Origin of the sequence: Micromonospora thermarum (assembly GCF_012034245.1) — a bacterium.
Classification (GTDB): Bacteria; Actinomycetota; Actinomycetes; order Mycobacteriales; family Micromonosporaceae; genus Micromonospora; species Micromonospora thermarum.
The window spans coordinates 1-55,425 of record NZ_JAATEO010000030.1 but is presented as its reverse complement, the minus strand read 5'-3'; the positions used below and the strand labels follow the sequence as shown (position 1 = coordinate 55,425).

58 protein-coding genes, 1 pseudogene and 1 riboswitch are annotated in these 55,425 nt (G+C 74.2%); of the genes and pseudogenes, 9 read left to right on the top strand and 50 right to left on the bottom strand.

All coding sequences use genetic code 11. From position 1 onward, the window contains the following. Window positions 1-228 precede the first annotated feature (228 nt). The 10 genes from HCJ94_RS23680 to HCJ94_RS23640 all read right to left on the bottom strand — a co-directional run bounded on the left by HCJ94_RS23680 (window position 229) and on the right by HCJ94_RS23640 (window position 8,522). The gene (locus tag HCJ94_RS23680; RefSeq protein ID WP_168003242.1) at window positions 229-507 is read right to left on the bottom strand and encodes a MoaD/ThiS family protein; all 279 of its coding nucleotides are present in this window, start codon (window positions 505-507) and stop codon (window positions 229-231) included. A 1-nt stretch (window position 508) separates the two neighbouring features. Then, on the bottom strand, window positions 509-1,594 hold the full coding sequence (locus HCJ94_RS23675; protein ID WP_168003241.1) for a WD40/YVTN/BNR-like repeat-containing protein: 1,086 nt from the start codon (window positions 1,592-1,594) through the stop codon (window positions 509-511). A gap of 189 nt (window positions 1,595-1,783) precedes the next feature. Then, on the bottom strand, window positions 1,784-3,451 hold the full coding sequence (gene ptsP / locus HCJ94_RS23670) for a phosphoenolpyruvate--protein phosphotransferase (RefSeq protein ID WP_168003240.1): 1,668 nt from the start codon (window positions 3,449-3,451) through the stop codon (window positions 1,784-1,786). Then, complete coding sequence (locus tag HCJ94_RS23665; RefSeq protein ID WP_168003239.1) at window positions 3,444-3,725, bottom strand: HPr family phosphocarrier protein; 282 nt, start codon at window positions 3,723-3,725, stop codon at window positions 3,444-3,446. The genes ptsP and HCJ94_RS23665 overlap by 8 nt, the downstream gene beginning before the upstream one ends. Window positions 3,726-3,764: 39 nt before the next feature. Further along, window positions 3,765-4,805 (bottom strand): zinc-dependent dehydrogenase, encoded by a 1,041-nt coding sequence (locus tag HCJ94_RS23660; protein WP_168003238.1) that lies wholly within the window; start codon window positions 4,803-4,805, stop codon window positions 3,765-3,767. Beyond that, a complete protein-coding gene (locus tag HCJ94_RS23655; RefSeq protein ID WP_168003237.1) occupies window positions 4,802-5,272 on the bottom strand; it encodes a PTS mannitol transporter subunit IIA in 471 nt (156 codons plus the stop codon). The genes HCJ94_RS23660 and HCJ94_RS23655 overlap by 4 nt, the downstream gene beginning before the upstream one ends. Then, window positions 5,265-5,573, bottom strand: a complete 309-nt coding sequence (locus HCJ94_RS30480) for a PTS lactose transporter subunit IIB (protein WP_240944455.1) — start codon at window positions 5,571-5,573, stop codon at window positions 5,265-5,267. The genes HCJ94_RS23655 and HCJ94_RS30480 overlap by 8 nt, the downstream gene beginning before the upstream one ends. A 5-nt stretch (window positions 5,574-5,578) precedes the next feature. Continuing rightward, window positions 5,579-6,754: a mannitol-specific PTS transporter subunit IIC gene (mtlA, locus tag HCJ94_RS23650; protein WP_240944454.1), complete on the bottom strand. Its 1,176-nt coding sequence runs from the start codon at window positions 6,752-6,754 to the stop codon at window positions 5,579-5,581. Between the two features lie 65 nt (window positions 6,755-6,819). Beyond that, complete coding sequence (locus HCJ94_RS23645; protein ID WP_168003236.1) at window positions 6,820-7,764, bottom strand: 1-phosphofructokinase family hexose kinase; 945 nt, start codon at window positions 7,762-7,764, stop codon at window positions 6,820-6,822. After that, window positions 7,761-8,522: a DeoR/GlpR family DNA-binding transcription regulator gene (locus HCJ94_RS23640; RefSeq protein ID WP_168003235.1), complete on the bottom strand. Its 762-nt coding sequence runs from the start codon at window positions 8,520-8,522 to the stop codon at window positions 7,761-7,763. The genes HCJ94_RS23645 and HCJ94_RS23640 overlap by 4 nt, the downstream gene beginning before the upstream one ends. A gap of 196 nt (window positions 8,523-8,718) precedes the next feature. On the opposite strand from HCJ94_RS23640, the gene HCJ94_RS23635 reads away from it, so the two are divergent. Beyond that, a complete protein-coding gene (locus HCJ94_RS23635; protein WP_168003234.1) occupies window positions 8,719-8,991 on the top strand; it encodes a hypothetical protein in 273 nt (90 codons plus the stop codon). Window positions 8,992-8,999: 8 nt separating this feature from the next. Here the strand turns inward: HCJ94_RS23635 and HCJ94_RS23630 are convergent, their stop codons facing one another. The 3 genes from HCJ94_RS23630 to HCJ94_RS23620 form a co-directional block, all read right to left on the bottom strand. Further along, window positions 9,000-10,325 (bottom strand): phosphoinositide-specific phospholipase C-related protein, encoded by a 1,326-nt coding sequence (locus HCJ94_RS23630; RefSeq protein WP_168003233.1) that lies wholly within the window; start codon window positions 10,323-10,325, stop codon window positions 9,000-9,002. 107 nt (window positions 10,326-10,432) lie between these two features. Continuing rightward, a complete protein-coding gene (locus HCJ94_RS23625; RefSeq protein ID WP_168003232.1) occupies window positions 10,433-11,458 on the bottom strand; it encodes a 1-aminocyclopropane-1-carboxylate deaminase in 1,026 nt (341 codons plus the stop codon). Further along, window positions 11,455-12,153, bottom strand: a complete 699-nt coding sequence (locus HCJ94_RS23620; protein ID WP_205801789.1) for a GntR family transcriptional regulator — start codon at window positions 12,151-12,153, stop codon at window positions 11,455-11,457. The genes HCJ94_RS23625 and HCJ94_RS23620 overlap by 4 nt, the downstream gene beginning before the upstream one ends. Window positions 12,154-12,312: 159 nt before the next feature. On the opposite strand from HCJ94_RS23620, the gene HCJ94_RS23615 reads away from it, so the two are divergent. Together HCJ94_RS23615 and HCJ94_RS23610 are read left to right on the top strand one after the other, a co-directional pair. Beyond that, window positions 12,313-12,843 (top strand): SigE family RNA polymerase sigma factor, encoded by a 531-nt coding sequence (locus HCJ94_RS23615; protein ID WP_168003231.1) that lies wholly within the window; start codon window positions 12,313-12,315, stop codon window positions 12,841-12,843. Next, entirely contained in the window at window positions 12,836-13,666 is an 831-nt protein-coding gene (locus tag HCJ94_RS23610; protein ID WP_168003230.1) for a hypothetical protein, read from the top strand. Before HCJ94_RS23615 ends, HCJ94_RS23610 begins: the two co-directional genes overlap by 8 nt. A 54-nt stretch (window positions 13,667-13,720) precedes the next feature. Here the strand turns inward: HCJ94_RS23610 and HCJ94_RS23605 are convergent, their stop codons facing one another. The 3 genes from HCJ94_RS23605 to HCJ94_RS23595 all read right to left on the bottom strand — a co-directional run bounded on the left by HCJ94_RS23605 (window position 13,721) and on the right by HCJ94_RS23595 (window position 14,883). Continuing rightward, a complete protein-coding gene (locus tag HCJ94_RS23605) occupies window positions 13,721-14,110 on the bottom strand; it encodes a DUF2267 domain-containing protein (protein WP_168003229.1) in 390 nt (129 codons plus the stop codon). 285 nt (window positions 14,111-14,395) lie between these two features. After that, window positions 14,396-14,641 carry a hypothetical protein gene (locus tag HCJ94_RS23600; RefSeq protein WP_168003228.1) on the bottom strand — a complete coding sequence of 82 codons (246 nt, stop codon included), beginning with the start codon at window positions 14,639-14,641 and terminating at the stop codon, window positions 14,396-14,398. After that, the gene (locus tag HCJ94_RS23595) at window positions 14,638-14,883 is read right to left on the bottom strand and encodes a DivIVA domain-containing protein (RefSeq protein WP_168003227.1); all 246 of its coding nucleotides are present in this window, start codon (window positions 14,881-14,883) and stop codon (window positions 14,638-14,640) included. Before HCJ94_RS23595 ends, HCJ94_RS23600 begins: the two co-directional genes overlap by 4 nt. Window positions 14,884-15,139: 256 nt before the next feature. Here HCJ94_RS23595 and HCJ94_RS23590 point away from each other — a divergent pair, with 256 nt between their 5' ends. Continuing rightward, window positions 15,140-15,973 carry a DUF5919 domain-containing protein gene (locus HCJ94_RS23590; protein WP_168003226.1) on the top strand — a complete coding sequence of 278 codons (834 nt, stop codon included), beginning with the start codon at window positions 15,140-15,142 and terminating at the stop codon, window positions 15,971-15,973. Further along, window positions 15,970-16,773: an inositol monophosphatase family protein gene (locus HCJ94_RS23585; protein WP_168003225.1), complete on the top strand. Its 804-nt coding sequence runs from the start codon at window positions 15,970-15,972 to the stop codon at window positions 16,771-16,773. Before HCJ94_RS23590 ends, HCJ94_RS23585 begins: the two co-directional genes overlap by 4 nt. 41 nt (window positions 16,774-16,814) lie before the next feature. Here HCJ94_RS23585 and HCJ94_RS23580 read toward each other — a convergent pair whose 3' ends face one another. Beyond that, window positions 16,815-17,474 carry a DNA-3-methyladenine glycosylase gene (locus HCJ94_RS23580; RefSeq protein ID WP_168003258.1) on the bottom strand — a complete coding sequence of 220 codons (660 nt, stop codon included), beginning with the start codon at window positions 17,472-17,474 and terminating at the stop codon, window positions 16,815-16,817. Between the two features lie 82 nt (window positions 17,475-17,556). On the opposite strand from HCJ94_RS23580, the gene HCJ94_RS23575 reads away from it, so the two are divergent. Next, complete coding sequence (locus HCJ94_RS23575; RefSeq protein WP_373684434.1) at window positions 17,557-20,118, top strand: AMP-binding protein; 2,562 nt, start codon at window positions 17,557-17,559, stop codon at window positions 20,116-20,118. Here the strand turns inward: HCJ94_RS23575 and HCJ94_RS23570 are convergent. Next, window positions 20,091-20,261, bottom strand: a complete 171-nt coding sequence (locus tag HCJ94_RS23570) for a nucleoside triphosphate pyrophosphohydrolase family protein (protein ID WP_168003223.1) — start codon at window positions 20,259-20,261, stop codon at window positions 20,091-20,093. The two genes, HCJ94_RS23575 and HCJ94_RS23570, sit on opposite strands and share 28 nt — an antisense overlap. Window positions 20,262-20,315: 54 nt before the next feature. On the opposite strand from HCJ94_RS23570, the gene HCJ94_RS23565 reads away from it, so the two are divergent. After that, the gene (locus tag HCJ94_RS23565) at window positions 20,316-20,669 is read left to right on the top strand and encodes an MmcQ/YjbR family DNA-binding protein (protein WP_168003222.1); all 354 of its coding nucleotides are present in this window, start codon (window positions 20,316-20,318) and stop codon (window positions 20,667-20,669) included. 107 nt (window positions 20,670-20,776) lie between these two features. On the opposite strand, the gene argH is transcribed toward HCJ94_RS23565, so the two are convergent. From argH to rpe, 25 genes and pseudogenes are all read right to left on the bottom strand, one after another. After that, on the bottom strand, window positions 20,777-22,240 hold the full coding sequence (gene argH / locus HCJ94_RS23560) for an argininosuccinate lyase (protein WP_168003257.1): 1,464 nt from the start codon (window positions 22,238-22,240) through the stop codon (window positions 20,777-20,779). Between the two features lie 14 nt (window positions 22,241-22,254). After that, window positions 22,255-23,460 (bottom strand): argininosuccinate synthase, encoded by a 1,206-nt coding sequence (locus HCJ94_RS23555; RefSeq protein ID WP_168003221.1) that lies wholly within the window; start codon window positions 23,458-23,460, stop codon window positions 22,255-22,257. Further along, on the bottom strand, window positions 23,457-23,969 hold the full coding sequence (locus tag HCJ94_RS23550; RefSeq protein ID WP_168003220.1) for an arginine repressor: 513 nt from the start codon (window positions 23,967-23,969) through the stop codon (window positions 23,457-23,459). Before HCJ94_RS23550 ends, HCJ94_RS23555 begins: the two co-directional genes overlap by 4 nt. Then, entirely contained in the window at window positions 23,966-24,937 is a 972-nt protein-coding gene (gene argF / locus HCJ94_RS23545) for an ornithine carbamoyltransferase (protein ID WP_168003219.1), read from the bottom strand. Before argF ends, HCJ94_RS23550 begins: the two co-directional genes overlap by 4 nt. Before the next feature lie 19 nt (window positions 24,938-24,956). After that, window positions 24,957-26,241: pseudogene (locus HCJ94_RS23540) on the bottom strand (acetylornithine transaminase); the annotation flags it as partial. Next, a complete protein-coding gene (gene argB / locus HCJ94_RS23535; RefSeq protein ID WP_168003217.1) occupies window positions 26,238-27,125 on the bottom strand; it encodes an acetylglutamate kinase in 888 nt (295 codons plus the stop codon). The pseudogene HCJ94_RS23540 and the gene argB, both read right to left, overlap by 4 nt. Beyond that, window positions 27,122-28,294, bottom strand: coding sequence for a bifunctional glutamate N-acetyltransferase/amino-acid acetyltransferase ArgJ (gene argJ / locus HCJ94_RS23530; protein WP_168003216.1), 1,173 nt, complete (start codon window positions 28,292-28,294; stop codon window positions 27,122-27,124). Before argJ ends, argB begins: the two co-directional genes overlap by 4 nt. Beyond that, window positions 28,291-29,292, bottom strand: coding sequence for an N-acetyl-gamma-glutamyl-phosphate reductase (gene argC / locus HCJ94_RS23525; protein ID WP_168003215.1), 1,002 nt, complete (start codon window positions 29,290-29,292; stop codon window positions 28,291-28,293). The genes argJ and argC overlap by 4 nt, the downstream gene beginning before the upstream one ends. A gap of 187 nt (window positions 29,293-29,479) precedes the next feature. Continuing rightward, window positions 29,480-32,059: a phenylalanine--tRNA ligase subunit beta gene (pheT, locus tag HCJ94_RS23520; protein WP_168003214.1), complete on the bottom strand. Its 2,580-nt coding sequence runs from the start codon at window positions 32,057-32,059 to the stop codon at window positions 29,480-29,482. 35 nt (window positions 32,060-32,094) lie between these two features. Continuing rightward, on the bottom strand, window positions 32,095-33,162 hold the full coding sequence (gene pheS / locus HCJ94_RS23515; protein WP_168003213.1) for a phenylalanine--tRNA ligase subunit alpha: 1,068 nt from the start codon (window positions 33,160-33,162) through the stop codon (window positions 32,095-32,097). Between the two features lie 167 nt (window positions 33,163-33,329). Continuing rightward, the gene (locus HCJ94_RS23510; protein ID WP_168003212.1) at window positions 33,330-34,220 is read right to left on the bottom strand and encodes a TrmH family RNA methyltransferase; all 891 of its coding nucleotides are present in this window, start codon (window positions 34,218-34,220) and stop codon (window positions 33,330-33,332) included. 29 nt (window positions 34,221-34,249) lie between these two features. Beyond that, window positions 34,250-34,642, bottom strand: a complete 393-nt coding sequence (gene rplT, locus HCJ94_RS23505; protein ID WP_155332709.1) for a 50S ribosomal protein L20 — start codon at window positions 34,640-34,642, stop codon at window positions 34,250-34,252. Between the two features lie 32 nt (window positions 34,643-34,674). Further along, the gene (gene rpmI / locus HCJ94_RS23500) at window positions 34,675-34,869 is read right to left on the bottom strand and encodes a 50S ribosomal protein L35 (protein WP_091436665.1); all 195 of its coding nucleotides are present in this window, start codon (window positions 34,867-34,869) and stop codon (window positions 34,675-34,677) included. 20 nt (window positions 34,870-34,889) lie between these two features. Continuing rightward, window positions 34,890-35,504, bottom strand: a complete 615-nt coding sequence (infC, locus tag HCJ94_RS23495; protein ID WP_155332711.1) for a translation initiation factor IF-3 — start codon at window positions 35,502-35,504, stop codon at window positions 34,890-34,892. A gap of 361 nt (window positions 35,505-35,865) precedes the next feature. Further along, on the bottom strand, window positions 35,866-36,339 hold the full coding sequence (locus tag HCJ94_RS23490; RefSeq protein WP_168003211.1) for a PH domain-containing protein: 474 nt from the start codon (window positions 36,337-36,339) through the stop codon (window positions 35,866-35,868). A 284-nt stretch (window positions 36,340-36,623) separates the two neighbouring features. After that, a complete protein-coding gene (locus tag HCJ94_RS30965; protein ID WP_309227399.1) occupies window positions 36,624-37,727 on the bottom strand; it encodes a DMT family transporter in 1,104 nt (367 codons plus the stop codon). Beyond that, window positions 37,724-38,569 carry an ATP phosphoribosyltransferase gene (hisG, locus tag HCJ94_RS23480; protein ID WP_168003210.1) on the bottom strand — a complete coding sequence of 282 codons (846 nt, stop codon included), beginning with the start codon at window positions 38,567-38,569 and terminating at the stop codon, window positions 37,724-37,726. The genes HCJ94_RS30965 and hisG overlap by 4 nt, the downstream gene beginning before the upstream one ends. A 46-nt stretch (window positions 38,570-38,615) precedes the next feature. Then, window positions 38,616-38,879 carry a phosphoribosyl-ATP diphosphatase gene (locus tag HCJ94_RS23475; protein ID WP_168003209.1) on the bottom strand — a complete coding sequence of 88 codons (264 nt, stop codon included), beginning with the start codon at window positions 38,877-38,879 and terminating at the stop codon, window positions 38,616-38,618. A 65-nt stretch (window positions 38,880-38,944) separates the two neighbouring features. Continuing rightward, on the bottom strand, window positions 38,945-39,445 hold the full coding sequence (gene ribH, locus HCJ94_RS23470; protein WP_168003208.1) for a 6,7-dimethyl-8-ribityllumazine synthase: 501 nt from the start codon (window positions 39,443-39,445) through the stop codon (window positions 38,945-38,947). 2 nt (window positions 39,446-39,447) lie between these two features. Beyond that, window positions 39,448-40,713: a bifunctional 3,4-dihydroxy-2-butanone-4-phosphate synthase/GTP cyclohydrolase II gene (locus HCJ94_RS23465; RefSeq protein WP_168003207.1), complete on the bottom strand. Its 1,266-nt coding sequence runs from the start codon at window positions 40,711-40,713 to the stop codon at window positions 39,448-39,450. 67 nt (window positions 40,714-40,780) lie between these two features. Beyond that, on the bottom strand, window positions 40,781-41,470 hold the full coding sequence (gene pnuC, locus HCJ94_RS23460) for a nicotinamide riboside transporter PnuC (RefSeq protein WP_168003206.1): 690 nt from the start codon (window positions 41,468-41,470) through the stop codon (window positions 40,781-40,783). Further along, window positions 41,470-42,204, bottom strand: a complete 735-nt coding sequence (locus HCJ94_RS23455; RefSeq protein WP_168003205.1) for a riboflavin synthase — start codon at window positions 42,202-42,204, stop codon at window positions 41,470-41,472. The genes pnuC and HCJ94_RS23455 overlap by 1 nt, the downstream gene beginning before the upstream one ends. 1 nt (window position 42,205) lies before the next feature. Continuing rightward, a complete protein-coding gene (gene ribD / locus HCJ94_RS23450) occupies window positions 42,206-43,267 on the bottom strand; it encodes a bifunctional diaminohydroxyphosphoribosylaminopyrimidine deaminase/5-amino-6-(5-phosphoribosylamino)uracil reductase RibD (protein WP_168003204.1) in 1,062 nt (353 codons plus the stop codon). A gap of 158 nt (window positions 43,268-43,425) precedes the next feature. Beyond that, a riboswitch (FMN riboswitch) is annotated at window positions 43,426-43,599 on the bottom strand. 57 nt (window positions 43,600-43,656) lie between these two features. Then, window positions 43,657-44,637 carry a GGDEF domain-containing response regulator gene (locus tag HCJ94_RS23445; RefSeq protein ID WP_168003203.1) on the bottom strand — a complete coding sequence of 327 codons (981 nt, stop codon included), beginning with the start codon at window positions 44,635-44,637 and terminating at the stop codon, window positions 43,657-43,659. Between the two features lies 1 nt (window position 44,638). Continuing rightward, complete coding sequence (gene rpe, locus HCJ94_RS23440) at window positions 44,639-45,319, bottom strand: ribulose-phosphate 3-epimerase (RefSeq protein WP_168003202.1); 681 nt, start codon at window positions 45,317-45,319, stop codon at window positions 44,639-44,641. Between the two features lie 255 nt (window positions 45,320-45,574). On the opposite strand from rpe, the gene HCJ94_RS23435 reads away from it, so the two are divergent. Then, window positions 45,575-46,471, top strand: a complete 897-nt coding sequence (locus HCJ94_RS23435; RefSeq protein WP_168003255.1) for a septum formation family protein — start codon at window positions 45,575-45,577, stop codon at window positions 46,469-46,471. Between the two features lie 67 nt (window positions 46,472-46,538). Then, window positions 46,539-47,432 (top strand): septum formation family protein, encoded by an 894-nt coding sequence (locus tag HCJ94_RS23430; protein WP_309227398.1) that lies wholly within the window; start codon window positions 46,539-46,541, stop codon window positions 47,430-47,432. A 141-nt stretch (window positions 47,433-47,573) separates the two neighbouring features. Here HCJ94_RS23430 and HCJ94_RS23425 read toward each other — a convergent pair whose 3' ends face one another. The 7 genes from HCJ94_RS23425 to HCJ94_RS23395 form a co-directional block, all read right to left on the bottom strand. Further along, complete coding sequence (locus tag HCJ94_RS23425) at window positions 47,574-49,193, bottom strand: RsmB/NOP family class I SAM-dependent RNA methyltransferase (protein ID WP_373684427.1); 1,620 nt, start codon at window positions 49,191-49,193, stop codon at window positions 47,574-47,576. After that, complete coding sequence (gene fmt / locus HCJ94_RS23420; RefSeq protein WP_168003201.1) at window positions 49,190-50,116, bottom strand: methionyl-tRNA formyltransferase; 927 nt, start codon at window positions 50,114-50,116, stop codon at window positions 49,190-49,192. The genes HCJ94_RS23425 and fmt overlap by 4 nt, the downstream gene beginning before the upstream one ends. Before the next feature lie 7 nt (window positions 50,117-50,123). After that, window positions 50,124-50,684: a peptide deformylase gene (def, locus tag HCJ94_RS23415; RefSeq protein ID WP_168003200.1), complete on the bottom strand. Its 561-nt coding sequence runs from the start codon at window positions 50,682-50,684 to the stop codon at window positions 50,124-50,126. Between the two features lie 46 nt (window positions 50,685-50,730). Then, the gene (locus HCJ94_RS23410; RefSeq protein WP_168003199.1) at window positions 50,731-51,996 is read right to left on the bottom strand and encodes a cytochrome P450; all 1,266 of its coding nucleotides are present in this window, start codon (window positions 51,994-51,996) and stop codon (window positions 50,731-50,733) included. A 112-nt stretch (window positions 51,997-52,108) separates the two neighbouring features. Beyond that, a complete protein-coding gene (locus HCJ94_RS23405; RefSeq protein ID WP_168003198.1) occupies window positions 52,109-53,092 on the bottom strand; it encodes an AAA family ATPase in 984 nt (327 codons plus the stop codon). A gap of 236 nt (window positions 53,093-53,328) precedes the next feature. Further along, window positions 53,329-55,293: a primosomal protein N' gene (locus tag HCJ94_RS23400; protein ID WP_168003252.1), complete on the bottom strand. Its 1,965-nt coding sequence runs from the start codon at window positions 55,291-55,293 to the stop codon at window positions 53,329-53,331. Then, window positions 55,290-55,425 (bottom strand): methionine adenosyltransferase domain-containing protein (locus HCJ94_RS23395; protein ID WP_168003197.1); only part of this gene is annotated, 136 nt, incomplete at its 5' end. The genes HCJ94_RS23395 and HCJ94_RS23400, both read right to left, overlap by 4 nt.

The window sequence follows — 55,425 nt, the reverse complement described above, 5'->3', positions numbered from 1 at the left end:
GCTCCTCCGGCGGGAGCGAGCCACGGCGAACCAGATCACCCCGCCGACCACCGCCAACGGGACGAGCAGGCACGCGAGCGTCGCCATCAGCTGGCCGAAGGCGTAACCGGCCTCGTACGCGTCCACAGTGAACCCTTCCCCGTCCAGGCCGGAGCGGTGAATACTAGCCGTTCACCGGTCGGAACGAGACCCCGCAAGGCTCCGGCTCCGAGCTCCACCACGGGTCGGTCACTGGCCGCCGGCAACCGAGGGCAGCACCTGCACCTCGGCGGACTCGCCGACGGGCGTGTCGAGGCCGCCGAGGTGCCGGCAGTCCTCGCCGTCGACGTACACGTTGACGTAGCGGCGCAGCTCACCGCGCTCGTCACGGATGCGCCGGCCGAGCCGGGGCCAGCCGTCGGCCACCTCGTCCAGGACGGCCCGCAGCGTGCCCGAGGCCGCCACCGTCAGCCGGCTCGCTCCCCCGGCCTCGCCGCGCAGCGGCCCCGGCAGCAGCACCGTCACCACGTCAGACCTCCGCCGCGCGGACGCACAGCACGTCGGGCAGGTGCGCGGCGACCAGGGACCACGAGTCGCCGGCGTCACAGCTCGCGTAGACCTCGCCGGAGCGGGTGCCGAAGTAGACACCGCCGGGATCGCTGTCGTCGGCGCACATCGCGTCGCGCAGCACGGCCGGGTAGAACGGCCCCTCCGGCAGGCCGGCGCTCAACGGCTCCCAGGTGGCGCCCGCGTCGCCGGACCGCCAGACGCGGCACCGGCGGCCGGCCGGGAAGCGCTCGCTGTCGGCGGCGAGGGGGAAGGTGAAGACGCTGCCGGGCCGGCCCGGCAGCGTGACGATCGGGAAGCCGAAGTCGCTGGGCAGGCCCTCCGCGATCGACGACCAGGTGCGCCCGTCGTCGTCCGAGCGGTAGACGCCGTGGTGGTTCTGCGCGTAGAGGCGGGCGGCGTCGCCCGCGTCACGGGTGACCTTGTGTACGCACTGGCCGAACTCGGGCCACTCATCGGGCAGGAAGTAGGCCCGGATGCCCGTGTTGCCGGGCGACCAGGTCGTGCCGGCGTCGGTCGAGCGGTAGACGCCGCCGGTGGACATGGCGACGGTGACCCGGTCGGCGTCGGCCGGGTGCGGCAGCACGGTGTGCACCGCCTGGCCACCGAAGCCCGCGCCCCACTGCTCCCGGTGCGGGTGGTCCCACAGGCCCCGCACCAGCTCGAAGGTCACGCCGCCGTCGTCGGACCGGAACAGCGCCGAGGGCTCGGTGCCCGCCCACACCACGTCGGGCTGGTCGGCGCCGGCCGGGGTGAGCTGCCAGACCCGGCCCAGGCTGGCCCCGGTGTCGGCCGGGAAGGCCACCGGCGCCTGCTCCGGCTCGCGCCAGGTGGCGCCGAGGTCGTCGCTGGTGGCGACGGTCGGACCGAAGTGTGAGCTGGTGGTGCCGGCGATCAGGCGGGGTGTGGCGCGGCGGGTGTCGATCGCGACCGCGTACACCCCGGTCATCGGGTGGTGCGGCCCGGCCACCTCCCAGGTGCGCCGGCCGTCGGTGCTGGTGGCCAGGAAGAGGCCCTTGGCCGTCCCGATCGCGAGCAGTGTGGCCATCGACCGTCTCCGTCCCTCGGCGAAACGCGTGTCGTGATTATGGCCACACCGACCGACAGAAACCGACGGCCGGCCGGGCGGTCCACGCGGCCGTCCGGTGCGGCGGTGTCGCGGACCGCGGGAAGGGGCGCCCGGCACAATCCGCGACCGCGGTCGACCTGCCCTTACGAGTGCGGGTGACCCGCCCGTTCAGTCCGGCGCCGGCCGGGCCTCGCGCCTTACGGCGGCCCGTGCCTGCTCCGCGTCGTCGGCGGCGAGCGCGAGCGCCGCCAGCCGTTCGCAGTCGGCGAGGGAGTGCGCGGCCAGCGCCGCCCGCACCGGTGCCAGCGCCCGCGGTGACATCGACAGGCTGCCCACGCCGAGACCGGCGAGCACCACCGCGAGCAGCGGGTCGGCGGCCGCCTCCCCACAGACGCCGACCGGCCTGCCGCGCGTCCGACCGGCGGTCGCGCAGCCGGCGATCAGCTCCAGCAGTGCCGGCTGCCACGGATCGAGCAGGTCGGCGAGGTCGCCGCACTGTCGGTCGGCGGCGAAGGCGTACTGGCTCAGGTCGTTGGTGCCCACGCTGAGGAAGTCGACCTTCTCGAGCAGCCGCCGGGCGCGCAGCGCCGCCGCCGGCACCTCCACCATGACGCCCACGGTGTCCAGGCCGGCGCCGCGCGCGGTCGTGGCGAACTCGCCGGCCTCCGCGGCGGTCGCCACCATCGGCGCCATCACCCGGACGTCCGCGCCGGTCCGCCGGGCCGCCAGCTCGATGGCGTGCAGCTGGGTCCGGAGCCCCTCGGGCCGGCGTCGGGCGATCCGCAGGCCCCGCACGCCGAGTGCCGGGTTGGGCTCGCCGGCCTGGTCGAGGAAGGGCAGCGGCTTGTCGGCGCCCGCGTCCAGCGTCCGGATCACCACCGGGCGGCCGCCCACCGCCGCGAAGACCTCCGCGTACGCCCGGCTCTGCTCCTCGATGCCGGGCGCCGTGGTCCGGTCGAGGAACAGCAGTTCGGTGCGGAAGAGCCCGACCCCCTCCGCCCCGGCCGCCTCCTCCCCGCGCAGCTCGGCCGCGGAGCCGATGTTGACCAGGAGCTTCACCTCGTGCCCGTCCGCGGTGCGGCCCGGTCCCCGGCTCCGGTCGGCCCGCCCGCGCCGGACTGCCACCGCGGTCCGGGTGGCGGCGACGAGGGCCTCGTCGGCGTCGGTGAGCACCTCGCCCGAAGCCCCGTCCACCCGGACCACCGTTCCGTCGGGGACGGCCAGCGTCCCGGCGCAGGACACCACGGCGGGCAGACCGAGGGACCGGGCCAGGATCGCGGTGTGGCTGGTCGGGCCGCCCAGCTCGGTCACCAGGGCGAGCACCAGGTCGGGATCGAGGTCGGCGGTGTCGGCCGGGGCGAGGTCGCGCGCGGCCAGCACGTACGGGTATCCCGGGGTCGGGACGCCCGGCATCGGCTGCCCGAGGCTCGCGGCGACGGCGCGGTCCCGGATGTCGTCGAGGTCGGTGACCCGTTCGGCGAGGTAGCCGCCGGCGGCCTGAAACGCCCGACGGTGTTCGGCGAAGGCGTCGGCGATCGCGTGCGGGGCGTCCCGACCGGCCCGGACGGCCTCGGCGATCGTGTCGCGGAGGATCGGGTCCTCGGCGATCATCGCCTGGGCCCGGAGGATCCCGGCCGCCTCCGGCCGCCCCGCCGAGTCCGCGCGGCGGCGCAGTTCGGTGACGACCGCGGCGAGGGCCACATCGGCGCGGGTCAGTTCCGCCTCGACGTCGGCGACGGCGGCCGGTTCCGGCAACCGGGGCGCGGGAGCCACCCGCAGCAGCGGACCGGCGGCCAGGCCGGGACTGACCCCGATTCCGGTCAGCCGCTCAGGCATCGGCCGGCTCCTCGTCAAGGTTGCGCCGCAGCAGATCGGCGAGGACCTCCAGCGCGGCCTCCGCCCCGTCGCCCTCGGCCGACAGGACCACCTCGGTGCCGTGGGTCGCCCCGAGCGACAGGACGGAGAGCATGCTGCGGGCGGGGACCGGCCGGCCACCCGGCAGCCGGATGCTGACCGCGACGGGCTGGGCGGTGGCGGCCTCGACGAAGAGGGCGGCGGGGCGGGCGTGCAGCCCGCTGGTCGACCCGACGGGGACGGTACGTTCGGGCATGACGACTCCTCAGGTGGTGGATCCGCGGATCCGAGCCGGTCAGGGCTCGATGGTGACTTTGATACCGGCGCCCCGGGAGACGATGTCGAACGCGTCGAGCGCCCGCTCCAGCGGCAGCCGGTCGGTGATCAGATCCGCGACCGGCACCGCACCACTGGCGATGAGCTGCAGTGCGGCCTTGTTGTGCGCGGGGCTGGAGCCGTTGGCGCCGACGATGGTGAGCTCGCGGTAGTGCACCAGGTTGGCGTCGACGGCGATGACCGGCCGGTCCTTGGGCAGGCCGCCGAAGAAGCTGATCCGGCCCTGGCGGCCGACCATCTGCAACGCCTGCTCCTGGGCGGCACCGGAGGCGGCCGCGGTGATGACGACGTCGGCTCCGGCGCCGTCGGTCACCTTGAGGACCGCGTCGACCGGGTCGGTCTCCGCGGCGCAGACCGTGGCGTCCGGCGCGACGAGCGCCGCCGCCAGGTCCAGCCGGTCCCGGTTGAGGTCGACCAGGGTGACCCGGGCGGCACCGCGCGCCCGGGCGAGCCGTACGTGCAGGCAGCCGATCGGGCCGGAGCCGATGACCACGACGTCGTCGCCCTCCCCGACCCGCGCGAGCTCCTGGCCGTTGAGGACACACGCCAACGGCTCGGCCACCGACGCCTCGGCGAAGCTGACCCCGTCCGGGATGCGGTTGAGGCCGTCGACGGCGAGCACCTTGGCCGGCACGACCATGTACTGGGCGAAGCCGCCCTCGTAGTGGTAGCCGATCGACTCCTGGTTGGGGCAGACCGTCATCCGGCCGCGGCGGCACTGGTCGCACCGCCCGCACGGGATCGCGGCGATGACCTGGACGCGGTCGCCGGGCTGCCAGCCGGTCACCTCTGCCCCGATCTCGACGATCTCGCCGGCGATCTCGTGGCCCATCACCCGTGGCGGGTCGATGTGGTGGTGGCCGAAGCGCCAGATCTTCACGTCGGTGCCGCACGTGGAGCAGTTCCGTACCCGGATCCTGACCTCGCCCGGTCCCGGCGTCGGTTCGGGTGCGTCCTCGACCCGCACGTCACCGGGAGCGTGGAAGCGCACAACCTTCATGAGTCTGTCTCCTCATCGACGGGTTTGAGCAGCCGGAGAACCTCGTCGGCCTCGGTCGCCTCCCGCAGCGCGCGGGCTCGCTCCGGATCCAGCAGGATCTCGGCCAGCTGGGCGAGGAGGGCCACGTGACCGTCGCCGCGGGCGGCGATCGCCACGCAGACCACGACCTGCTCGCCGCCCCAGTCCACGCCGGCCGGGAAGCGGAGCACCGCGAGCGCGTCCCGGCGTACGGCGTCCTTGCCGGCGAGGGTGCCGTGCGGGATCGCCACCCCCTCGCCCACGTACGTCGACACCGAGCGTTCCCGCGCCAGCATCGTGTCGACGTACGCGGGATCGACGGCACCGGTCTCGACCAGCACCGCGCCGCTACGCCGGATCGCGTCCTCCCGGTCGGCGGCGGTCTCGCCGAGCCGGATCGCCCGTCGGTCGAGCAGCGCGGCGAGCGGTCCGGTCGCCACCTCAGCCATCGACCGCACCGCCGCTCTTCACCGCGGCGACGACCTTCGCCACCGCCGGGTCGCCCACGAACACCTGGAACGGCACGATGACCTTCTCGGGGGCGACGGCCCGGGCGCGGGCGGCGAGTCCGGTGTGGACGACGACCACGTCGGCGTCGGCGGGAATGTGCTCGACCGGGGTGTGCTCCACCGCCACCGAGTGCTTGCCGAGCTGCTTGCGGAGCTGGCTGGCGAGCATCACGCTGCTGCCCATGCCGGCGTCGCAGGCGACGACGATCTTGCGGATGTCGCTTCCCTGGATGGTGGTCATGTGGCTCAGGCCTCCGAAGCTGCGGTGGGGGTACGGGTTCCGGCGGTCTGCCGCGGCAGGGGCGCGGCCTGGTCGGCGGTCGCGGGAGTGGCATCAGCGTCTTCATCGCCCGCCTGGTCGTCCGGCTGCTCGTCCTTGAGCCGGCCGAAGCCGAGCAGCGCCGAGGCGGCGACGAACGAGACCGCCGCGGCGACGAGGACCCCGAGGAAGACGCCGAACCAGCCGCCCCGTGGCGTGACGGCCGCGTAGGCGAAGATGCTCCCCGGCGAGGGGGTGGCGACCAGACCGGCGCCGGTGATCATGAAGGTGCCGACACCGGCGGCCCCGCCGGCGATCATGGCGAGGATGAGACGCGGCTTCATCAGCACGTACGGGAAGTAGATCTCGTGGATACCGCCGAGGAACTGGATGATGATCGCGGCCGGCACGCTGGGGCGCAGCGTGCGGGGCCCGAAGAACAGGTAGGCCAGGAGCAGCCCGAGCCCGGGACCGGGGTTGGACTCGATCATGAAGAGGATCGACTTGCCGGTCTCCGCCGCCTGCGCGACGCCCAGCGGACCGAGCACGCCGTGGTTGATCGCGTTGTTGAGGAAGAGCACCTTCGCCGGCTCGACCAGCACCGAGGCGACGGGGAGCAGGTTGTTCCCGACCAGCCAGTCGACACCGTCACCGGCGAGGTTGGTGACGGACCGGACGACCGGGCCGATGATCCAGACGCCGACCAGCGCCATGCCACCGCCGATGATGCCGGCGGAGAAGTTGTTGACCAGCATCTCGAAGCCGGCCCGGACGCGGTCCTCGACGGCGTTGTCGAAGAGCTTCAGCAGGTACGCGGCCAGCGGGCCGATCAGCATGGCGCCGAGGAACATCGGCACCTCACTGCCGACCACGATGCCCATCGTGGCGACGGCGCCGACGACCGCTCCGCGCTGGCCGTGCACCAGCCGGCCCCCGGTGTAGCCGATCAGCACCGGAAGCAGGACCGTGATCATCGGCCCGACGAGCTCGGCGAGAGTTTCGTTGGGCAGCCAGCCGGTGGGGATGAACAGCGCGGTGATCAGGCCCCAGGCGATGAACGCACCGATGTTGGGCATGACCATGCCGGCCAGGTGACCGCCGACCCGCTGGATCCGGGCCTTGATGCCGGTCCCCGTGACGGCGGGGGTGTAATCCGTGGCCATGGGAGGCCTCCTGTTCGACTGCCGGCCGCCGGGCCGGTGCGGGTGGTGGGGGTGGGTCGGGTCAGTCAGTCCCTGGTGAGCAGGTGCCGGACCAGGTCCGGCCGATGTTCGATGTGGACGTGGTCGCGGCGCAGGTCGCCCGGTCCGGGCATCCGGCTGCCCGGCAGGCTGACCGCCGCCGCGCCCCAGGCGAGCCCCTCGGCGAGCGCCTCCCCGCCGGTGGCGCCACCGGCCAGGAAGCCGGCGAGCAGGGCGTCCCCGGCGCCGACGTTGCTCCGGCGCTCGGCGACGGGTGCGGTTCCGGTGACGACGCCGTCGCCATCGACCAGGACCGCGCCGTCCGCGCCCAGGCTGGCCACCACGGCCCGGGCGCCCAGCTCGCGTAGGTGCTGGGCGGCGGCGACGACGTCCTCGGTCGAGTCGACCGACCGCCCGGTGGCCTGGGCGAGCTCCTCCCGGTTGGGCTTGAGCAGCCATGCTCCCGCGGCCGCCGCGGCGACCAGCGCCGGGCCGCTGGTGTCGACGGCGAGCCGGACTCCCGCGTCGAGCAACCGGCGGCACAGCTTGCCGAACTCGTCGACCGCCAGGGACGGCGGGTTGCTGCCGCACACGACGACCCAGTCGGCCGAGCCGGCGGCGGACAGGACCACCTCGGTCACCGCCTCCAGCTCGGCGCCGGAGAGCGCCGGGCCCGGTTCGTTGATCTTCGTGATCGTGCCGTCCGGCTCGGCGAGGGTGATGTTGGACCTGGTCCGTCCGGCGACCGGTACGGCGACCATGGGTACGCCCTCCGCCGCCAGCAGCCGGACCAACTGCTCCCCCTCCGGCCCGCCGCACGGGATGACGGCCCGCGACGGCACGTCGTTGGCGAGCAGCGCCCGCGCGACGTTGACTCCCTTGCCGCCCGGGTCGAGGTGCGCGGGCGCCGCCCGCAGCACCGCTCCGCGCACCAGCGATTCGACGGCGACGGCCCGGTCCAGGCTCGGATTGAGGGTGACGGTGAGGATCATGCCCGGATCACCTCCGGGCCGGCGTGCCGCAGTTCACCGGCGGCCGCGGTGCTCAACCCCGTGTCGGTGATGACGAGGTCGACGTCCGCGAGCCGGCCGAACCGCGCGAGGTAGTCGTTGCCGAACTTCGTGTGGTCGGCCAGGAGCACGGTACGCCGGGCCGAGGCGATCATCGCCCGCTTGACGGCGGCCTCGGCGGGATCCGGCGTGGTGAGCCCACGCTCGACCGAGCAGCCGTTGGTCGCCATGAACGCCACGTCGACGTACATCTGGGACAGCGCCTGCAGCGCCCAGTCGTCCACCGTCGCCATCGTCCGGCCCCGAACCCGGCCACCGAGCATGATCACGTTGAGATTGGGTCGGGCGGCCAGCAGGGTCGCCAGCGGCGGAGCGTTGACGATCACCGTCAGCTCGCGCTCCGTGTTCAGCGCCTGGGCCAGCCGCCCGGTGGTCGAGCCCGCGTCGATGATGACGGCTCCCTCGTCCGGGACCTCGGCGAGGGCCGCCTTGGCGATGCGCTCCTTCTCCGCGGTCAGCACCGCGTCCCGAGCGGCGAGGGCCGGCTCGAAACCCAGACGCTCGACCGGGATCGCGCCCCCGTGCACGCGGCGCAGCACCCCGGCGCGCTCCAGCGCGGTCAGGTCCCGCCGGATGGTCTCGCTGGTCACCGCCAGCTCCTCGGCCAGGACCATCACGTCGACGCGCCCCTGGGCCCGGGCCCTGCGGAGGATCTCCTGTTGCCGTTCCTCGGCGTACATCGCTTGGTTTCACCGCCGTTTCGATGTGGCTTCCCCTTTGTTTACGCCCGAATGTGTGGGGCGTCAAGAGCCTCCACGCCGTTCGGCGAGCTGGGCCACCTGGCGTCGCCGGTTTTCGTGCGGAGCGTCGGGGAATGCGGCACCGCCGGAGCGCGGTGGTACCGCACCCCGCATCCGGCCCGCCTACACGTCACTGTTGGGGGAACCAGTGAAGATTCATGACCCGGCCAGTCAGGCGACGGAGAAGGACTACGACGTCACGGACATCGAGCGCCTCATGGGCAAGCGCGAATGGACGAGCTACGACGAGGTGATCACGTGGCTCGAGCGGGAGGGCGACGCCGACCGGCGGTTCACGCCGGGCGAGGTACGGCACATGATCGAGGACTTCTCCCGCCTGCGGGACGCGAAGAGGTCCTTCATCCGGGATCCGGAGAGACTGTGCGACGAGCTCAAGAATCGACGCTGAGTACGGGCTCACCAGTAGGTGTTCAGCTCCCGGATCAGGTCCCACGTGGCTCCGCCCTCGGGCTTCTGGTAGAAGTCCACCGCCACATAGTTGGGCTTGCGGCGGGCGGACGGCGCGCAGATCCGCTGCACCCGGTCCCGCAGCTTCGCGCCGTTGTCGGCGGCGGCCGACCACTCCGTCGGGATGTCGCGGTAGTGGTTCATCACGTGCAGCCGACGGAATCCCGGCTCCTCCTTCGCCAGCGGCACCTCGGCCCAGCGGCTGTGGCAGTCCAGCGCGCCACCGCCGGTGCCGAGCGACCAGTAGTTCTCGGCCGTCCAGTCCCGGTCGTACATCACGCCGAACGCCTCCCGGCCGGGGCGCTGGGAGAAGACGAGCAGCCGCTGGTTGCTCGACCGCAGCTCCGACAGGCGCGGCCACCCACGGTCGCGGACGCCCGAGCGGTCCGGGCGGAAGAGCAGGGCGTCGAGCCCGGTGACCCGCTCGACGGCCGCCCGTAGCTCGTCCACGCCGGTGTAGTCCTCGAGGAAGAGCGTGACCACGGCGTCCCGGTCGGCGGTGAGGAACGCGACCACGTCGCGCAGCCCGTCGCTCAACGTCCGTTCGTTGCCCCAGCAGCCGCCGTGGCACATGCGCACGTCGCCCCGGTACGGGTGCACGTCGAGTTGCAGGCCGCGCACGCCGTGGCCGAGCTGGTCGCGCAGCCGGTACGACTGGTTCGGGAATCGGCCCCAGAACCCCTCGTCGGTGTTGGCCATGGCGTTGTGGGCGACCAGGAAGGTCACCTGGTCCAGGCGCGGGTCGGCGGGCAGGGCCCGGCGCGGCAGGGTCAGGTCGGTGAGGTACCACTCGGCGCCCGCCCCGCCGTCGGCGCCCACCACCAGGTCCCGCCCGTTGGTCGGCACCACGTCCCGTACGCGCAGATGCCCGCCGCCGGCCGGGTCGGTGATCCGGTACCGCTCGCCGCCGAGCGCCTGGAACCGCCAGTCGGTCAGCCCGTCGGCGCACCGCCGCAGGACGACCCGCGCCTGGTCACCCGCGTGTTCCCGGCCCAGGCAGTACGCCGGGTCGGGCACGGCCTCGATCCGGTGGTGGTCGCCACTGGCCCGCAGCCGCCACTGCTGGGCGCCGGTCCCGTTGTACGTCCACTCCTGGACCTTCCGGCCGTCCTGGAGCACGCCGCCGTCGACGTCGACCATGCGCCCGTTCGGCACGCTCTGGATGGTGAGCGGCCCGGTGGTGTGCGGGTCGTCCGACGCGGCCACGCCGGACGCCGGGACCAGGCCGACGGCGACCATGACCCCCACCAGGAGACCGGCCCGGATTCCGCGCATGCGTCCTCCCCGCCCGGACCGGCCACCGCGCCCGCACCGGCGCCGGGACATGGCCGCTCATCGAACGATGGGAGTGTATCGATAGAGAAACGTGACGGGAACGGCCCTCAGGAGAACAGCGCGCTGTAGCCGTTGAGCGCGGGCTGGCCGCCGAGGTGGGCGTAGAGCACGGTCGAGTCCCGACCGATCTCACCGGTGCTGACGAGGTCGACGAGTCCGGCCATCGACTTCCCCTCGTACACCGGGTCGGTGATCATCCCCTCCGTACGCGCGGCGGTGCGCATGGCGTCCAGGGTGCGCTCGTCCGGGATGCCGTACGTGCCGCCGTGGTACCGCTCGTCGAGGATGATCTCGTCGTCTGCGAGGGGGCGGTCGAGCCCGATGAGGGCGGCCGTGTCGCGGGCGATCCGGGCCACCTGGTCCCGGGTCTCGGTCGGCTTGGCGGAGCCGTCGACACCGACGACCCGGCGGGGCCGGCCGCCCGCGGCCTCCAGGGCGGCGAAGCCGGCCACCATGCCGGCCTGGGTGCTCCCGGTCACCGAGCAGACGACGATCGTGTCGAAGAAGACGCCCAGCTCGCGTTCCTGCTCGGCCACCTCGTACGCCCACCGCGCGAAGCCGAGCCCGCCGAGGCGGTGGTCGGAGGCGCCCGCCGGGATGGCGTACGGCTTGCCACCCGCCTCCTCGATCTCCTGAAGCGCCTGCTGCCAGCTCTCCTTGACGCCGATGCCGAAGCCCGCCCGGACCAGGCGGACGTCCGCGCCGGCGAGACGGGACAACAGGATGTTGCCGACCTTGTCGTAGACCGCGTCCGGCCAGTCCACCCAGCTCTCCTGGACCAGCACGCAGCGCAGGCCCACCCGGGCCGCCACCGCCGCGACCTGCCGGGTGTGGTTGGACTGCACGCCCCCGATCGACACCAGCGTGTCGCAGCCCTGCGCGAGCGCGTCGGCGACCAGGTACTCCAGCTTGCGCGTCTTGTTGCCGCCGAAAGCGATGCCGGAGTTGCAGTCCTCCCGCTTCGCCCACACCTGCGCACCGCCGAGGTGCGCGGTGAGCCGCTCCAGCGGGTGCACCGGGGAGGCGCCGAAGAGCAGCGGGTACCGGGGGAACGAATCGAGTGCGGGGGTCATGGCATCTCCTCGGGAAGGTCGTCGTGGGGTGCCCGGACGGGTCCACCCGCGAGATCGGCCTGAAGGATCTCGTCCAGACTGGACCAGATGGTGGCGGTGATGTCGGCGGCGGCGTCGGCGTCGCCGGACGCGCACGCCCGGATCAGCTCCTCGTGCCGGCGCACCGATCCCTCGCCGGGCAGGGTCGTGAACCGCTGGCGCTCGAGCCGACGGATGAGCGGGGTGTAACGGTCGATCGTCGCGGCGACCGCCCGGTTGCCGCACACGGCCACGAGCACGTCGTGCAGGGTGTCGTCGGCGCGCAGCGCGCGCTCCACGTCACCCCTGCGCACGGCGCCGGCGAACTCGGCGTTGGCCGCGCGCATCGTGGCGATGTCGTCCCCGCTCAGCCGGGGGACGGCCGACCGGGTCGCCACCTCGTGCATGGTCCGCACGACGACCAGGGCGTCGCGGACGTCGCGCAGGATGAGCGGCGTCACCCGGGTGTGACTCTGCGGCTTGGACTCGACCAGCCCTTCGTCGGCGAGCCGCGCGAGCGCGTCGCGGACGGGCGCCCGGGAGAAGCCCAGCCGCTCGGCGAGGTCATGGTCGCGGACGACCTGGCCGGGCGCGAGCGCCCCGGCGACGATCGCCTGCTTGATGGCGACGTACGCCTGGTCCCGCAGGAGCGTGCGACCCACCGGCTTGAGATCCACAACTGATATGTTAGATGTCAGATCAGGGATCTGGGAAGCCCCGCGGAAGTCTTGTTCGCGCCGATGCAACCGCCGCTCCGGGCCGGGCGTCAGTGGGGGTGTCACGCCGGCCGCACCCGCGGCCCGGCTCTACCGGGCCGAGGACGGGAGGGGGACCCGATGCCGGAGGCAGACACCGCAGTCACGGCGGCGGAGGACCCGCAGAGCTCCTTCGACGCGTTCTACCGCGCGTCGCGGCAGCGGCTGTTCGAGTTCCTCTACGCCCTGACCGGAAACGCCGCCGAGGCCCAGGACGTGCTGCACGAGGCGTACGCCCGGGCCTGGCAACGATGGTCGGTGGTGCGGGAGTACGACGCGCCCGAGGCGTGGATGCGCACCGTGGCCCGGCGGATCGCGGTGAGCCGCTGGCGCCGGGCCCGCAATGCCGTGTTCGCCCACCGGCGGGCCGGCCCACCCGACGACCTGCCGGGCCCCAACCCGGACAGTGTCGCGCTCGTCGCCGCGCTCGCCCAACTCTCGGTCGAGCAACGCGCCGCGATCGTGCTGCACCACCTCTGCGACCTGCCGGTCTCGGCGGTCGCCCGGGAGACGGGGGCGCCCGAGGGCACCGTGAAGGCCCGGCTCGCGCGCGGTCGGCGTGCGCTCGCCGGGCTGCTCGGCATCGACCTTGAGGAGGAGAGCCGTGTCTGATCAGCTCGATACGCTCTTCGCCGGGATCCGCGGCGCGCGGCCTCCGGCTGACTTCGCGGCCGCCGAGCAGGTGCGACGGCGTGGCCGGCAGCGCACCCGGCGCACGGCTCTCGCGGCGGGGGCCGGTGTCCTCGCCGTCACCACCGCGGCCGCCGGCCTCGGCGCGATCGTCTGGCCGTCCCGGCCCGACGGCGTCGCGCCCCCGGCCGACCCGACGCCGACCGCCACGGCACCGAGCCCGACGCCGCCCACCCCGACGCCGTCGCCGTCCCGGCCGGGGCCCACCGGGAATGCCGCCGGCGGGCTGCTCCAGCCCGGCGACCTGGGGCCGGGCACCTGGCGCCCGTTCGAGGCGGAACAGATCCAGAACCCGGACAGGTGGTTCTGGGGATTCTGGGACGGCGTCTGCGCGGCGTACCGGTCGGACCTGTTCCCGTCGCTCCGGCACCAGGACTCCGTCGACACGGTCGCCTATCGATCGGGCAACGGCGACGCCGCCACCAGCGCCTTCCAGATCGTGGAGCGGTACGAGACCGGCTGGGGGGACGGGAACCTGGACGACGTCCGCGCCGTCGTCGACCGGTGCGGAACAGCCGCCACGGACGGGCCGGCCATCCGCGTCACCGTCGTCGACACCGGGATCGCCGGCGACGAGTCGGTGCTCCTCAAGCAGGAACAGACCCCGGCGGACAGCACGGAACCGCAGGTCGACTACATCGCCGTCGTCCGCGTCGGGGATCTCGTGACCACGGTCCGGGCGTACCCCTCGGACCCGGACCGCGTACGCGACCTGGCCGTGCGGGCCGCCGTGCGACTGGGCTGAGGGTGCCTCCCGTCCCGGCGTCGACGGCACGGGCCGGCCCAGCCGGGACGGAGGTCACCCTCGGACGCGAGCCGCCGGTCGGAGCAGCCGCCGGAAATCCTTCGGCAGTTCCGCGACCAGGTCGTCGCGCTCGTCGGCGCTGACCGCCTCGCAGACGGTGGTCAGCACGGCGCGGGCACCCGCGGCGGCCCGCTCGTCGTCCAGTCCCGAGCGGTCCTTGACCTCCTCGAGGAACTGGACCAGATCGAGCGGTTCGGCGAAGTCCACCTCCTTGCGCAGGCACCCCCGGAACTCCTCGGGAAGCTGCGCGGCCAGGTCGCGGGCCTGCCCGCCACTGACCCGCGCCGTCAACGTCGTGAGGGTGGCGCGGGTGACCGTCGCCGCCTCGGGGAGCGGCAGTCGGGACCGCTCCGCCACCGCGTTCAGGAACTCGGTGCTGTCCACCGGGTCTCTCCTTCCGAGGGCCCGTCGCCGAGGATTCGAAGGCCGCTTGGGCGGCGGCGCACTGGCTGGCGCACCGGTCGCGTTCCCGGTGCCGCAGTGGGCAAACGGGGCGCACGGAAGGGCCGGTGAGCGATGATCCGACGACTCACCCGCCCGGTCGCCGTTCTCCGCAACCGACCCTCGTTCGGGCCGATACAAACGCAGACCGGACACGGCGGCACAGTCGACGCAACCCGTATGTTGCCGAGCCGACCCGCAGTCAAGGAGGCACAGGTCGGCACCGGCCTAGCGGGACCGGCACGGTCCGTCGTGGCCGTCGCGCCGCCGGCAGCGGCCGGCACCGTCGATCCGGGCGTCACACCAGACGGGGGTACGCAGGAACTGCCGGTCCTCCTCGCTGAGGGTGGTCTCGCCGAAGTCGATTGCGCTGATGTGATCGAGCGAGTCGCGCAGTGCCGTGGCGAGGATGGTCGCGCCTTCGCGACTGGTCAACGTGGTCGGCAGGTGGATGATCCAGCGAGGTGCAGTCACTGGAGGTGCCTGCTGTTCGGGCGGCAGGTGTTGTGGCGGGACTGCCACTGCCGTAGTGCCTGGCGGATGCGTTCGGCATCGGTAACCGCAGTGGCCAGTTCGCGGTGCAGCCGATCGAGCTCGTCGGCCACCCGGTCGAGGTAGGCGTGCACCTGCACGGGGTCGACCCCGCGCCAGCGGGTGTCGAAGACGGCAGCTCGCACCTGGTACGGACGCAGGCGTTCTCCGGTCACGTAGATCATCGCTGCGGCGCCCCCTGCTCGGCGATCACGTTCATGCCACTCCTTTGGCTCGGGTTACGGCGCCGAGGCGGGCGGGGGCGGTGCCGTCGACCGGGTCGACCGCGCCGGAGCCCAGCACCCGCCCCGGGCCATGCGTCCACCCTGGTCAACCGCGCGATGCCCCGACATGACTACGGACTGCACTTCGCCGGTAACTGTTCCGCACTTCGTCGCGCTAGGCTGCCCGCAAACCGATCTGGACGTGACCGGAGGCGGCATGACGACAACCGTGCACCGGTGGACTGGCCGCGAAACCCGGGTGCTACGCCAAGCTCTACGCCTGAGCATCCGGGACTTCTCTGCCCGTCTCGGCGTCGCGGAGCGGACGGTGTCGAAGTGGGAATCCGGCCAGGATGCCGTAGTGCCACGGCCGGAGATGCAGGCCGCGCTCGATACCGCACTGAGCACGGCAGCGGCGGATGTACGTGCCAGGTTCTCAGCGGCGCTCGGCACCGCCGGGACGCGACCGGCAACGGATGCTGAGCACCGGGGCAGCTCACCGGATCAGACTGGCGAGTTGGGCGGTCTCACCGCCGTCCACCTCAACCGATCTCAGCTTTCTGCGCACCTGCCTACGCACCAGTTGTTCGACGGTGCCGACGACATCCGCGCGTCGGGCCTGTCCCTCAATCTGCTCTGCCAGGACTATGCCGACCGCCACTGGTTGGATCTACTGGCAAGGGGTGGCCGCCTACGCTGCCTGTTCCTCGACCCCGACGGTGCGGCAATTCAGGCGCGCGAGGCGGAGGAAGGCTTTCCCGCCGGCCAACTCTCGGCGCTGACGAAGCTCAACATCGAGACGCTACTGCGTGTCCGTGACCGCCTTCCGGCCGATCTGCGGGAGCACATGACCCTGTCGGCGTACGACGAGACACTCCGGTTCAACATCCTGCTCGTGGACGATCTGTGCGTGGCGCAGCCCTACCTCGCCGGGACGCGGGGAGTCGACTCCCCCGCCTTCGTCATCCGCGAGGATCAGCGGGGCGCGGGCCTGTACGCCGTCTTCGAGCAGGTCTTCGAGTCGCAGTGGCGACGGGGACGGTTGCTGTGAGCGAGTCCCGTGACCTGCTGCCGATCGCGACGGAAGCCGTGGGCCGCGCGACCGAAAGAATTGTTCAGCAGCCGCCGGGGGCGCTGACCGTCAAGGGCGACCGGGATCTCGCCTCCGACCTCGACTACACGATCGAGCGCGATGTGCGCGCCTTCCTCCAGGCGGAGACGCCGGAGATCGGATTCCTGGGCGAGGAGGAAGGGCAGACCGGCTCAGCGGAGATGCGTTGGGTCCTCGATCCGATCGACGGTACGGCGAACTTCGTACGTGGTCTGCCGATGTGCGCCGTGTCGCTCGCCCTCGTGCGGGGCGACGAGCCGGTGCTCGGGGTCATCGACGTGCCCTTGCTCGCGACGAGGTACACCGCAACCAGGGACGGCGGCGCCCATGCGAACGGGCAGAGGATCAGGACCAGCGCGACGACCAGGCTGCGCGCGGCCATGGTCGCCATCGGGGACTACGCGGTGGGCCCGGACGCGGACTCCCGCAACAACATCCGCCTCGCCCTGACCGCCAAGCTCGCAGCCGAGGTGCAGCGAGTGCGGATGACCGGCAGCGCAGCGCTCGACCTGGCGTGGCTCGCCGAAGGCAAGCTGGACGCGGCGTTGACGCTGTCCAATCATGCCTGGGACATGGCGGCCGGCGTGGTCATCGCCCGGGAGGCGGGAGCCGCCGTCGTCGACCAGGATGGCGGCGACCACGACATCAAGTCCGTCGTGACGCTCGCGGTCACTCCTGGGCTCCGCGAGGCTGTCACCCGTCTCTACCGCGAAGCCGTATCGATGGCCGTCCTCCGGTAAGCCACGTCAAGCTGACTTCGGTCGGGCGTGGATCGACCCGGTCACGCCTGTGACTGTTTGCCGACCGGCTGGTCGCGCCGGCGGGGTACGTGCCGACGGTAGGTGCTGACGGTCGGGTCGCCGGTGATCCAGAACCGCCACGGCACGTCGTGCGCGCCGGTCACCCCGACCCGAGGCCCGGCCGCGACGGCCTCCGCCGGCACCGGCACGGCCGGCGGCAGCAGCCGGACCGGGCCGTCGCCGAGCAGGTGAGCGCCGTACACCGACCGGTCGATCCCCAGCGCCGCGCAGAGCCGGGCCGGCCCGCGGGCGAGATCCACGTCCCGGCGTACGGCGGGGCGCCGGGCCCGGGCGACGTCGAGGCCGTCGACCACCTCGCCGGCCCGGAGCAGCACCGCCGAGGCCTCCCCGTCCGGGCCGGTCACCACGTTCATGCACCAGTGCATGCCGTAGGTGAAGTACACGTAGGCGTGGCCGGCCGGGCCGAACATCACCGCGTTGCGGGGCGTGCGGCCCCGGTGGGCGTGCGAGGCGGGGTCACCGGCGGTGCCCGCGTACGCCTCGACCTCGGTGATCCGGACGGTGACCCCGCCGGCGGAGAGCCGGGCGCCGAGCAGGCCGCGGGCGGCCGGCACCACCGGCCCGGCGAGCAGGTCGGACAGCTCGGCGAGGGCAGCAGAACGCCGGTCGGGACAGGTCACCACGGCTGCGACCCTATCCGGCCGTGACGGTGGTCGCCCGGCACTAGGGATTAAGGCCAGCCTTACCTTACAGTTGGTGCCCGTGACACCCCTGTCCCCCCTGCTCCCGGCCGTCGGAGGGCTGCCGTTCGTCCGCGATCTGGCCGCCCACGGCGACCGTCCCGCCGTCGTCACCCGGGACGGGGAGCTCTCGTACGCCGACCTCGCCGAGCGGGTCGCCCGGACCGCCGACCGCCTCGGTGTGGGCCGGCGCCTGGTGCTGGTGGTCGGCGCGAACACGGTCGACTCGCTGGTGGCGTACCTGGCCGCCCTGCACGCCGGCCACCCGGTCCTGCTGGTGCCCGGCGGCCACAACGCGGCCCTGGCGAGCCTGGTCGACGCGTACGACCCGGACGTGGTGGTCGGCCCGGCCGAGGGCGGCTGGCGGATCGAGCACCGGCGGGCGGCGTCGGCACACGACCTGCACCCGGACCTGGCGCTGCTGCTCAGCACCTCCGGCTCGACCGGGTCGCCGAAGCTGGTCCGGCTGTCGCAGGCGAACCTCCAGGCCAACGCGGAGTCGATCGCCGGCTACCTGGGCATCCGGGACACCGACCGGGCGGCCACCACGCTGCCGCTGCACTACTGCTACGGCCTGTCGGTGGTCAACAGCCACCTCGTCCGGGGCGCCGCGCTGGTGCTGACCGACCTGTCGGTCGCCGACACCTGCTTCTGGGAGCTGTTCCGCGACGCGCGGGCGACCACGTTCGCCGGGGTGCCGTACACCTTCGACCTGCTGGACCGGGTCGGCTTCGCCGCGATGGACCTGCCGCACCTGCGCTACGTCACCCAGGCCGGCGGCCGGCTCGCCCCGGATCGGGTGCGCCGGTACGCCGAGCTGGGCCGCCGCGCCGGCTGGGACCTCTTCGTCATGTACGGGCAGACCGAGGCGACCGCCCGGATGGCGTACCTCCCGCCGGACCTGGCCCTCGACCACCCGGCGGCGATCGGTGTGCCGGTGCCCGGCGGCGCCTTCCGGCTCGCCCCGGTCGCCGACCACCCCGACCCGGACGTCGGCGAGCTGGTGTACGCCGGCCCGAACGTCATGCTCGGGTACGCGCACTCCCCCGCCGACCTGGCGCTCGGCCGCACCGTCGACGAGCTGCACACCGGCGACCTCGCCCGCCGCACCGCCGACGGCCTGTGGGAGATCGTCGGCCGGCGCAGCCGGTTCGCCAAGATCCTCGGGTTGCGGATCGACCCGCAGCAGATCGAGGCGCTGCTGGCCGCCCACGGGTTCAGCGCGACCTGCGCCGGTGGCGACGACGAGCTGATCGTGGCGGTCGCCGGCGCGGGCGACCCGCGCCGGCTCCGCCGCCTGGTCGCCGACGAGGTGGGGCTGCCACCCCGCGCGGTGCGGATTCTCCTGCTGGCCGAGCTGCCCCGGCTCGCCTCGGGCAAGCCGGACCTGGTGGCGCTGCGCGGGCTGGCCGCCGCCGCGGTCGAGGCCCCGGCGCCCGAGCCGGCCGCCGCCGGTGACCTCTGCCGGCTGTACGCGGAGGTGCTCGACCGCACCGACGTCACCCCGGACCTGAGCTTCGTGGACCTCGGCGGCGACTCCCTGTCGTACGTCGAGATGTCGGTGCGCCTGGAGCAGGAGCTGGGGCACCTGCCGGCGAATTGGCACACCCTGCCGATCGCGGAACTGCGCCCGTCGGCCCGCGCAGGACATGCGGACCGCCGCGGCGTGGGACCGCGGCGGCGCTCCCTGGAGACCAGCGTGGCGCTGCGGGCGGCGGCGATCGTGCTGATCGTCGGCTCCCACATCCCGCTGTTCACGATCACCGGTGGGGCGCACCTGCTGCTCGCGGTCGCCGGCTTCAACTTCGCCCGGTTCCAGCTCACCGACGCCGGCCGGCGCGACCGGCTGCGGCAGGTCGGCGCGAGCCTGCTGCGCGTCGTGCTGCCGACGACCGCGTGGATCGGCGCGGTCATGCTGGTCAGCGACCAGTACGAGCTGAGCACCCTGCTCCTGGTCAACAGCATCCTCCGGCCCGACGTGCCGGACGGCTGGCACTTCTGGTTCGTCGAGGCGTTGGTCTACCTGCTGGTGGGCCTGGCCGCGCTCCTCGGGCTGCGGCGGGTGGACCGCTGGGAGCGACGGCACCCGTTCGCGTTCCCGCTGGCGCTGACCGCGCTCGCGCTCCTCGGCCGGTACGACGTATTCGGCCTCGACGCCCGCTACGACCTGCCGTCGGCGCTGGTGGCCGGCTGGCTGTTCACCCTGGGGTGGGCGGCCGCCCGCGCCGACGGTGTCCGGCAGCGGCTGCTGGTGACCGGCGCGGTCGCGGCCACCGTGCCGGGCTTCTTCGGGGAGCCGTGGCGGGAGGCGCTGATCGTGGCCGGGTTCGCGCTGCTGACCTGGAAGCCGACCGTGCCGAGCCTGGCCCTGGTCAACAAGGTGGCCGGGGTCCTCGCTGCCAGCTCGCTCTACATCTACCTGACCCACTGGCAGGTGTACCCGCACCTGCGGGATCTGCCGCTGGTCGCCCTCGCCGCGTCGATCGCGCTGGGCATCGCGTACGCGGCCCTGGTGAACCGGGTCAGTCGATGGATCGCCGCATGGCGGTCAGCCCGTCACGAACCGGCCGGGGCAACCCGCTGACCCTCCCGGTCCGGGTGGGTCAGCTCCCCCACCTCCTCCTGCAGCTTCAGCAGGAACCAGGTGCCGGACCGGTCGATGCCGTGCCGCGTGGCGTAGCGGCGGGAAACGGCCTCGACCTCGTCGGTGAGCTGATGCAGATCCACGGCGGCGAGCATAGGAGACTGGGCGCTGCCGGGTCGGTCGGCAGGGAGGGTGTGATGGAGCGCGAGGAGATGCGGGCGTACTGCCTGGGCAAGCCGGGCGCGTGGCTGGACCAGCCCTGGGAGGGCGACGAGGTGGTCAAGGTCGGCAGCCGGATCTTCGCCTTCCTCGGCTCACACGAGGGAGAGCCGAGGATCGGGGTGAAGTGCGGCCCCAACCGGGACGTGGCCGACGAGTGGATCCACCGGTACCCGGCGGACGCGAAGCCGTCGCCCTACATCGGCCGGTCCGGTTGGAACACGCTGCGCCTGGACGGCGAGATCGAGGACGACGAGCTGACCGTCGCCGTCGACGCGTCGTACGACGCGGTGGTGGCGAAGCTGCCGAAGCGGGAACGCCCCGGGGCCTGAGCGGATCGGCGGCAACGTCGGGGAAACCGCTGCCTCGGCGCGCCCGATGGCAGCAGTTTCCCCGACGTTGCGCGGATCCTGCACCCAACGCCCCGGCGCGGCGTCGCTCAGCGGGGGACGACCCGCTCGGCCGCCCACTCCTTCCAACCGGCCAGCTTGTCCGCGGCGGCGACGAGCTGGTCGGCGACCGGGCCGGGGCCGGTGGACCCGGGGGTGGTCCGGGCCGCCAGGGCGGAACGCACCGAGAGCACGTCCCGCACCGACGGGTCGAGGTGCTCGCTGACCGCCGCGAGGTCGTCGTCGGAGACCTCGTCGAGCGCGCAGTCGCGCGCCGCGCACAGCGCGACGAGCCTGCCGGTGATCTCGTGCGCGTCCCGGAACGGCACGCCCTTGCGGACCAGCCAGTCGGCCACCTCGGTGGCGAGGGAGAAGCCCACCGGCGCGGCGGCGACGAGCCGGTCGACGCGTACCGTCATCGTCGAGATCATCCCCGCGAGGGCCGGCAGCAGCAGCTCCAGGGTGTCGACCGCGTCGAAGGCCGGCTCCTTGTCCTCCTGCATGTCCCGGTCGTACGTCATCGGCAGGCCCTTGAGCATGGTGAGCACGCTCATCAGGCCGCCGACCAGCCGGCCGGACTTGCCCCGGGCCAGCTCGGCGATGTCCGCGTTCTTCTTCTGCGGCATGATCGACGAGCCGGTGGCGAAGGCGTCGTCCAGCTCCACCCAGCCGAACTCCTGCGACGTCCACAGCACCACCTCCTCGCCGAGGCGGGACAGGTGCACGCCGATCAGCGCGGTGACGAAGAGGAACTCGGCGACGAAGTCCCGGTCGGCGACGGCGTCCATGGAGTTCGCGAAGGACGTGCGGAAGCCCAGCTCCTTCGAGACCGCCACCGGGTCCAGCGGCAGGCCGGAGCCGGCGAGGGCGCCCGCGCCGAGCGGGCTGATCGCGGTGCGGTGGTCCCAGTCGCGCAGCCGCTCCAGGTCGCGGAGCAGCGGCTGCACGTGGGCGAGCAGCCAGTGCCCGAACGTGACCGGCTGGGCGTGCTGGAGGTGGGTCATGCCCGGCGCGGCCGTGTCCACGTGCCGCTCGGCCTGCTCGACCAGCGCCTCGGCCAGCTCGACCAGGCGGGCGGCCACGCCGCGGGCGTGGTCACGCAGGTACAGCCGCAGGTCGGTGGCGACCTGGTCGTTGCGGGACCGGCCGGCACGCAGCTTGCCGCCGAGGCTGCCCAGCCGCTCCAGCAGGCCGCGTTCCAGCGCGGTGTGCACGTCCTCGTCGTCGATCGTGGGGCGGAACTGGCCGGAGGCGCAGGCCGCCTCCAGGTCGTCCAGCGCCGCCAGGATCCTCCCCAGCTCCTCCGGGTCGAGCAGGCCGGCACCGGCCAGGACCCGGGCGTGTGCCCGGGACCCGGCGATGTCGTACGGGGCGAGACGCCAGTCGAACTGCACGCTCACCGACAGCCGCGCGAGGGCCTCGGCGGGGCCGCCGGCGAAGCGGCCGCCCCACAGGCTCGTCCGGTTGGTGGCGGCGGTGTTCTCGGTCAGGCTCTTGTCGTCCACCCCGCCCATTGTGGTGCCCACGATCAGGCGCCACCCAACCGGGCGTCCCGCGCCGCGGCCATCTTGCTGGGCAGGCCCCACAGCTGCACGAAGCCCTTGGCGAGCGACTGGTCGAAGGTGTCGCCGGTGTCGTACGTGGCCAGGCCGAAGTCGTAGAGGCTGGCCTCGGAGCGCCGGCCGGTGACGGTGGCGCGTCCGCCGTGCAGGGTGAGCCGCACCTCGCCGGACACGTGCTTCTGGGCGTCGTCGACGAACGCGTCCAGCGCGTACTTCAGCGGGGAGAACCACAGGCCGTCGTAGACCAGCTCGCCCCAGCGCTGGTCGACGCCACGCTTGAACCGGGCCAGGTCCCGCTCGACGGTGACCGCCTCCAACTCCTGGTGGGCGGTGATCAGCGCGATCGCGCCCGGCGCCTCGTACACCTCGCGGCTCTTGATGCCGACGAGCCGGTCCTCGACCATGTCGAGCCGGCCGACGCCCTGGGCGCCGGCGCGCCGGTTCAGCTCCAGGATCGCCTGGTACGGGGTGACGGTCTCGCCGTCGATGGCGACCGGGTTGCCGCCGTCGAACGTGATGACCAGCTCGTCGGCGTCCCGCTCCTGCGCCGGGTCGGACGTGTACGAGTACAGGTCCTCGATGGGGCCGTTCCAGATGTCCTCCAGGAAGCCCGTCTCGACGGCGCGGCCCCACAGGTTCTGGTCGATCGAGTACGGCGACTTCGCCGTCACGTCGATCGGCAGGCCCTTCTCCTCGGCGAAGGCGATGGCCTTGTCCCGGGTCCAGGCGAAGTCCCGGGCCGGCGCGACGATCTTCAGGTCGGGGGCGAGCGCGGCCAGGCCGACCTCGAAGCGAACCTGGTCGTTGCCCTTGCCGGTGCAGCCGTGCGACACGATGGTGCCGCCGTGCTTGCGGGCCGCGGCCACCAGGTGCTTGACGATCAGCGGCCGGCTCAGCGCCGACACCAGCGGGTAGCGGTCCATGTAGAGGGCGTTGGCGCGGACCGCCGGCAGGCAGTACTCGGCGGCGAACTCGTCGCGCGCGTCGACGACCTCGGCCTCCACCGCGCCGCAGTCCAGGGCGCGCTGCCGGATCGCGTCGAGGTCCTCGCCGCCCTGCCCGACGTCGACCGCCACCGCGATCACCTCGGCGCCGGTCTGCTCGGCCAGGTACGGGATGGCGACGGAGGTGTCCAGCCCTCCGGAGTACGCCAGGACGACCCGCTCGGTCATGTGGTGCTCCCTTCAACGTTCTCTTCGCGGCGGGCCCAGCCGGCGAGCTTGTCGCCGAGCACGGCTCCGCCGTCGGCCTCGCGGGCCACGACGAGGATGGTGTCGTCGCCGGCGATCGTGCCGACGACCTCGGGCAGGCCCGCTCGGTCCAACGCGCTGGCCAGGTAGTGGGCTGCGCCCGGCGGGGTGCGCAGCACGGCGATGTTGCCGCTGGAGTCGACCCCGTTGAGCAGCTCGTGCAGCAGCCGCACGAGGCGGGCCGGGGCGGCCTCCGCCTCGCGGAGCGGGCGGTGGCCGTCCTCGGGGATCAGGTAGACGCCGCGCCCGTCGCCGCCGCGGACGGTCACCGCGCCCAGCTCCTTGAGGTCCCGGGAGAGGGTGGCCTGGGTGACCAGGATGCCCTCCCCGGCGAGCAGTTCGGCCAGCTCGGTCTGCGAGTGGATCGCCTTGTCGCGGATCAGCTCGACGATGCGGCCGTGGCGGGCGGCCCGGGTCAGCGGCGCGGTCATGGTGTCTCCCTGGTGGTGGCGTCCAGCGCCACCACGTCCGGGGCAGGTACGGCCCCGAGGAGGAACGTCAGCAGCGCCTTCTGGGCGTGCAGGCGATTCTCCGCCTGGTCGAAGACCGCGCTCCGCGGGCCGTCGAGCACCTCGTCGGTGATCTCCTCGCCGCGGTGCGCGGGCAGGCAGTGCAGCACGATCGCGTGCGGCGCGGCGTGCGCGAGCAGCGCGGCGTTGACCTGGTACGGCAGGAAGGGCGTGATCCGGTCCAGGCCGTCCTCCTCCTGGCCCATCGAGGTCCAGGTGTCGGTGGCGAGCACGTCCGCGCCACGGGCGGCCTCGACGGGGTCGGTTCCGGCGCGGACCGACCCGCCGGTGCCGGCGGCGATCTTCTCGGCGCGGGCCACCACGTCCGGGTCGGGCTGGAAGCCGGCCGGCCCGGCCACCCGGACGTGCATGCCGGCGATCGCCCCGGCCAGCAGGTACGAGTGGGCCATGTTGTTGCCCGCGTCCCCGACGTACGCGAGGGTGCGCCCGGCGGTGCCGCCGAGGCGCTCCCGGACGGTGAGCAGGTCGGCCAGCAGCTGGCACGGGTGGTAGGTGTCGGTGAGCGCGTTGACCACCGGCACGGTGGCGTGGGCGGCGACCTCGGCGATGCGGTCGTCGCCGTGGGTGCGCAGCACGATCGCCGCCACGTAGCGGGACAGCACCCGCCCGGCGTCGGCGAGGGTCTCGCCGCGCCCGAAGTGGGTGACCTGCGTGTCCACGACGAGCGGGTGCCCACCCAGCTCGGCGATCCCGGCGTCGAAGGAGATCCGCGTGCGGAGGCTCTGCTTGTCGAACAGCACCGCCACCGACCGCGGCCCGGCGAGCGGCTTGTACGCGAACCGGTCGGCCTTCATCCGCGCGGCGAGGTCGAGCACGGCCGACTGCTCGGCGGGCGAGAGGTCGTCGTCCCGCAGGAAGTGCCGGATCATGCGGTCTCCTCCGGGCAGGTCGAGCCGGTGCCGCCGAGGGCGGCCGGGGCGCTGTCGGCGAAGCCGGCCGGGCCGGCGGGCGCGGCGGCCTCGCGGGCCTCGCTCACCGACGGGGCGGTGGCGAGCGCGGCGTCGGCGAGCGCGGCGGCGTCGAGGGCGGCCGGGAGGGCGGCGAGGAAGGCGTCGACCTGGGCGGCGCCGAGGATCAACGGCGGGGCGAGCCGGACCACGTCCGGCTGCACCGGGTTGACCAGGAAGCCGGTGTCCCGCAGAGTGCTCGCCACCGTGCCGGCGACCGGCCCGGTGAGCGCGATCCCGAGCAGCAGGCCGGCGCCGCGGACCTCGGTGACCAGGGAGTGGCCGAGCGCCTCGATCCCCCGGCGCAGCCGTTCCCCGATCCGCTTGACGTGGTCGAGCAGCCCCTCGTTGGCGATGGTGGCGACGACCGCGAGGGCGGCCGCGCAGCTGACCGGGTTGCCGCCGAAGGTCGTGCCGTGCGAGCCGGGACCGAGCAGGTCGGCAGCCGGGCCGAAGGCCAGGCAGGCGCCGATGGGCAGCCCACCGCCGAGGCCCTTGGCGAGGGTGACCACGTCCGGCTCGACGCCGTCGGCCTGATGGGCGAACCAGTGCCCGGTCCGGCCGATGCCGGTCTGCACCTCGTCGAGCACCAGCAGGGCGCCGTGCGCGGCGGTGATCCGCCGGGCCTCGGCCAGGTAGCCGGGGGGCGGGACGACGACGCCGTTCTCGCCCTGGATCGGCTCCAGGATCACCATCGCGGTCGCCTCGGTGACAACCGCCGCCAGCGCGGCGGCGTCGCCGTACTCGACGTGGGTGACGTCGCCGGGGAGCGGCCGGAACGGGTCGGCCTTGGTCGGCTGGCCGGTGAGCGCCAGCGCGCCCATGGTCCGGCCGTGGAAGCCGCCCCGGGTGGCGACCACGTGGGTGCGCCCGGTGAGCCGGGACAGCTTGAACGCCGCCTCGTTCGCCTCCGCGCCGGAGTTGGCGAAGAACACCCGGCCGGGCCGGCCGGCGAGGGCCAGCAGCAGCTCGGCGAGGGCCACCGGCGGCTCGGCGACGTACAGGTTGGACACGTGCCCGAGGGTGGCGACCTGCTTGGACACGGCGGCCACCACGGCCGGGTGGGCGTGCCCGAGCGCGTTGACGGCGATGCCGCCGAGCAGGTCGACGTACTCCCGGCCGGCGTCGTCGACCACGACGGCGCCGGAGCCGGAGACCAACGCCAGCGGCGGCGTGCCGTAGTTGTCCATCATGGACTGCTGCCAGCGTTCGTGGAGGGTGCTCATGCGGGGATCACCATCGTTCCGAAGCCTTCCGACGTGAACACTTCCAGCAGCGTGGAGTGGGCGACCCGGCCGTCGACGACGTGCGCGGCGGGCACTCCCCCGCGCACCGCCCGCAGGCACGCCTCCATCTTCGGGACCATGCCCGACTCCAGCGACGGCAGCAGCTTCGCCAGGTCGTCGTCGCTGATCTCGCTGACCAGGCTCGACGTGTCCGGCCAGTCGGCGTAGAGGCCGGGCACGTCGGTGAGGACGACGAGCTTCCGGGCCTCCAGGGCGACCGCCAGCGCCGCGGCGGCGGTGTCGGCGTTGAGGTTGTGCAGCACCCCGTCCGCGTCCGGCGCCACCGTGGAGATCACCGGGATCCGGCCGGCCGCGATCAGGTCGGTGACCGCGGAGACGTCCACCGACTCCACGTCGCCGACCTGGCCGACGTCGACCGGCTGCCCGTCGACGTACGCGGGCCGCCGGACGGCGGTGAACAGGCCGGCGTCCTCGCCGGAGAGCCCGACGGCGAACGGGCCGTGCGCGTTGATCAGCCCGACGAGCTGCCGCCCGACCTGGCCGACGAGCACCATGCGGACCACGTCCATCGCCTCCGGCGTGGTCACCCGCAGCCCGCCCCGGAACTCGCTGTCGATGCCCAGCCGGCCGAGCATCGCCGAGATCTGCGGGCCGCCGCCGTGCACCACGACCGGCTTGAGGCCCGCGTAGCGCAGGAAGACCATGTCGGCGGCGAACGCCTTCTGCAGCTCCGGGTCGACCATGGCGTTGCCGCCGTACTTGACCACGACGGTCGAGCCGGAGAAGCGGGCCAGCCAGGGCAGCGCCTCGATCAGCGTCGCGGCCTTGGCCTGGGCGCGGGTGAGGTCGGTGGTGAGGCTCATGTCGAGTACGCCGAGTTCTCGTGCACGTACGCGTGCGACAGGTCGTTCGTCCAGACGGTCGCCTCGGCGTCACCGGCGTGCAGGTCGATGCGGATGGTCACGTCCCGCCCGCTGAGGTCCACCTTCGACCGGTCCTCGGCGGCCGCCCCGCCCCGGCACACCCACACGCCGTTAACGGCCACGTCGACGGCGTCCGGCTCGAACGCGGCGGCCGTGGTGCCGACCGCGGCGAGGATCCGCCCCCAGTTCGGGTCGTTGCCGAACAGCGCGGTCTTGACCAGGTTGTTGCGGGCCACGCTGCGGCCGACCTCGACCGCGTCGTCCTCGCCGGCCGCGCCGACCACGTCGATCGCGATCTGCTTGGTGGCGCCCTCGGCGTCGGCGATCAGCTGCTGGGCGAGGTCGTGACAGGCGGCGGTGACCGCGGCGGTCAGCTCCGCCTCGGTGGGCGCGATGCCGCTCGCGCCGCTGGCCAGCAGCAGCACGGTGTCGTTCGTCGACATGCAGCCGTCGGAGTCGATCCGGTCGAACGTCACCCGGCAGGCCGCCCGCAGCGCCGCGTCCAGGGTCTCCGGGCCGGCCACCGCGTCGGTGGTGAGGACGCAGAGCATCGTGGCCAGCGCCGGGGCGAGCATCCCCGCGCCCTTGGCCATGCCGCCCACGGTCCAGCCGCTGCCCTGGGCGACGGCGTTCTTCGGCCGGGTGTCGGTGGTCATGATGGCCTGGGCGGCGGCCGGCCCGCCGTCCCGGCCGAGCGCCCGGACGGCGTCCCGGACGCCGGGGAGCAGCTTGCCCATGGGCAGCCGCTCGCCGATCAGGCCGGTCGAGCAGACCGCGACCTCGCCGGCGCCGAGCATCAGCCGGGGGCTGGCCGCGGTGAGCGCGGCGGCGGTGTGCTCGGCGGTGGCGTGGGTGTCCTGGAAACCGCCGGGGCCGGTGCAGGCGTTGGCGCCGCCGGAGTTGAGCACCACCGCCCGGACCACGCCGCCGTGGACGACCTGCTGGGTCCAGAGCACCGGCGCGGCCTTGACCCGGTTGGCGGTGAAGACACCGGCCACACCGGCGTCCGGGCCGTCGTTGACGACGAGGGCGATGTCGGCCGCGCCGCTGGCCTTCAGCCCGGCGGCAACCCCGGCCGCCCGGAACCCCCGGGGCGTGGTGACACTCACGGCGTGACCCCCCAGACTGACAGGCCGGTCGTCTCCGGCAGGCCGAGCATGATGTTCGCGTTCTGCACGGCCTGGCCGGCCGCGCCCTTGCCGAGGTTGTCCAGGGCGCTCACCACGATCATCCGGCGGGAGTCGACGTCGACGGTGGCCTGGAGGTGGCAGGAGTTGGAGCCGAGGGTGGCGGCGGTGTGCGGCCACCGCCCCTCCGGCAGCACGTGCACGAACGGCGCGTCCGCGTACGCCTCGGCGAGCACCGCCTGCGGGTCGACGCCCCGGGCGGGCACGGCGGTCACCGTCGCCAGGATGCCGCGCGGCATCGGCGCGAGCACCGGGGTGAACGACAGGCTGGCCGCGCCGGTGGCCTGCTTGATCTCCGGGACGTGCTGGTGCGCGCCGACCCGGTAGGGCGACAGGTCGCCCATCACCTCGCTGGCCAGCAGGTGGGGCTTGGCGGCCCGGCCGGCGCCGGAGGTGCCGGAGGCGGCGACCACCACCACGTCGGCGGGCTGGGCGGCGCCGGCGGCGACCAGCGGGGCGAGCGCCAGGGTGATCGCGGCCGCGTAGCAGCCGGTGTTCGCGACCCGGGTGGAGCGGGCGATCAGCTCCCGCTGGCCGGGCAGCTCGGGCAGCCCGTAGGTCCACTGCCCGGCGTGGGTGCCGCCGTAGTAGTTGGCCCAGTCGTACGGGTCGGCGAGGCGGTGGTCGGCCCCGAGGTCGACGACGCGCACGTCGGGGGGCAGCTGGGCGGCGAGCGCCGCCGACTGCCCGTGCGGCAGCGCCAGGAAGACGAGGTCCGCGTCGGCCAGGGCCGCCGGGTCGGTCTCGGTGAGCACCAGGTCCAGCCCGGTGAGCTGCGGGTGTACGGCGTCCAGCCGGTGCCCGGCCTGGGTGTGGGCGGTGGCGGCGACCAGGTCGAACTCCGGGTGCCCGGCGACCAGGCGCAGCAGCTCGCCCCCGGCGTAGCCGCTCGCCCCGGCGACCGCGACTCGGATTCCCATACTCACCTCCGCATGACTATGCAGAGAAGGCTACCAACCCGCTGCATGGTCATGCAATCAATTGCATGAGGATGTGATCGTGTCGCGGATCACCCGCCCGACGAAACGCGGCGAGGCCCGTGTCGCGCTCCGCGCGACACGGGCCTCGACCCGTCGACGGCCGGGTTCCTCCCGGACCGGAGCGTCCTCACGCCCCCCGAAGGATGGCGCCGTGGCGTTCGGCGGCGCGCGCCACCGCGGCGTCTCGGGCCGCCACCGCCTCCTCCACCGTCAGGGTGCGGTCGGGCGCCCGGAACGCCAGCTTGTACGCCAACGACCGGCGACCCGCCCCGAGCTGCTCGGACTCGTACACGTCGAACAGGCGGACCGACTCCAGCAGCTCCCCGGCGCCCTCCACCAGCGCCTCCTGGACCTGCGCCGCCGGCACCGAGGCGTCCACGACCAGGGCCACGTCGATCAGCGCGGGCGGGAACGACGAGACGGCCGGTGCCTGGAGCATCGGCGCGGCGGGCACCGCGTCCAGGTTCAGCTCCATCGCCGACGTCCGCCGGGGCAGCTCCAGCGCGGCGACGACGGCCGGGTGCAGCTCGCCGGCGTGCCCGACGACGGTGTCGTCGACCAGCACCTGCGCGCACCGCCCGGGATGCCAGGGCGCGTGCTCGGCGGCCCGCACGGTGACCCGGTCGTCGGGCAGGCCGGCGACCGCCAGGACCGTCCGCGCCGCCTCGACCGCGTCCGCCCAGCCGGCCGCGCGGCCCGCGCCCCACCAGCCGGTCGGCTCGATCTCACCGGCCAGCACCACGGCGACGTGCCGCGGCTGGTCCGGCAGGACCGCGTCGGCGGCGGCGAACTCGGCGTCCGACGGGGGGTGCTCCACCCCCATGTGCGGCGGCGTTCCCGCGTCGGGGCGCGGGTGGAAGACCGCGCCGATCTCGTACAGGGCGAGGTCGCGCTGACCCCGGCCGAGGTTGCGCCGGAGCACGCCGAGCAGCGGGCCGAGCAGCGTGGTGCGCAGCAGCGGCTCCTCCTCCGACAGCGGGTTGGCCAACCGGACCGCCCGCCGGCGCGGGTCGTCGGCCGGCAACCCGAGCAGGTCGGCCAGCTCGGGGGCGACGAAGGGCTGCGACAGCACCTCGACGTACCCCTGGTCGGCGAGCGTCCGGGCGACCGCCCGGCGGCGCCGCTGCTGCCCGGTCAGGCCGCGGCCGGCGGGCGCGACCGGCAGCACGGACGGCACGCGGTCGTACCCGTCGAGGCGGACCACCTCCTCGACCAGGTCGGCCGGGTCGGTGAGGTCCGGCCGCCAGGTCGGCGGGGTGACGGTCAGCGCGACCGTGCCGCCGGCGGGCACGCCGACCTCGCCCGGGTCCTCGGCGAGCCGGTCCGCGCCACTGGCGACCGTGCAGCCGACCTGCTCCAGCAGGTCGACCACCCGCGCCGGCGGGTACGCCACCCCGACCCGCCGGGACGGCAGGTCGGCCGGGATGGAGATCGGCGTACGCGGCCGGACGTGGTCGATGTCGAGGATCTCGTCACCGGCGGTGCCGCCGCCGTGCTCGACCAGCAGCCGGACCGCCCGCTCGATGGCGACCAGTGGCAGGGCCGGGTCGACGCCCCGTTCCCAGCGCTTCGCGGCCTCGCTGAACAGCTTGTGCCGGCGGGCGGTGCGCCCGACCATCACCGGGTCCCAGTGAGCGGCCTCGAACAGCACGTTCGTCGTGCCCTCGACGACCTCGCTGGTCTCCCCGCCCATCACCGCGGCGAGCGAGATCGGGACGCCGGCACCCTCGCCCGCGAGGGGGTTCGGCAGCCCGGCGTCGCAGATCACCATGTCCTCGGCGGCGAGCGTCCGGGTCACCCCGTCCAGGGTGGTCAGCTTCTCCCCCGGCTCGGCGCGGCGGACCACCAGCGTGCCGGCGACCCGGTCGGCGTCGAACGCGTGCATCGGCTGGCCCAGTTCGAGCATCACGTAGTTGGTGATGTCGACCGGCAGCGAGATGCTCCGGATGCCGGCGGTGGTGAGCCGCTGCACCATCCAGGCGGGCGAGGGCGCGGTCGGGTCGACGCCGCGGACCATCCGGGCGGCGAACCGGTCGCAGCCGACCGTGTCGCGCACCTCGACCGGGTACGCGGGCCGCTCCGTCGCGCCCGGCGCCGGCACCAGCCCCGGGTCGCGGAACGGCACCCCGACGGCGTGCGCCAGCTCGCGGGCGATGCCCCGCACCGACATCTGGTAGCCGCGGTCCGGCGTCAGCTCGACCTCGACCACGACGTCGTCGAGCCCCACCACGGGGCGGGCGTCGTCGCCCGGCTTGGCCGGGCTGGACTCGGGCAGCACGATGATGCCCGAGTGGTCGTCACCGAGCCCCAGCTCCTTCGCCGAGCAGATCATGCCGTTGGAGTTGCGCCCGTACGTCTTCCGGGCCCCGATCGTGAAATTCCCGGGCAGCACGCCGCCGGGGAGGATCACCACGACCCGGTCGCCGACGGTGAAGTTCCGCGCCCCGCAGACGATCTCCTGGAGCTCGCCGGTGCCGTTGGCGTCGCCCACGTCGACCCGGCAGAACCGGATCGGCTTCTTGAAGCCGGTCAGCTCCTCGATCTCCCGGACCTCACCGACCACCAGCGACCCGGTGACCGTCGCACCCAGGTCCACGATGGACTCGACCTCGATGCCCAGGTCCACCAGGGCCTGCTCCAGGTCGGCCGGGGCCAGGTGGGCCGGCAGGTCGACGTACTCGCGCAGCCAGCTGACAGAAACTCGCATGACTCAGACCACCGTCTCCGAAACTCGTGCCCGCACTACGCCCCGTATCCGAACGCCCGGGTGAACCGGACGTCGCCCTCGACCATGTCCCGCATGTCGCCGACGCCGTGGCGGAACATGACCGTGCGGTCGATGCCCATGCCGAAGGCGAATCCGGAGTAGACCTCCGGATCGATGCCGCAGGCCCGCAGCACACGCGGGTTCACCATGCCGCAGCCGCCCCACTCGACCCACTGCGGACCCTTGCGGTGCTCCGGGAACCAGACGTCGAACTCCGCGGACGGCTCGGTGAACGGGAAGTAGTGCGGGCGGAACCGGGTCTTCGCCTCCGGGCCGAACATGGCCCGCGCGAAGTGGTCCAGGGTGCCGCGCAGGTGCGCCATCGTGATGCCCTTGTCGACCACCAGGCCCTCGACCTGGTGGAAGACCGGCGCGTGGGTGGCGTCCAGCTCGTCGGTGCGGTAGACGCGGCCCGGGCAGATCACGTAGATCGGCGGCGTGCGGGTCAGCATCGTCCGCGCCTGCACCGGTGAGGTGTGCGTCCGCAGCACCATGCCCGAGTTCTCGGGCGCGACGTGGAAGGTGTCCATCAGGCCGCGCGCCGGGTGGTCCGGCGGGATGTTGAGCGCGTCGAAGTTCGTCCACTCCAGCTCGACCTCGGGCCCCTCGGCCACCTCGTAGCCCATCCCGACGAAGAAGTCGGTGATCTGCTCCATGAGGGTGCTGACCGGGTGCCGCGCGCCCTTCTGGCGCCGGTCGTACGGCAGGGTGACGTCCACCCGCTCCTCGATCAGCATCCGCTCGGCCTGCTCGCGCTCGAGCACCTCGGCGCGGGCGGCGTACGCGGACTCGATCGCCCGGCGGGCCTCGTTGACCCGCTTGCCGGCGTCGGCCTTGGCGGCCGGCGGCAGCGCGCCGATCTCGCGGCGGGCCAGCGAGACCGGGGCCCGGTCACCCAGGTGCGCGGGGCGCAGCGCGGTCAGCGCGTCCGGGTCGGCGGCGTCGGCGAACGCCTTCTCGGCGGCGGCGACGGCCTCGGCCAGGGCGGCCGGGTCGAGCAGGGCGACCTGCTTCGGGTCGTACGGATCGTTGCGGTAGGTCATGGCGTACGGGCACTCCCTCACGGCGGCGCCGGCCCTCGTCAGGCGGCGAAGCGAGTCTACGGACGCGCGGCTTCGCCGCAGCCCGCCGGTGGGAGTTGTGGGGTGAGCAGGTCAGGCCCGCCGCCCGCCGACACCGGCGGGCTGGCTAAACGAACGCCGTGGCGCGTTCATGGGCGGACGCTCTCCCCTGCTGTCTCGGCCGCGCGGCCGGTCGACGGCCGGCGCTGCGCTCTCGCTGAAGCGTACAGGCACACCGCCGCGGCCGCAGCCAGGTTCAGGCTCTCGGCGCGCCCGTGCAGCGGCACCCGGACCCGGGCGTCGGCGGCGGCGGTCAGCTCGTCGGGCAGCCCGTGCGCCTCCGAGCCGAAGAGCCAGGCGGTGGGGGCGGCCAGCCGGCCGGCGTCGGCGAGGTCGTCCAGGTCGTCCGCGCCGTACCCGGTGGCGGCCAGCGCGGCGAGCCCGGCGGCCCGCAGCGCGGCGACCACCGCGAGAGGGTCGGCCGCGCGCACCACGTCGACGTGGAAGAGGCTGCCGGCGGAGGCCCGCACGGCCTTGCCGTTGTACGGGTCGACGGCCTCGCCGGCGAAGACAACCGCCTGGGCACCGGCCGCGTCCGCGGTGCGCAGGACCGTGCCGGCGTTGCCCGGGTCGCGGATGCCAGCGAGGACCGCGACCAGCCGCGGCCCGCGCGCGAGGGCCGCGTCCAGCGGCACGTCGAGGTGCCGGCACACGGCGACGAGGCCCTGCGGGGCGACGGTCTCGGTGAGCGCGGCGAGGGCCTCGTCGGTGACCTCGGAGACCGGTACGTCGTCGGCGGCGGCACGGGCGGCCAGATCCGCGTACCGGTCGAGCGCGGCGGGCGTACCGAAGAGTTCCAGGACCGTGCGGGGCCGGTCCAGGGCCTCGCGGACCGCCTGCGGTCCCTCGGCCAGGAACCGGCCGGTCGCGTCGCGGTCCCGGCGGCGCTGGAGCCGGCGGGCGGCGACGACCCGTGGGGTACGCGGGGTGAACGGCCCGGAGACGGCGTCGAGGCGCCTCCCGTGCGGTCGTGACTGCATGGGAGACGCCTCGATCTGCCGTGGGTGGATCAGGCGGCCTGGGCCGCGGCGCCACCGGTGCCCTCGGCCGCGACGGCGGCGCGGGCCAGCTCGACGATCGCCGCGAACGCGGCGGCGTCGTTGACGGCCATGTCGGCCAGGATCTTCCGGTCGACCTCGATGCCGGCCAGCTTGAGGCCCTGGATCAGGCGGTTGTAGGTGAGCCCGTTGGCGCGGGCGCCCGCGTTGATCCGCTGGATCCACAGCTGCCGGAAGTCGCCCTTGCGGTCGCGACGGTCCCGGTACGCGTACTGCATCGAGTGCAGCACCTGCTCCTTGGCCTTGCGGTACAGGCGGGAGCGCTGACCGCGGTAGCCGCTCGCGGTCTCCAGCAGGGTACGGCGCTTCTTCTGGGCGTTCACAGCCCGCTTGACGCGTGCCATCTCAACTCCTTCTTCGGTTCAGGTGGCGCGCGTCAGCGGCCGAGCAGCTTCTTGATGCGCTTCACGTCGGCCTTGGCCAGCTCGACGGTGCCGGTCAGCCGGCGGGTCCGGGTGGAGGCCTTCTTCTCCAGGTTGTGGCGCAGGCCGGCCTGCTGGGCAACGATCTTGCCCTTGCCGGTCACCTTGACCCGCTTGCCCATCCCGGTGTGGCTCTTCATCTTCGGCATGTGGAACGTCTTCTCCCCTGTTACTCGCCGGTCGTCCCGGCGGGCCCGGCCGGCTCGACCGGCGGCGCCGCCTCTGGGGCGCCGGACTCCCGCTCGCCCCGCGGTAGCGCACCGCCGCGGGCCGCCGTGGCGGCCGCCTTGGTGGCGCGGTGCGGCGCGAGCACCATGATCATGTTGCGGCCGTCCTGCTTCGGCGCGGCCTCGACGTACCCCAGCTCCGAGATCTCGGACTCGAGCCGGCGCAGGAGCCGGTACCCCAGCTCCGGACGGCTCTGCTCCCGACCGCGGAACATGATCGTCACCTTGACCTTGTCGCCGGCCTTGAGGAACCGCACCACGTGACCCTTCTTGGTCTCGTAGTCGTGCGGGTCGATCTTCGGCCGGAGCTTCATCTCCTTGATGACGGTCTGCTGCTGGTTACGCCGCGCTTCGCGCGCCTTCAGTGCGCTCTCGTACTTGAACTTGCCGAAGTCCATGAGCTTGCACACCGGCGGGCGCGCCATCGGCGCAACCTCGACCAGGTCCAGGTCGACGTCCGCGGCCAGCTGAAGGGCGCGCTCCAGCGGGACGATGCCCACCTGCTCACCCTCAGGGCCGACCAGTCGGACCTCACGTGCCCGGATCTGCTCGTTCACGCGTGGTTCGACGCTGATGGGGCCTCCTCGAGTCGAGTTTTCCTGCGTGGCCGACCCCGCGGCTCCCGGGTGGGAACCGACCCGGAAAGCAGAAGGCCCCGGCGCATGCCAGGGCCCGCTCGACCGGTCGGCACGACCACATGGTCGCGCATCCGGAGCCGGGACGTGCCCGGAACCGGTGACCGGACCCGGCCGCCTCGCGGCGACTCGGGTGGGAGCAGGCGCCCCACTTTCACGGCCGCCCGCGCACACGCGGACAGCCTGGTCGACTCGACAACACTACACCCCCGCCCAGGGCAGGCCCAAACGGGGCACCACTGCCGGCCCGGGATCGCTCCCCGACCGGGGTGCCGGGCGCCCGTCAGCGCCCCGACGCGCCCTCGGCCAGGCGGGTCTGGTGGGCCTGGTGCAGGCGGCGCAGCGCGCGGACCCCCTCGACGGCCAGCTCCTTGTCGGCGGCCTGGAGGGCCACCATCGGCAGCAGGTCGTCGTCGTGCAGCTCCAGGCTGGCCCACGGCGCGCCCCGGTCGAAGCGGACCCCGCGGACGACCTCCCACGGCAGCTCGTACGAGCCGATCACGTTGCGCACCCGCACCCGCCGCGCGTCGGCCTCGACCATCGGGCGGGTGAAGAGCAGGAAGCCGAGCGCGCCGAACACGCCGAGGCCGATCATGGCGAGCTGGTCGCCCCGCTGGAACGAGCCGTAGCCGTTGCCGGTCGGCCCGGTCAGCGACGTGGCCAGGAGGGTGAACACCACCACCAGCGCGGCCGCCGAGGCCCAGCAGACCAGCCGGATGCGGCGGGGCCGGATGCGGATCGACTCGGTTTCGCTCACCCCACCAGTCTGCCACCCGCCCCGGGCCGCCCCGTGCCCGCCACACGCGGCCGGCCCGAGTCCACGCAGCCTGCCCGCGTCCGCCGCCGCCGACCTGCCGTGGCCGGTCGCGGAATCCGCCCGGTGCCACCGGGCCGAGCGCCGACGGGGGTGACCAGGTAGACGGGTGGCGCTCCCTCTGCTCTGCTTCACTCCACGCAATGAGTTCGGACCGGAACTGGTGCGTCCGTTGAAGCAGAGCGAAGGGCGTCGAGCGGCTGGCCGGGGATCCGGCGCTCAGGCGGTCAGGAGCGACGCCCGGACGGCCGCTCCACCGGGTCGCCCGGGTTAGCGCGGGAGGTCTGCGTGGGCAACCCCGCCGGGCCGGCGGACGGCACGGGCGAAGTGTCGCCCCGCCCGGAGCGCCGCCCCGAGCCCCGCCCGGCGTCCCGGCCCGCGAGCAGGGCCGCGGCCAGCGTGAGCAGTGCCCCGACGAGCACCGGCAGCCGGACGCCCGGGCCGCCGGGCAGCAACGCGTCCAGCACCAGCGCACCGCCGAGCTGGCCCGCGACCAGGAGCAGCCCGGTCCGCAGGACGCCCACCACCCGGACGCCGACCACCAGGCTGGCGACGATGCCGACGCCGAGGAGGCCGCCGGTGTAGAGGTACCAGGCGTCCGGCCAGGTCGGGGCGGGACCGGTCAGGGCACCCGCCAGCGCCGCCACGAGCAGCACGACCGGGGTGCTGACGGCGAAGTTCACCGCCACCCCGGCCGCGGCCGAACTGGCGTCCGAGACCCGGCCGTTGAGCGCGGCCTGCAACGCCACCGCCACGCCGCCGACGACGGCGAGCAGGACCAGGCCCAGAGCCAGGTCGCCGACCGGCTGCCCAAGCTGGGCCAGCGTCACCGCCGCCACACCCAGCAGCGCCCCGGCCAGCCGGGGGCCGGTGAGCGCGATCCGCCCCACCGGTGCGAGGCCGGCGCGGTCCACCGCCAGCCCGCCGAGGCTGCCGCCCGCGACCTGGGCGATGGTGAACACCGCCACCCCGAGAACCGGCACCACGTACGCGCCGAGCACGACGATCGCCGCGCCGCCGAGCCCGCCCAGGTAGGCCCACCAGGGCAGGCCCGCCCGCCGCAACCCGCGCAGGTCGGCGCGGAGCGTCCGGAACGCCAGCACCCCGAGCCCCACCAGCAGGCATCCGCCCAGGTTGTTGACCACGGCGGCGAGGGTGGCGTCGCCGGCCCGCTCGCCCAGCTCGCCGTTGACCGCACCCTGCGCCGCCGAGGCGGCCCCGCCGAGGGTCACCACCACCAGCGCGACCCAGGCGGGAACCAGTCGGGGCGCCGCCGGGGCCGACGACGGTACGGCCGGCGACGCCCCGGGCTCCCGGAAGTGCCGCCTCACAGCCGGCAGGCGTGGATGTTCGTGACGAGAATCGCGCGGGCGCCCAGCTCGTACAGCTCGTCCATGATCCGGTGCACGTCGTCGCGGAGCACCATCGCCTGCACGGCCACCCAGCCCTCGCGGTGCAACGGCGAGACGGTCGGCGACTCGATGCCCGGTGTCAGCGAGCTGGCCCGGTCCAGCAGGCCGGCCGGCACGTCGTACGCGAGCATCACGTAGCGCCGGGCGACCAGGACCCCGTGCAGGCGGCGCAGGAGCTGCTCGCACTGCGGGTGGGTCGGCGCGGCGGCGCGGCGGACCAGGACGGCCGAGGAGCGCAGCAGCGGCTCACCGAACACGACCAGGCCGGCCTGCCGCAGCGTGGCGCCGGTCTCCACCACGTCGGCGACGACATCGGCGACACCGAGGCGGATGGCGTTCTCGACCGCGCCGTCGAGGCGGATCACGTCGGCCTTCACGCCGAGGTCGGCGAGGTACCGCTCGACCAGGCCCGGGTACGCGGTGGCGATCCGGTGCCCGCCCAGCTCCTGCACGGAGTCGACGTCCTCGGGGCGAGCGGCGAAGCGGAAGGTGGCCCGGCCGAAGGCCAGGTCGACGACCTCCTCGGCCGGCGCGCCGGAGTCGATCAGCAGATCCCGGCCGGTGATGCCGACGTCCAGGTCACCGGAGCCGACGTAGGTGGCGATGTCCTTCGGGCGCAGGTAGAAGAACTCGATGTCGTTGGGTTCGTCCCGGCAGACCAGGTCCTTCGGGTCGGTGCGCTGGCGGTAGCCCGCCTCGCGCAGCATCTGGGCGGCCTTCTCGGCGAGGGCGCCCTTGTTGGGTACGGCGACACGCAGCATGGTGGAGTGCTCCTTAACGATCGGGAGGATCAACGCGGGGGCGCACTCACAAATGTCGGTAGACGTCCTTGAGGTCGAGATTGGTGGCGAGCATCAGCACCTGCACCTGGTAGAGCAGCTGGGAGATCTCCTCGGCGGTCCGCTCGGGCCCCTCGTGCTCGGCGGCCATCCACGACTCGGCCGCCTCCTCGACGACCTTCTTGCCGATGAAGTGCACGCCCTTCTCCAGGGCGGCGACCGTGCCCGAGCCCGGGGTGCCGGCGGCGGCCTTGGCCTGCAGCTCGGCGAACAACTCCTCGAACGTCTTCACCAGCCGATTCTCTCAGCCACCCCGCCGCCGCGGCGCCGCCGGGGTCCGGCGCGTCCGTCCCGTGGTCAGCCGCCGAAGCCGACGCGCTGCGCGGAGGCCGCCGACACGCCACGGACGGCGAGGGCGGCGTCGAGCGCGGCGACCGTGGCGGCCCAGCCCTTGTCCTCGGCCGAGCCGGGCAGGCCGGCCCGGTCCCGGGCCTGCTCGATGGTGTCGACGGTCAGCACGCCGTGCGCGACCGGTTTGCCCTCGTCCAGCGCGACACGGGTGAGCCCGTCGGTGACCGAGCGGCAGACGTAGTCGAAGTGGGCGGTGGCGCCGCGAACCACGACGCCGAGCGCGACCACCACGTCGCAACGGCGGGCGAGGGCCTGGGCCACCACCGGCAGCTCCACCGAGCCGGCCACGCGGGCCACCACGGCACGCGCGCCGCACGCCTCGGCGGCGGCGACCGCCCGGTCCAGCATGTGGTCGGTGAGGTCGCCGTGCCAGCGGGCCGCGACCACGCCCACCGTCAGGCCGGTCGCGTCGACGGTGTCGATGCCCGGCTCCCCGAATCCCGCCATGTCTACGCTCCGATCTCGTTGCCGGGAACCGGGCGGCCCATCGGCGCCTCGGTCACCTCGTCCAGTTCGTCCAGCAGGTGCCCCATCCGGTCCCGCTTGGTCCGCAGGTAGCGCACGTTCTCCGGGTGCGGCCGCACCGGCAGTCCCTCGCGCCCGGTGATGGTCAGGCCGTACCCCTCCAGGCCGGCGCGCTTGGCCGGGTTGTTGGTGAGCAGCCGCATCGAACGCACGCCCAGGTCGTAGAGGATCTGCGCACCGGTGCCGTAGTCCCGGGCGTCCGCCGGCAGGCCGAGGTCCAGGTTGGCGTCGACGGTGTCCCGGCCCAGGTCCTGGAGCTGGTACGCCTGGAGCTTGTGCAGCAGGCCGATGCCCCGCCCCTCGTGCCCGCGGACGTAGAGCACCACACCCCGCCCCTCCCGGGCCACCCGATCGAGGGCGGCGTTGAGCTGCGGGCCGCAGTCGCAGCGGACCGAGCCGAACACGTCGCCGGTGAGGCACTCCGAGTGCACCCGCACCAGCACGTCCCGGCCGTCGCCGATGTCGCCCATGACCAGCGCGACGTGCTCGGCCGAGTCGTAGTCGCTGCGGTAGCCCAGGGCCCGGAAGACCCCGTGCTCCGTGGGCATGCGGGCGTCGGCGACCAGCTCGACCTGCTTCTCCGTCCGCCGCCGGTACGCGACCAGGTCCGCGATGGTGACCAGGGTCAGCGAGTGCTCGGCGCAGAACTTCTCCAGGTCCGGCAGCCGCATCATCGTGCCGTCGTCGTTGACCAGCTCGCAGAGCACGCCGGCGGGGCGCAGCCCGGCCAGCCGGGTCAGGTCGACCGCGGCCTCGGTGTGCCCGGGCCGGCGCAGCACACCGCCCTCGCGTGCCCGCAGCGGCACCACGTGGCCCGGTCGGGCCAGGTCTGCGGGGCCGGTGGTGGCGTCGGCGAGCAGCCGGATCGTGTGGGCCCGGTCGGCCGCCGAGATGCCGGTGCTCACGCCCTCCCGGGCGTCCACGGTCACCGTGTACGCCGTGCCGCGCTTGTCCTGGTTGGTGTGGTGCATCGGCGGCAGGTCCAGCCGGTCGCACTCGCTCTCGGTCAGCGGCACGCAGATGTAGCCCGAGGTGTGCCGGACCATGAACGCGAGCAGCTCCGGCGTCGCGAGCTCAGCCGCGAAGATCAGGTCGCCCTCGTTCTCCCGGTTCTCGTCGTCGACCACGACGACGGGCCGGCCGGCCGCGATGTCCTCCACGGCCTGCTCGATGCTTCCGAACGCACTCATGCCAGCACTCCGCTTCGCTCCGTGCCGCAACGAGGCACATCCACACTGAGCCTGATAATTCGCTCGCTCATGCAACTGCCTCCGAGTAGGTCGGCGGGATCGGGGCGGGGCGGGTGGCGCGCGACGTGCGCCACCACGCGGCGAGGCCCCAGACGCAGAACGCGCCGTAGACGAGGTACATGGCCGCCGAGGGGTAGAAGCCGCCGCGCAGCAGCAGCGGCACCCCCACCGCGTCGACGGCGATCCAGATGAGCCAGAAGTCCACGTAGCCGCGGGCCATCCCGTACGTCGCGAGCAGGCTGCCGGTGAGGATCCACGCGTCCGGCAGTGGGCCCCACGAGCCCAGGGCGGCGAGCACCGGGTACGCGGCCGCGGTGCCGGCGACGGCGGCGAGCAGCAGGCCGAGCCGCTCCCGGCCGGTGGCCCAGCGCGGCTCCACGGCGGGGGCGCCGTCGACGCCGCGGCGGCGGTTGCGCGACCAGCGCCACCAGCCGTAGAGGCTGACGCCGAAGAAGAAGACCTGCCGGCCGGCCTGGCCGTAGAGGTCGTGCGCCTGCGGGGTGGCGAACGCCCCGCCGAGGAAGACGGTGAACAGCAGCGCGTTGCCGATCATGCCGACCGGCCACGCCCACACCACGCGGCGCAGCCCGAGCAGGGCGGACGCGAGGCCGAAGACGTTGCCGACGATCTCGCGGACCAGCACGGGCGAGCCGGCGATGCTCACCTGGGCGTCGAGCAGCCAGCCGAGCGGGCCCATCAGGCCGCCCCGCCCGGGGTCGCGACACCGGGCAGGCCGCCGCTGCCGGGCAGGCCGCCGCTGCCGGGCAGGCCGACGGCGCCGGGCAGGTCGCCCTCCGGCCGGCTCGCGGGCAGGTCACCGCCCGGTCGGCCGTCCGGCAGGTGCGGGCCGAGCAGGCGCTCGACGTACTTGGCCAGCACGTCGACCTCGAGGTTGACCGGGTCGCCGACACCGCGCGTCCCGAGGGTGGTGAGCTTCAGCGTGGTCGGGATCAGACCGACCGAGAACCAGTCGGGCCCGACGCCGGCCACGGTCAGCGACACCCCGTCGACGGTGATCGAGCCCTTCTCCACCACGTACCGGGCGAGGGCGGCCGGGAGGCGGAACCGCACGGTCTCCCACTGTTCGGCCGGCTCCCGCGAGACGACCTCGCCGACGCCGTCGACGTGCCCCTGCACCAGGTGCCCGCCCAGGCGGCTGCCGAGGGCGGCGGCCCGCTCCAGGTTGACCGGGTCGCCCGGCCGCAGCGCCCCGAGCGCGGAGCGGCGCAGCGTCTCCCCCATCACGTCGGCGGTGAAGGTCCCGTCGGCGACGTCCACCACGGTCAGGCAGACGCCGTTGACCGCGATCGAGTCCCCGTGCCGGGCGTCCGAGGTGACCAGGGGGCCACGGATCGCGACCAACGCGGAGTCGCCCGCCGTCTCGATGACGCGGACGACCTCGCCCAGCTCCTCGACGATGCCGGTGAACATGTCAGCCCTCCCTCTTCCGGGGCAGCGCGGTGATCCGCAGGTCGGGACCGACCTGCGTAACGTCGACGACCTCGCAGTCGATGGCCTCGGCGATCGTGGTCACACCCGCGTCGACCAGCGCGGTCGGGCCGGCGCCGAGCAGCCGGGGCGCGACGTACCCGACGATCTTGTCGACCAGGCCGGCGGCGAGGAACGCGCCGGCCAGGCGCGGCCCGCCCTCCAGCAGCGCCGCCCGCACCCCACGGCCGTGCAGCGCGGCGAGCAGCGCCGGCAGGTCCACCCGGCCGTCGGGGCCGGCGCCGACCTCCGCGGCGGTGGCGATCCAGGTCGGGGCGGCGGCGTCGCGGACCCGGGCCCCGGTCGGGGTACGCCCCGCCGAGTCCACCACCACGCGCAGCGGCTGGCGGATGGCGAGGCTGCCGTCGCGCAGGTTCCGGGCGGTGAGGCGGGGGTCGTCGGCGAGCACGGTGCCCACACCGGCGATCACGGCGTCGACCGTCCCGCGCAGGGCGTGCACGTCCATCCGCGCCGCCTCGGACGTGATCCACATGCTGGTGCCGTCGGCGGCCGCCGAGCGCCCGTCCAGCGTCGCGGCGTACTTCCAGATGACGTACGGCCAGCCCCGGCGCATCGAGGTGAGCCAGGAGATGTTGCCGGCCTCCGCCTCGGCGGCGCGTACCCCCAGGGCGACCTGGATTCCGGCGGCGCGCAACGTGGCGGCGCCGCCCGACGCGACCGGGTTCGGGTCGGGCACGGCGATGACTACCCGCGCCACCCCGGCCTGTACCAGCGCGGTGCTGCAGGGGCCGGTGCGACCGATGTGGTCGCAGGGCTCCAGGGTGACGACGGCGGTGCCCCCGCGGGCCCGCTCCCCCGCCTGGGCGAGCGCGACGATCTCGGCGTGCGGCCCGCCGGCGTACGCGTGGAAGCCCTCACCGACGACCTGGCCGTCCGCGTCGAGCAGCACGCAGCCGACGACCGGGTTGGGGCTGGTGGTGCCGAGACCGCGCGCGGCGAGTTCGACCGCGCGACGCATCGCCTCATCGACGGAGACGCCGGCCATGCCCTGCCCTCTCGCTCGCGGGTCGGCGCGCGGGCGGCGACGGGAGCGACGGCATCGGGCCGCGGGCGTGCGGCGGCGGAATCCGGGGACGGCAGGGCCGACCCGGGGGGCCGTCACGGCATGCCGAGGTCGGCAGCCGGGCACGGCCCGTCCGTCCCGCGCGCTGTCTCCCATCCGGACTGTCTGAGCGCGGGCGTGCCCGCACCCAACCGTCGGCCCCGGAGTCTCACCAGGTCCACCGGGCGGACGAACCGCTCCCGGGTCGCGGGCTTACCACGGTCACACCGTGGATCACCGCCGGTTCGGAATTACACCGAGTCCCGCCAGCGCGTGGTGGGTACTACCGGCAGTCTTACACGCTCCGGGGGGGCTGTCGCCACCTCCGCGAGCTACTTCACATGACGATCGCTCGGATCGGCCACGCCCCGGCGCCGGTCCACCGCCACGTACGAGCCGGGCTGGCTCTTGGCCACGGTCTTCATCTCCGAGGCGATCGTCATCGCCTCCAGGGGGCTGGTGATGCGTTTGTCGGCGTCCGAGACGGAGACGCCGATCGAGAGCGTGACCAGGGCGGCCCGGCGCAGGTTGCCGCGCCGGTCCTTCAGCTCGACGTAGCCGCGGGCGGCGTCCGACGGGTCGTACAGCGCGTCGGCGGCCTTCTCGAAGTCGGCCGAGACCCGCGAGGTGAGCGGCCGGACCTGCTCCGGCGTGCAGACGAAGACGAAGTCGTCACCGCCGACGTGGCCGAGGAAGGCCGGCGGCAGGCCCACCGACACCACGGCCCGGTGCAGGCTGCGGGCCAGCGCCGAGATGAAGTCGTCACCGCGGACGAAGCCGTACCGGTCGTTGACGCTCTTGAAGCGGTCGATGTCGATGTAGCCGACCGCGTAGTCCGACCCGACCCGGACCCGGTCGGCGATCTCCCGGCGGATCCGGCTGTTGCCGGGCAGCCCGGTCAGCGGCGAAACCTCCCGGAACTCCTTGTTGCGGCGGAGGGTGGAGCTGACCCGGGCCACCAGTTCGGCGGTGTCGAAGGGCTTGACCAGGTAGTCGTCGGCGCCGGCGCTCAGCCCGTGCACCTTGTCCACGGTCATGCCCTTGGCGGTCAGCATGATCACCGGCAGGGCCGCGGTCATCGGGTCGGCGCGCAGCCGCCGGGTCAGCTCCAGGCCGTCGACACGCGGCATCATCAGGTCCACCACCGCGAGGTCGGGACGCTGACGCTCGATCACTTCGAGCGCCTCCTGGCCGTCGCTGGCGTGGATCACCTCGTAGCCCTGCAGGCGGAGGTTGAACTCGACGAAGCGCGCGATGTCCTCGTCGTCGTCGACGACGAGGATGACGTCCGGGCGGTCGCCGGCCGGGTCCACGTCAGGCCCCGGAGGCCGCGCGTTCCGCCGTGGCCCGCAGTCTCCGGACGGCCTCGGCCGGGTCGTCCGCGCCGTAGACGGCGGTCCCGGCGACGAAGGCGTCGGCCCCGGCCTCGGCGGCCTGGGCGATGGTGTCGGCGGCGATGCCGCCGTCGACCTCGATGCGCACCTCCAGGTGGCCGGCGTCGACGTGCCGGCGCGCGGTGCGGACCTTGTCGAGGAGCTGCGGGATGAACCGTTGCCCGCCGAAGCCCGCCTTGATCGTCATGATCAGCAGCGTGTCGAAGCTGGGCAGCAGTTCCAGGTACGGCTCGACCGGGGTGTCCCGGTCGATCGCCAGCCCCGCCTTCGCCCCGGCCGACCGCAGGTCCTTGGCCAGCGCCACCGGGTCGTCACAGGCCTCGGCGTGGAAGGTGACGTTGTACGCCCCGGCGTCGGCGTACCCGGGGGCCCACCGCCGCGGATCCTCGATCATCAGGTGCACGTCGAACGGGAGCTTCGTGGCGGCCCGCAGGCTCTGCACGACGGGCAGCCCGATGGTCAGGTTCGGCACGAAGTGGTTGTCCATGACGTCCACGTGCAACCAGTCGGCGGCGTCTTCGATGGCACGAACCTCGTCGGCGAGGCGGGCGAAATCGGCGGCCAGGATGCTCGGCGCGACGATCGGCGGCGGTACGGTCACGGGGCCAGTGTACGAACGCGGTCACCAGCCGCCGCCGGCACGGCACCAACCGGGACACCCTGTGACCCGGTGGTGACCAGTCGTGCAGAATTGGCCGATCCGGACGAGTGAAACCGGACGAAGGGCCATCCGTGACTGGCCGGATGGCGGAAACACGGCAACACTCCATCAGGGACGGTGACGTGGCTGCACGACCACCTGGCGCGCCGGCCAGGTCCGCGGTGGCCGGCCGTCAGCTCTCGGAAAGGGCGGATGATGCGACGGTGGCTTCCTCTCCGGGCACTGGCGCTGGCCGGCGCGGCCGCGCTCCTGCTCGGCGGCTGCGTACGGCCCGGCGGATCCGACGGCGACCTCACCGACGACTGGCCCGTGCTGTCCGAGGCGCGGCTGTTCGTCCCCGCCGCCGGCGTCTGCCTCCCCCGGATCACCGCGGTGGTGCAGGCGAGCACGTACGAGACGGTGGACTGCGCCCGCAACCACCTGGCGGAGGCCGTGCACGTGGGCACGTTCACCGGCCCGGTCGCGGCCGACGCCCGCCGGCCCGAGCCGGGCTCCCCGGACCTGCGCGGCGCCCGAGCCGAGTGCGACCAGCGGGTCCGCGACGTGCTCGGCGGGGACTGGCACTCCGCCCGCCTCACGATGAACATCGCCCTGCCGTCCGTTCCCGCGTGGGCCGGCGGCGCCCGCTGGTTCCGCTGCGACCTCAGCGAGACCGACAGCATCGACAACACCCGGCCGGTCAACCGGACCGGGAGCCTGCGCGGCGCGATGCTCGGCGACTCCGCGCTGATCCACCGCTGCTTCGACCCCAAGCTGATCGGCGAGAACCTCAACTACATGGCGCCGGTGCTGTGCACCGAGCCGCACCGGGCCGAGTTCGTCGGCGTCTACGTGGAACGCGACATGAGCTGGGCGGAGTTCACCCGCAACGAGCAGCAGGCCCACCAGCGCTGCATGGCGCTCATCGCCGCCTTCGCCGACGTGCCCAACAACAGCGACCTGCCGTACCGGGCCGGCTCGATCTTCTACCCGCCGTCCCAACGGGAGTGGGAGGAGGGCGACCGGGGGGTGCGCTGTTTCCTGTGGAGCGACGACCGGAAACTGACCCGCTCGATGCGCGACGCGGGCCCGCAGGGACTGCCGGCGATCTGACGTATGCTCCCGCTCCGTGGCCGGCATCGACGGTGCCGCGGCCACCGGGCGACGGGGAGGTCGGAGGGTGAAGCGACGCTGGCTCACGGCGGTGGCGCTCGGCGGCGCGGTGGTCCTGGCGCTCACCGGCTGCGTCGCGCCACCCGCCGGCACCGACGGTGACCTGGTCGACGACTGGGCCACGATCAGCGCCCCGGCCGCCTTCACACCGGAAGCGGGGACCTGCCACGCGCACGTGGCGCGGGTCGGCTACCTCGGGGCGTACGACCCGGTGCCGTGCGAGCGGCCGCACCGGGTGGAGACGCTGCACGTCGGCACGCTGACCGGCGCCGCCGCGAAGGAGAGGACACCACCGTCGCCCGGCTCCGCCGGGATGCGCACCGCGCACGCCACCTGCGACCGGGAAGCGACGCGGGCGCTGGGCGCGGACTGGCGCAGCGGCCGGGTCGGCCTGTCCGTGGTGTTCCCGTCGCCGGCCGCCTGGACCGGCGGGGCTCGCTGGTTCCGCTGCGACGGGGCGGAGATCCGGAGCATGGACGACCCGAGTGTGGTCACGCGTACCGCCGGTCTCGGCCGGTCGCTGGCCGGCTCGTCGCCGCTGCGGCACACCTGCTTCAACCCGTCCCTCAAGGACGACCGGGTCACCCGGATGACCCCGGTGTCGTGCACCCGCCCGCACCACGCCGAGTTCGTCGGTGTCTGGGTCGCGCCGGACACCAGCTACGCGGCGTTCACCAAGGACGACCGCCGCGTCCGCGACGGCTGCCTGGCGCTGATCGCCACGTACACCAAGGTGCCGCGCGGCGAGGTGCGGTTCCGCACCGGTTCGATCTGGTACCACCCGCTCGCCGCGGAGTGGCGCGACGGCAACCGCGGCGTGCAGTGCTTCCTCTGGGTCAGCGACCGTGACCTCACCCGCTCGATGAAGGGCGCCGGCCGCTCGGGCCTGCCGATGGGCTGAGCGCCGGCCGGCCGTGCCCGGACCGGACGACGGGCGGCCGGGAGCCGGGCCGCCGGCGGAGGCGCCCACCGGGACGTGCCGGCGGCGGACGCCTCGCCGGCCGGCGGCCCGGCCGACCGCCATGTGCACACCGGCCGCGCGTCAGCCGCGGCGGAGCACCGCCAGGAACATGGCGTCGGTGCCGTGGCGGTGCGGCCACAGCTGCACCGTCGGGCCGCCGCCGAGGCCTGGCATCCCCTCCGGCAGCAGCGGGCGGGCGTCGACGAAGTCGACCGGCACCCCGGCCCGGCGGGACGACTCGGTGACCGTCACGTGCGTCTCGACGGTGTGCGGCGAGCAGGTGACGTACGCGACCACACCGCCGGGGCGCACCGCCCGCAGCGCCGCACCGAGCAGTTCCCGCTGCAACCGGGTCAGCGCCGGCAGGTCCGACGGCTGCCGCCGCCAGCGCGACTCGGGCCGGCGGCGCAGCGACCCCAGCCCCGTGCACGGCGCGTCGACCAGCACCCGGTCGAAGTGCTCCTCCGCGAGCTTCGGGTGGTCGCCCACGGCACGGCCGTCGGTGTTCAGCACGGTCACCGGCAGGTCGCGGGTGGCCTGCGCGACGAGGCGGGCGCGGTGCTCGGACACCTCGACCGCGGTGAGTCGCGCGCCGCGCTGGGCGGCGATGGCGCCGAGCAGGCTGGACTTGCCGCCCGGGCCGGCGCACAGGTCGAGCCACCGCCCGTCCGGGCCGTCGAGCGGGGCCACGGCCAGGGCGTTGGCCACCAACTGGGAGCCCTCGTCCTGCACGTGGGCGCGGCCCTCGGCGAGCGCCGGCAGGTCGCCCGGCGCGCCGCCGCCCAGGTAGACGGCGTACGGGGAGAAGGCGCCGGGCGCGCCGCCGACCTCGTCGGCCAGCTCGACCGGGTCGGCGAGCCCGGGGCGGGCGCACAGGTGCACCGGCGGGCGTTCGTTGTCCTCGATGAGCAGGCGGGTGGTCTCGCCGAGGTCGCTGCCGAGCGCCTCGGCGAACGCCCGCACGATCCACTGCGGATGGCTGTACGCCAGCGCCAGGTGGCCGACGGGGTCGGTGTCCATCGGTGGGGCGAGCTTCGCGACCCACCCGTCGGCGTCCCGGCCGGCCACCTCGCGCAGCACGGCGTTGGCGAACCCGGTCGCGCCCGGTCCGACCGTCCGGACCAGGTCCACGGTCGACGAGACGGCCGCGTGCGCGGGCACCCGGGTGTGCAGCAGCTGGTACGTCCCGAGCCGCAGCGCGTCGCGGACCGGCGGGTCGATCCGGGCCACGTCCCGCCCGGCGGCGTCGGTGAGGATCGCGTCGAGGGTGCCGAGGTGGCGCAGCGTGCCGTAGGTCAGCTCGGTGGCGAAGGCGGCGTCACGGCCGGCCAGCCCCGCGTCGCGGAGGATCGCCGGGAGCACCAGGTTGGCGTACGCGTCGTCCCGGTTGACCGCCTCGATCGCCTGGTAGGCGGCGTACCGGGGCCGGTCGGCCGGGGCCGGGCGGCCGGGGCGTGCGCTCCCGGCGCGGACACCGCGATCGGGGCGCCCGGTGCCGGCCCGCCGCTCGTCCCGGGGCGCACCGGCCCGCCGGGGCGCGGCGCGGTCCGGGCGACCGCCGGTGGGCCGCCCGAACCGGGTGGAGCCGGAGTCGTCGGCCCGACCGGGACGGCCGGCGTCCGGGACGCCTGCGGGGCCGGCGTCGAAACGGCCGCCGCGGGGGTTGTCGGGACGGTCGGCGCGGTCGGCGGAGTCGGTCACGCGAAGACCTCCCCGGCGGCGACCCGGACACCGCGCGCCCAGTCGCTCGCCGGCATGGCCTTCTTGCCCGCCGCGCGGACCTCGCCGAGCTGCACCGGCGTGGTGGCGGTGCCCGCCAGCACCCGCGACTTCTCCACCAGCAGCTCGCCCGGCTTCAGCTCGGGGCCGTTCGCGACGGGTGTCACCGGCCCGAGCTTCACCCGCTCGTCCCGGAAGGTCGTCCACGGGCCGGGGGCCGGGGTGCAGGCGCGGACGCGGCGGTCCACCGCGAAGGCGGGGTCGGTCCAGCGGACCCGCGCGTCCTCGACGGTGAGCTTCGGCGCCAGGGACACCCCGTCGGCCGGCTGCGGCTCGGCCCGCGCGGTGCCGTCCTCGATCGCGTCCAGGACGGCGACCAGCAGGCCCGCGCCGGAGTGGGCGAGCCGCTCCAGCAGGTCCCCCGAGGTGTCGGTGGGGCGGATCTCGTCGGTGACGGTGCCGTACACCGGCCCGGTGTCCAGCCCCTCCTCCAACTGGAAGACGCTGGCGCCGGTCAGCTCGTCACCGTGCAGCACCGCGTGCTGCACCGGCGCCGCGCCCCGCCACGCGGGCAGCAACGAGAAGTGCAGGTTGATCCAGCCGTGCCGGGGGATCTCCAGGGCGGCCGGCGGGACCAGCGCGCCGTACGCGACGACGGGCACGCAGTCGGGTGCCAGCTCGCGCAGCCGGTCGAGGAACTCGGGCTCGCGGGGCCGGGCGGGGGTGAGCACCTCGACGCCGTGCTCGTCGGCCCAGGCGCCCACCGGGGAGCGGGACAGCCCACGACCGCGCCCGGCGGGGGCGTCCGGTCGGGTGACCACGGCCACGAGGTCGTGGCGGGAGGCGGCGACGGCCTCCAGGGCGGGGACGGCGACGGCCGGCGTGCCGGCGAAGATCACTCGCACCGACCGGTCACCTCCCGAGGCCGAAGGGGCTGCTGGAGGCGTGCGGGCTGAGCTTGACCGTCGGCGGGGCGGCCGGGTCGTACCACTCGGCCTGGCGGATCGCCTTCATCGCCTCCTTGCGGCCGGCCGGGTCGAGCCGGTCGACGAAGAGGACACCGTCGAGATGGTCGGTCTCGTGCTGCACGCAGCGGGCCATCAGGCCGGTGCCGACGATCTGCATCGGGTCGCCGTAGCCGTTGAAGCCCTTGGCGATGACGTTCTGCCGGCGCTTGGTGTCGAAGTAGAGGCCGGGGATGGACAGGCAGCCCTCCGGGCCGTCCTGCTCCTCCTCGTCGGGGAACTCGAGCACCGGGTTGACCAGGTGGCCGACCACGTCGTCGACGTCGAAGGTGAACACCCGCAGGCCCACGCCGAGCTGCGGCGCGGCGAGGCCGGCGCCGTTCTGCTCGCGCATCGTGTCGGTCAGGTCGGCGATGAGCTTGCGCAGCTCGGTGTCGAAGTCGACCACCGGATCGGCCGGCGTGCGCAGCACCGGGTCGCCGAACAGACGGATGGGCTGGACGGTCACGCGGGGTGGCTCCTTCGTGGGTTCGGCGACGGTGTGCCGTACCAGTCTACGGAGTGGCCGGGCCGGTCCCGGCCGGCGTACCGCGATCGCCGACCGCGGCGGTGACGGTGACCGGGAGGGTGTCGTAGCCACGCAGTGTCAGCCGGGTCCGGCGGCGGGGCGTGCCGGCCAGCGCCAGGCCGGGCAGCCGGCGCAGCAGCAGCGGGAAGGCGACCTGCGCCTCCAGCCGGGCCAGCCCGGCGCCGAGGCAGTAGTGCGGGCCGGCCCCGAAGGAGAGCGGGTGCGGCTGGGCGCGCCACGGGTTGAACCGGGCCGGTTCCGGGAAGCGCCGGGGGTCGCGGTTGGCGGCGCCGAGCAGCAGCAGGGCCCAGCTGCCGGCCGGCAGCTCCATCCCCCCGACGCGGGCCGGCGCGTCGCTGCGCCGGGTGGTGAGCTGGACCGGGGAGTCGTACCGGAGCAGCTCATCGACGTACTCGGGCGCGAAGTCGGGGTGCGCGCGCAACGCGGTGGCCTCGCGGGGGTGGTCCAGCAGCACGACCAGGCCGTTGCCCAGCAGGTTCGTGGTGGTCTCGAAGCCGGCGACCAGCAGCACCACGAGGTTCGCCAGCAGCTCCTCGCCGGAGAGCCGGTCACCGTCGGCGTCGTGCACCTGCACGAGTGCGGTGGTCAGGTCGTCGGCGGGCGCGCGCCGTCGCGCCGCGACCAGCTCGGCGAAGTAGTCGCTCAGCTCGGTGGCGCCCCGGTCCGCCACCGCCAGGTCCTCGGGCGTGATCTCCGGCTCGAGGATGCCGGTCAGGTCGGCCGCCCAGCGGCGGAACAGCGGCCGGTCCTGCGGGGGCACGCCGAGCAGCGCGCAGATCACCCCCACCGGCAGCGGGTACGCGAAGTCGGCCATGACGTCGACCGGCTCGCCGTCCCGTCCCCGCTCCGCCATCGCGTCGATCAGCTGGTCGGCCTGCGCCGTGACGACGTCGCGCATGGCGGCGATCCGGCGCGGCGTGAAGGCGCCGGCGGCGAGCCGGCGCAGCCGGGTGTGGTCCGGCGGGTTGGTCCGCAGCATCGACCGGGAGATCGAGGCGACGGCCGCGCTCTGCCGCCATCCGGGCCAGAGGTTGTCCCGCAGGTCGTCGTCGAGCACGCCGAACCGGGCGTCCCGGAGGATCGCGTCGGCTTCCGCGTACCCGGTGACCACGAAGAAGGCGGGCGCCGCCTCCACCACCGGCCCGTGCGCGCGCAACCGCTCGTACGTCGGGTACGGGTCGAGACGCCCCTGCGGCGACATGAGCAGCGCGACCGCCTCGGATGCGTCCATGAGTCGCCTCCCGTGTCGAGGGGTGCCGGAGGCTCCATCATGCGCGCGCGGCGGCCCGCCGTCAGCCCCGCCGACCGTCGGGTCCGTCGACGAGGGCCGCGCCGACCGACGGTCAGGAGCCCGCGCCGGGCTCCCCCGCCAGCACGGCGCCCTCGCCCAGCAGGGCGTGCTCGGGCAGCGGCAGCTCGATCTTGTGGGCGGCCTCCCAGTCGTGGATCAGGCTCGGCCGCACCTGGGCGGTGAAGTAGTCGATCGCGCTCAGGCCGCCGACCACGGGCTCGTCCACCTCGGCGACCAGCCGCGCGGGCACCAGCCGGAACCCGTTCTGGAGCGCGGCGCTGAGCCGGCGGTGCCCGTCCACCACGAAGAAGTACTCGCCGGTGTAGCCGATCCGCAGCGGTTCGAGGGCCTCGTCCCCGGCCGCGGCGACGTCGCCGACGAACTCGGTGTCCCACAGGTCGCGCAGGGCGGCGATGTCCTCGGTCGGGTAGACCCGGGCCGGGTCGAGCAGCAGCAGCGGCGGGGCGTCACGCAGCACGTCCGGGCAGAGCCGCCCCTCGTACGCGTCGACGATGTGCTCGATCACCTCCTCGGCGCTGGCCCGGGTGGTGTCGCAGATCAGGTCGTAGTTGCGCAGCCGGGCCTTGTCCACCCCGTAGCGGACGATGAACCGGCCGCGCTCGCTCTCGCTGCGCTCCTTGAGCTTGGCCTTCGCCTCCTCCATGGAGGTGTAGCTCTCGGCGGGGCCGGAGGGTCGCAGCAGCACCCGCCGGGCCGCCTCGCCCGGCTCGGTGATCATGTGGACCTTGAGCGCGTCGGTGAAGAAGTGCCAGGCCAGCCGGGAGTCCATGACGAGGCGTTCGCCGGAGGCGGCGATGTCCCGCTGGAGCTGGTCGACGTAGCCGTCGACGGCCTGGTCCAGCTCGGCGTGCAGGTTGAGCTGGAGGGCGGTCATCTGCCGCTCCTGCGCCATCTGCCGGTAGAGGTCGCCGACGCTGACCCGGCGCATGCCGAGGCGCTTGGCGATCTCCACGGAGACGGTGCTCTTGCCGCTGCCGAGGTCACCGTTGAAGACGATCGACTGACGAACGGTCACGACTGGTCCACCCCTGATCACCGGCTGATTGAGCTCATCGACATCGCGCCGCGGCGACGCGCTCCCGTCATCGCTGCGCCATCCTGCGACAACTCCAGCTCGGCGCGCCTGACGCCGCGCCGCGACCTGGAACCGTCGAACGCCCGGGCATGACGGGCGATGCTACCACCCGTATCCGGGCCACTTCCCACACAGCGTGTCCGTCACACCCACTTCGGTGACCGACGGTGATGGCGTCAGAACATGGCGAGGGGGTCGACCTGGAGCCGGACCGGGTCGGCGGCCTTGCGGGCGGCGCGGACCCCGGCCGCCGCGTGCAGCGCCCCGGCGAGGGCGGCGGCCCGGGCCCGGGGCACCCGGACCAGCATCCGCTCCCGGTCGCCGTCGGCGGGGACCGGGCCTAGCACCTCGGCGTCCTCGGGCAGCCGGGCCTCGGCGAGCAGGTCGGCCACGGCGGCCGGGGGCCCGGTGACGCTGGCCATCCGGACCGCCGGGGGGAAGCCCAGGTCGCGGCGCTCGGCCAGTTCCCGGGCGGCGAACCAGCCCGCGTCCCACCGCAGCAGCGCCTGGACGGGGGCGAGCCCGCCGTCGGCGACCACCACCACCCGGCCGCCGGCCGCCGCGGGGCGGGCCAGTGCGGCGGCGGCGAGCCAGCGCCGCAGCGCCTCCTCCCCCGCCCGCAGGTCGGCGCGGGTGAGCAGCGCCCACGAGTCGAGCAGCAGCACGGCGCCGTAGCCGCCGTCGGCCACCGGCTCGGCACCCGGGGTCGCGATGACGAGGCCCGCACCGCCGGGCACGCTCGCGAGGACCTCCTCCCGCCCCGAGGTCCGCACCGGCACGCCCGGGAACGCCCGGCCCAGCTCCTCGGCGGTCCGCCGGGCACCGGTGACCGAGGCGCGCAGGCGCCGGCCCCCGCACTCGGGGCAGGCGTACGCGGCGGCGACGCGCCCGCACCAGCGGCAGGCGGGAGCGCCCTCGGCGGACGGGAGGGCCAGGGGGCCGGCGCAGTGCGGGCAGCGGGCCGGGGTGCGGCACGTGGCGCAGGCCACCGAGGGCAGGTAGCCGCGGCGGGGCACCTGGACCAGCACCGGCGCGTCGGCGCGCAGCGCGTCGCGGGCGGTGGTCCAGGCGAGGCTGGGCAGCCGGGCGGTGGCCGCGCCGGGGTCGCGGGCCAGCTGCGGGTCGTCACCGGTGGGGGCGATGGCCGGGGTACGGGCGCGCAGGGTGGCCCGGTCGGCCACGACCTCGCGGGCCCAGCCGGTCTCGACGAGCAGTTGGGCCTCGGCGGTCCGGGCGTACCCGCCGACCACGGCGGCGGCGTCGGCGAGCTGGGCGCGGGTCAGCAGCACCTCGCGGGCGTGCGGGTAGGGGGCTCGGGGTTCGGCGTGCAGGTCGTCGCCGTCGTCCCAGATGGCGACCAGACCGAGCTGGTGCACCGGGGCGAACATGGCGGCCCGGGTGCCGATCACGACGGGGACGTCGCCGCGCCGGGCGGCGAGGAACGCCCGGTACCGCCGGGCCGGGCCGAGCGCGGCGGTGAGCTGGACGTGCCGGCCGGGACCGAGGGCGGTGGTCAGGGCCGTGTCGAGCCGGTCGAGGTCGCGCGCGTCGGCGACCACCACCACGGCGCCCCGGCCGCCGGCGACGGTCGCGGCCACGGCCTCCGCGTACCGGGCGGGCCAGTCCTCGCCGGGCAGCGCGGACCAGACCGCGCGGGCGGGGCGGCCGTCGGCGAGGGCCCGCAGCAGGGCCGGCCCGGTGGGGTAATCGCGCCAGCCGTGCGGTACGGGGGGAAGGTCGCCCGCCTCGGGTGGCTCGTGGGGTTCCTTCTCCACCCGTGCGTGGCGGGGCGGGACGGCGAGGCGGAGCACGTCGGCGAGGCTGCCGGCATACCGGTCGGCCACCGCGCGGGCGAGCCGCGCGATCTCCGGCGCCAGCACCGGCTCCGGGGAGACGACCTTTTCGAGGTACGCGAGCCGGGGATGCTCGGACGCGTCGGCCCGCTCCAGCAGCCAGCCGTCGACGAGTTGGCCGGCGAAGCGGACCTTCACCCGGGTGCCGGGGACGGCGTCGGCGTCGAGTGCCTCGGGCACCAGGTAGTCGAAGGGGCGGTCGAGGTGGGCCAGGGGCACGTCGACGCAGACGCGAGCGACCGGCGACCCCACTGCGGGTCGCCGGTCGCCGCGCGTGGTGCCGCTCAGGCTCCCGCTACCGACTTGAGGTCGGCGGCGCGGTCGGTGCTCTCCCACGTGAAGTCGGGCAACTCCCGACCGAAGTGCCCGTACGCCGCGGTCTGCGCGTAGATCGGCCGCAACAGGTCCAGATCCCGAATA

Coding starts and splice junctions, on each gene's coding strand:
- HCJ94_RS23675 (WP_168003241.1), bottom strand. CDS start 1,594: ATGGCCACACTGCTCGCGATCGGGACGGCCAAGGGCCTCTTCCTGGCC.
- ptsP (WP_168003240.1), bottom strand. CDS start 3,451: ATGCCTGAGCGGCTGACCGGAATCGGGGTCAGTCCCGGCCTGGCCGCC.
- HCJ94_RS23665 (WP_168003239.1), bottom strand. CDS start 3,725: ATGCCCGAACGTACCGTCCCCGTCGGGTCGACCAGCGGGCTGCACGCC.
- HCJ94_RS23660 (WP_168003238.1), bottom strand. CDS start 4,805: ATGAAGGTTGTGCGCTTCCACGCTCCCGGTGACGTGCGGGTCGAGGAC.
- HCJ94_RS23655 (WP_168003237.1), bottom strand. CDS start 5,272: ATGGCTGAGGTGGCGACCGGACCGCTCGCCGCGCTGCTCGACCGACGG.
- HCJ94_RS30480 (WP_240944455.1), bottom strand. CDS start 5,573: ATGACCACCATCCAGGGAAGCGACATCCGCAAGATCGTCGTCGCCTGC.
- mtlA (WP_240944454.1), bottom strand. CDS start 6,754: ATGGCCACGGATTACACCCCCGCCGTCACGGGGACCGGCATCAAGGCC.
- HCJ94_RS23645 (WP_168003236.1), bottom strand. CDS start 7,764: ATGATCCTCACCGTCACCCTCAATCCGAGCCTGGACCGGGCCGTCGCC.
- HCJ94_RS23640 (WP_168003235.1), bottom strand. CDS start 8,522: ATGTACGCCGAGGAACGGCAACAGGAGATCCTCCGCAGGGCCCGGGCC.
- HCJ94_RS23630 (WP_168003233.1), bottom strand. CDS start 10,325: ATGCGCGGAATCCGGGCCGGTCTCCTGGTGGGGGTCATGGTCGCCGTC.
- HCJ94_RS23625 (WP_168003232.1), bottom strand. CDS start 11,458: ATGACCCCCGCACTCGATTCGTTCCCCCGGTACCCGCTGCTCTTCGGC.
- HCJ94_RS23615 (WP_168003231.1), top strand. CDS start 12,313: ATGCCGGAGGCAGACACCGCAGTCACGGCGGCGGAGGACCCGCAGAGC.
- HCJ94_RS23595 (WP_168003227.1), bottom strand. CDS start 14,883: ATGATCTACGTGACCGGAGAACGCCTGCGTCCGTACCAGGTGCGAGCT.
- HCJ94_RS23590 (WP_168003226.1), top strand. CDS start 15,140: ATGACGACAACCGTGCACCGGTGGACTGGCCGCGAAACCCGGGTGCTA.
- HCJ94_RS23565 (WP_168003222.1), top strand. CDS start 20,316: ATGGAGCGCGAGGAGATGCGGGCGTACTGCCTGGGCAAGCCGGGCGCG.
- argH (WP_168003257.1), bottom strand. CDS start 22,240: ATGGGCGGGGTGGACGACAAGAGCCTGACCGAGAACACCGCCGCCACC.
- HCJ94_RS23555 (WP_168003221.1), bottom strand. CDS start 23,460: ATGACCGAGCGGGTCGTCCTGGCGTACTCCGGAGGGCTGGACACCTCC.
- HCJ94_RS23550 (WP_168003220.1), bottom strand. CDS start 23,969: ATGACCGCGCCGCTGACCCGGGCCGCCCGCCACGGCCGCATCGTCGAG.
- argF (WP_168003219.1), bottom strand. CDS start 24,937: ATGATCCGGCACTTCCTGCGGGACGACGACCTCTCGCCCGCCGAGCAG.
- argB (WP_168003217.1), bottom strand. CDS start 27,125: ATGAGCCTCACCACCGACCTCACCCGCGCCCAGGCCAAGGCCGCGACG.
- argC (WP_168003215.1), bottom strand. CDS start 29,292: ATGGGAATCCGAGTCGCGGTCGCCGGGGCGAGCGGCTACGCCGGGGGC.
- pheT (WP_168003214.1), bottom strand. CDS start 32,059: ATGCGAGTTTCTGTCAGCTGGCTGCGCGAGTACGTCGACCTGCCGGCC.
- pheS (WP_168003213.1), bottom strand. CDS start 33,162: ATGACCTACCGCAACGATCCGTACGACCCGAAGCAGGTCGCCCTGCTC.
- HCJ94_RS23510 (WP_168003212.1), bottom strand. CDS start 34,220: ATGCAGTCACGACCGCACGGGAGGCGCCTCGACGCCGTCTCCGGGCCG.
- rplT (WP_155332709.1), bottom strand. CDS start 34,642: ATGGCACGCGTCAAGCGGGCTGTGAACGCCCAGAAGAAGCGCCGTACC.
- rpmI (WP_091436665.1), bottom strand. CDS start 34,869: ATGCCGAAGATGAAGAGCCACACCGGGATGGGCAAGCGGGTCAAGGTG.
- hisG (WP_168003210.1), bottom strand. CDS start 38,569: ATGCTGCGTGTCGCCGTACCCAACAAGGGCGCCCTCGCCGAGAAGGCC.
- ribH (WP_168003208.1), bottom strand. CDS start 39,445: ATGGCGGGATTCGGGGAGCCGGGCATCGACACCGTCGACGCGACCGGC.
- HCJ94_RS23465 (WP_168003207.1), bottom strand. CDS start 40,713: ATGAGTGCGTTCGGAAGCATCGAGCAGGCCGTGGAGGACATCGCGGCC.
- pnuC (WP_168003206.1), bottom strand. CDS start 41,470: ATGGGCCCGCTCGGCTGGCTGCTCGACGCCCAGGTGAGCATCGCCGGC.
- HCJ94_RS23455 (WP_168003205.1), bottom strand. CDS start 42,204: ATGTTCACCGGCATCGTCGAGGAGCTGGGCGAGGTCGTCCGCGTCATC.
- ribD (WP_168003204.1), bottom strand. CDS start 43,267: ATGGCCGGCGTCTCCGTCGATGAGGCGATGCGTCGCGCGGTCGAACTC.
- HCJ94_RS23435 (WP_168003255.1), top strand. CDS start 45,575: ATGCGACGGTGGCTTCCTCTCCGGGCACTGGCGCTGGCCGGCGCGGCC.
- HCJ94_RS23410 (WP_168003199.1), bottom strand. CDS start 51,996: ATGGACGCATCCGAGGCGGTCGCGCTGCTCATGTCGCCGCAGGGGCGT.